Genomic DNA, 57,671 nt, shown 5'->3' on the forward strand with positions numbered 1-57,671 from the left:
AGTTCGCAACTGAGCAGCATGTACGAAGTGATGTGCAAATCCCAGGCATTGGAGTTGCGGATCCTCAAGGGGATGCGCAGCGGTGAATTCGCCACGATCATCTGGCCCGCGCGTGGCCAGGAAGCGGTCGCCGGAGCACTCAGTCTTGCCTTGCGCCCTGACGACCGGCTGATCACGACCTACCGCGGACTGCATGATCACGTGGCGAAGGGCGTTCCGCTGGTCGAGATCGCGGGCGAGGTGCTCGGGACATCCGTCGGCGCGTGCAAAGGCAAGGGCGGGACGATGCACATCGCCGCTCCCGAGCAGGGGCTGATGATGTCGACCGGCATCGTCGGCTCCGGGCTGCCGGTCGGCGTCGGACTGGCCCTGGCCGCTCGGTTCCAGAAGAGTGATCGCGTCACCGCCGTCACCTTCGGCGACGGAGCGACGAACACGGGGTCCTTCCACGAGGCGGTGAATCTCGCCGCGACGTGGAAGCTGCCGGTGGTGTTCGTCTGCCAGAACAACCTCTACGCCGAGATGACGCCGGTGGAGGAGACGATGGCGATCCCCCACGTGGCGGACCGGGCCAAAGGGGTCGGGATGCCTGGCATCACGGTGGACGGGAACGACCCGGTTTCGACGTACCTGGCCATCCGGGGAGCCGTTGACCGGGCCAGGGCGGGCGAGGGCCCCACCCTCGTGGAGGCCGTCACCTTCCGATTCGAGGGCCACTACGCCGGCGACCAGATGAAGTACATCCCGGCCGAGCAGCTGGAAGAGGCCAAGAAGCACGACCCCATGATCACGTTCCGGGAGACGCTGCTCAGCCACCCGGAGATCACGGAGGAACATCTGGCCGCCATCGAGGCCAGGGCGGCTCAGGAGGTCGACGAGGCGGTCGAGGCCGCCAAGGCGGCACCTCAGCCGGATGCGGCAGAAATCGAGCGGGACGTGTACGCCGAGAGATTGGTGGCTGGCAATGTCTAAGAAAGCGACGATCCGCGAGGCCATCAACTCCGCGCTGGACGAGGCGCTGCGCACCAGCGCGCAAGTCTTCCTGCTCGGTGAGGACCTGGCCGATCCGGCCGCGGGAGTCAACGCCGTGACGCGCGGCCTGGCCCTGGAGCACGGTCATGACCGTGTCCTCAACACTCCGATCTCCGAGGCCGCGATCGTCGGTGCGGCCGTGGGCGCCAGCCTTGAGGGCATGCTGCCAGTAGCGGAGATCATGATCATGGACTTCATCGGGATCGCGATGGATCAGATCGTCAACCACGCGGCCAAGTTGAGGTATATGTCGGCGGGTCGTACGACGTCGCCGATCACGGTGCGGGCGGTGGTGCTCGAAGGCTCGGGCGCCGGTGGGACCCACTCGCAGTCCCTGGAGGGATGGTTCATGCACATCCCGGGTCTGAAGGTGGTGTACCCCAGCACTCCGGCCGACGCGAAGGGCCTGCTGCTCTCGTCGATCTTCGACCCGGACCCGGTCCTGTTCATGGAGGCGTCGCGCCTGTACGGGAAGCGCGGTCCGATGCCGACCGAGGATGGATTCCGCATCCCGATCGGCAAGGCCGACGTCAAACGCCAAGGTCGGGATATCACGATTGTGACGTACGGCCCCGCCACGTGGGAGGCACTGGAGGCTGCCGAGGCACTCAGCGCCGAGGGGATCGAGGCTGAGGTCGTCGATCTTCGCACCTTGCTTCCGCTGGACCTGGAGACGGTCCTCGCGTCGGTGGCCAAAACGCGACGCGCGGTCGTCGCGCACCATGCGGTCACATTTGGCGGCCCAGGCGCGGAGGTGGCGTCGCAGATCACGGAGGCCCTGTTCAACGAGCTCGTTGAGCCGGTGGTGCGGGTCGGCGCCAAGTTCAGTCCGATCCCGGCGCGCGCGTCAGAGGCCGCGGTAACGCTGGGGACCGGAGACATCGTGGCCGCGGTCAAGAAGGTGGCGGGAGCGGTACGTGTCTGAGCGGATTCCCGTGAGCATCCCGAAGGTGTCGATGGCGATGACCGAGGCCATGTTCATCGAGTGGCTGGTCGAGGACGGGGTCATTGTCACCGCGGGCGACCACATCTACTCGGTGGAGACCGAGAAGGTGGAGGTGGAGGTGGAGGCCGCGGTGAGCGGTGTCCTTCGCCATGGGATCGCCCAGCCCGAAGAGGTGTATCCGGTGGGTACCGAGATCGGATTTATCGATAGCCAGGCCTGACCGGTCGCTGGGGCGGGGCGAGGCCTCGCATCTGTCGCACCCCCTACGAGGTGCGGCTGGTCAGGCAGTCTGCGGCGGGGTACGCGCTTGAGGCGCGTGCTCCGCCCACGCGCGCGTTGGACGTTGTCATGCGAGGCAGGTTGATTCCGGGCAACGATTCGATACATTTGCAAGTGCCGAAGGAGAGGGCATGAAGGCAAGTCGGCGAGCGCTCCCGCGAGCCGTGGTCGCGTTGGCGATGGCCGCGGTTATAGCGGGGTGCGGCGGAGTTTCGAACAAGAACGGTGCGGAAAGCGTCGGAGACGGATCCCCCAAAAGCGGGGGTGAGGTTACCGGCGTGGTGCTGAGCAATCCGATCCCGGACTCCGCAAGATGCGGCACGCCGACCGCGTGGATCTACTGCGAGCCGATCTACGGCTCGTTGATGCGTTACGTGGCGAAGGACGACAAGTTCGAGCCGGCGATGGCCGAGTCACTCGAATCGTCGCCGGACGGCAAGGTGTGGACCCTCAAGCTGCGGAGCGGCATCACGTTCACCGACGGCACTCCCTACGACGCGGACGCTGTCTCGTTCAACTGGGAGCGGGCGAAGAACCCCGCCCTGCTTTCGCCGGCCCTGTATTGGCTGGCGCAGATGACGTGGCAGGTAGTCGACCCCCTGACGATCGAAGTCACGCTGAAAGGACCGAACTACAACTTCCCCTGGGCGCTGCAGTACGAGCTCGGCATGATTGGTTCTCCCAAGGCGATCCAGGAGAAGGGCGACGCGTTCGGGAAAGAGCCGGTCGGCGCGGGTCCGTTCATCCTCGAGCAGTTCGTGGAGAACTCATATTTGCGCTACACCCGGAATCCTGACTACATCGAGAAAGGGCTGCCTTATATCGACAAGCTCACGCTCAAGCTGATCCCGGGTGACGACGTGCGTATCAACGCCTTCCGCGCCGGAGAAGTCAATGTGCACCGAACCTACATCAAACGGGACGCGAAGGCGCTTGAGGACGCGGGCAACAACGTGCACCGGATGGTGGTCTGGGGTGGCACGGCCTTGGGCTTCAACGTGAAGGACCCGGATCTGAAGGACAAGGACCTTCGCGCCGCGCTGATGCACGCCTTCGACAACGCGCAGCTCACCGCTGCCATCTATCCGGGTGATGTGGCGCCCGACTCCTGGTACGCACCCGACAGCCCGTACCGGGAGGATAACGTCAAGTATCCGGCGTTCGACCTTGCCGAGGCTCAGCGGTTGTTCGACGGGTACCTCGCGAAGACGGGGAAGACGAGTCTCACACTCGAGCTCATCGGCTTCGGGACAGCGCCTGTGGCGAAGCAGGCGATCGAAGTGATCGGGGCGCAGTTCAACAAGATCAATGGGCTCACGGTGAACGTGCGGCCGCTTGACAACCTGGTGTTGACGCAACGCTGGCGGGAGTCTGACTTCCAGCTGTCGTACGTCTCGTCGGCCAACAGCCAGACGCCCGAGAGTATGTTCCGCGCGTTCAGCACCAACGGGGACCTGAACTACTACGGCTATTCCAACCCCACGCTGGATGAGGCGCTCGAGACCACGCGGCGAACGACGAATGCGGACGAGCTGGCGGCGGCATGGAAAGCGGTGGGCGCCGAACTGTCCAAGGCAGACGCTCCGGTCCGGCTGTTCGCCTACGAGCATGACATGGTGATCGGGGCTCCGACCGTGCACGGAATCAACCCGGTAAACGTCGGGGCCGCGACGTGGGAGCGGGTCTGGGTCGACTGAATCGGCCGACCTGGGTGGTACCCGGTGGGTGCCGCATTCTATGATATCAAAAATATCGAAAGAAGGAGTTCCCATGGGGCGTCTGGATGGCAAGGTCGCGCTGATCACCGGCACCGGTGGTGGGCAGGGCAGGGCGGCGGCCGAGATCTTTGCCCGTGAGGGTGCGATGGTGATCGGCTGCGATCTGAAGGTCGAGGGAAACCGGGAGACAAAGGAACTGGTCGAGGCGGCCGGCGGCACCATGCTCGCGGCCGCGCCGGTGGACCTGGGCGATCCCAGGAGCGCCGAGGAGTTCGTCGAAGCGGCCGCGGCCGAGTGGGGCGGGCTCGATATCGTTTACAACAACGCGTCGGCGCAGAAGTTCAGTCCGTTCGCGGAGATCTCGCTGGACGAGTGGGCGTTCACGATGCGCAACGACCTGAATCTCGTCTTCTACGTGACCCGGGCGGCCTGGCCCCACCTCGTGGCTCGCGGGGGCGGCTCGATCATCAATACCGCGTCCGGCGCCGGTTTAGGTGCTTCCAAGACGACCCCCACGGTGGCGCATGCCACCGCGAAGGCCGGTGTCATGGGATTCACGCGTGCCCTGGCCGCTGAGGGCGCTCCGCTGGGGATCCGCGTCAACAGCATTGCTCCCGGTCTCATCGAGACACCCGTCTTGAAAGAGCACCTGACTCCCGAACTGGTCGCGACGCTCTCCGCCTCGATCCCGCTGGGACGGATCGGCAAGCCGGAGGACATCGCCAATTTCGCGCTATACCTCGCCTCGGACGAGTCCACCTTCGTGACCGCCACCACCTTCGTAATCGACGGTGGCACTACGACGATCCATTGAACGGGGGACGAAGTAGTCGAACACTTCCCGGCGAAGGTCGTAGTGGTAGAAGCGGTCTGTCGATTCGATAGTTATCGAATCGACCCTAGGACTTGTGGCCGCCGATCTCGTAGACGCTCGTGTCCCGGCTTGTGAGGCGAAGGAGCGCCCCGGCAAGGACGAGTGCTGCGGTCATCACCAGACTGAGCGGAAGAGCCGTCTTGACCCCGATGGCCCCCACGAGCGGGGCGACAAGGCCCCCCGTTCCCGACTGCAGGCAGCCGAGAACGGCCGCCGCGAGTCCGGCTTTCACGCCATGGCGATGGAGCGCGAGCGCGGGCGTATTGGGAAGCACCATCCCGATGGTGAACAGCACGACTCCCATCGGAATCGCCGCACCGGCTGGCCCGCCGATTTCACCCAGGGCCAGTACCACCGCGCTGAGCGCGGCCAGCAGGCCGACGAGATTGGCGGCCATCATGACCCTGATCAGGGGGAACCGGGAGATCAGGAGCGGGTTCAACTGCGCCCCGGCCAGAAAGAGTATCGCGTTGATCCCGAAGACCAGGCCGAACTCCTGCTCCGAGAGACCGAAGCCGTCCTGGAATACGAACGAGGACGCCCCGATGTAACTGAACACCGCGGCAGCGGTGAGGCCACCGATCATCGCCAATGAGATGAAGGTACGGTCTCGCAGAATCTCAAGATACGACGACGCCACCGCGCGGGGACGCGACGACCGGCGACGCTCCCGGGGAAGCGACTCGTCAAGAAACATGAACGCGCCCAAGGCGAGCACGAGACCGATCACCAGCAACGTGGCGAAGATCCCGCGCCAGTCTGTGAAGCGAAGTAATTGGCTGCCGAGACTCGGCGCGAGGATGGGAGCCATCGCGACCACGAGCATGTTGCGCGAGATTATCCGCGCCATCGCGGTGCCCTGGAACCGGTCCCTGATGGTAGCCATGATCACCACCGATACCGCGGCCGCGCTGAGCCCTTGGAGGAGCCGCAACGCCGCGAGCACCTCGATGTTCGGCGCCACCGCGCAGAGGAGCGAGGCGCTCGCATGGGCGAGCAGACCGAACAGCAGCGGTGGCCTGCGGCCCACCGCATCTGAGAGCGGGCCGACGATCAACTGGCCGAGTCCCATCCCGAGAAGCATCCCGGTGAACGTGAGCTGCGTCATCGAGTCGGTCGCCTGCAGATCGTCACGGACCTGCGGCAACGCCGGGAGGTAGAGATCGACGCTCAGCGGCGGCAGGGCGGTCAGGCAGCCGAGAAGCAGTACGAGTCGGACGTACTGCCATCCTGTCGCCGCTGAGGATTCGGAACGTATTTCGGGTTCGGCGGACATGGTTCCTCAGAAAGGTAGTTACGAAGATTCACTCGCCCGAGTAGCCGGGCGCCTCGCGAGGACCGGTCGCCGCCACGAAGGCGGCGAAGACCGCCGCGACGCCGGCCGAGCACGCGACCGCGGCCGGTGCGCCGATCAAGCTCCCCGTCGCGCCGAGCACCAGCGCTCCGATGGGGACGAGGCCTCCCCACGCCACGATGTACAGGCTCGTGATGCGACCCCGCGCATGTTCCGGCGCGACGTAGTGCAACGTCGTCTGGAGCGAGGTCATGACCGAGAAGTTGCAGCCCGCGACCAGCGCGGAAAGCCCCAGGGACAGGGGCAAGTAGGGTGACGCCGCGAACGCCATCAGGGCGAGCGCCATGAGAAGCATGCGCAGGGCGATCGCTCGAAGGCTGAGGAGCGTGCGGCGTGAGCTCGTTGTGAGCGCGCCGACCGCGGCCCCCACTCCGGTCAGCACAAGGAGAAGGGTGAATGTGGTGTCGTCCCCGCCGAGGATCGTGTACGCGAACACGGGAAGCTGGGAGACGTACGCCGAGGCGAAGAGCGCGCAGACGGAGGTCACGAGCAGGGCGAGCAGGGCCGGTGGCCGCTCCCGGGCTATGCGGATGCCCTCCGCGATCCGCCGCAGCGCCGACGCCTCATCGCGCGCCAGCTTGATCGGCCGAATCCTCGCCCGTGAGACGATCGCCGAACTCAACAGGCTGGTGGCGGCGAACACCCCGAACGAAGGGCGGGCGCCCCATGCGACAAGGAGTGGAGTGGCGAGCGCCGGACCGGCGATCCTGGAGAGGTTCAGCCCCACGGACTGGAGCGCGACGGAACTCGCGACGTCGGCCGGCGGGACAGAATTGACCATCACCGCCGAACTCGCCGGCGCGTTGAGGGCCTGCAGGGTGCCGAGACCGAACGCGAACGCGAAAACCACCGCGACGCCTACCCGGTCCCCCAGCATGCTGAGCACGAACACGAGCGCCAGTGAGAGCAAGCCGATGAGGGCCTGGGCCATGACCACGATGCGCTTACGCTCGAACCGGTCGACGAGCGTTCCGGCGTACGGCGCGAAGAACAGCAGCGGGCAAAGATTGAAGAAGTAGAGCAGCCCCAACATGAACTCGTCGTTGCCCGAGAGCCTCGATACGAGCCACTGCATCGACACATTGGAGACCCAGAAGCCTCCTTGGGTTAACAGGAAGGTCGACCACAGCAGGAAGTAGGACTGGTGACGGAGGCTGCTCAGCGCACCCGTCTGTGGCAGCTTGGCGAGAACCCGCGCCAAGAGCCCGGGCGTGGGTTCCGGCGCGGACCCGGCCTCGGCGACCATCAGCTCGGCCCGCTCCGCGTCAGCCTGGTCCTACTGACGGGAAACCTGCTCAGCAGACTGCCACCCCACTGTCGTGCCTGGTCAGGACCGTAGTGGCAGTCCATTTAGCAACCTTTCCATTAGTAACCGACCTTCGACCCGCTCAGCCGGGCGTCCACGAGTGCTTTGACGTGGCTGAGGACCGGCTTGCTCGTCGCCGTCATCTGGAGGTCGGACTCCTCGACGAAGAAGATCTGCCTCGGGATCTTGTAGCTTGCCAGGCGGTCCTTGAGGTAGGCCTTCACACCGTCCTCGGTGAGGCTGGCGCCGTCACGGGGCACGACCACGGCCACGATGGCCTCGCCGACGGCCGCGTCCGGCACGCCGATCACGGAGGTGATCCGGACATCGGGGTTCTCGTAGAGCGCGGACTCGACCTCGCCCGGAGACACATTGGCCGCATTGGTACGGATGATCGCGGACATCCGGCCCGTCCAGTGAAGGTAGCCGTCCTCGTCCAGGTAGCCGCCGTCATTGGTGTGGTAGAAGCCCTCGGCATCCAGGTAGTCCTCCGGGAACACCTTGTGGTAGCCGCGCATCAGGCCGGTGCCCTTGAAGACGATCTCCCCGAACGTGTTCGGTGGGAGCTCCTCGCCCGTCTCCTGGTCGACGATCTTGAACCTCATCCCCGGGAGCGGCCGGCCGTGGGTGCTGGTACGCAGCTCCACGGGCGAGTCCCAGGGGATTGCGGCGGCCAAGGTGAGCGCCTCGGTCAGCCCCAGCGAGGCGCCGCCGAACGGACGGTCGGGCGGCAGGTCGGTGTAACCGGCCAGCGCCGCCCGCGGGAAGATCCGGAGCGAGGACAGGTCGGCGGGGTTCTCGTCCAGCACCTCCTCAATCTGCGTGAGCTGTGGCGGCGTCACATGGATGACCGTGATCCCGCACTTTTCGATCAGGCGGACCGCCTCGGCCGGGTCGAACCACTCCTGCATCACCAAGGTGGCGCCGGACGCGATGGCCGAGCCGAGCACCCAAGCGACTCCCGCGCTCCAGAACAGCGGATAGGTCCCCCAGATCACGTCATCCGGGCGAAGGCTGAACATGTCCGGCAGCCGGTCGAATTGGACCCGCACGCTCCGGTGGGTGTGAATGACCCCCTTCGACGGTCCCGACGTGCCGGAGGTATAGATGACGAGGGAGTCGTCGGTCGGGTGGATCTCATCTTCAAGAGCCCGCAGGTACTCAGGAGATAGACCGGGGGCCCGTGCGAGCAGGTCGTCCCACCCGATGACCTGCCCACCGACGGCGCCGTCCCCGACGTGCACCACATGGCGCAGGTACGGGAGCCGCGGGTCGTAGAACGGTTCGGAACCGGCCAGCCCGGGGAACGCCTCCACCAGGTCGTCGAGGTAGGCATGCCGGAGCAGGCGATCCTGCAGGATCAGGATCGAGGCGTCCGCGTGCCGCAGCAGCTGGTGCCGCTTGACCGCCGGCTCGTACGTGCTCAGCGGAATGCACACCGCGCCGATCGACATCGTCGCGAAGCAGGCGACCACCCACTCCGGCCGTCCACCCATGAGGAGGGCGACCCGCGTCCCCTTTCCGGCGCCGAGGCCGATGAGCGCCGCCTCGAACTTGGTGACCTCCTCGTAGAGACGGCGGTACGTCCAGCTCTCGTCACCGAAGACAAGCGCGGTACGGTCCCCGTGCTGCTCGGTGATCGCGCGCAGAAATACCGGGAACGTCAGGTCCGGGTCGACGTGAATCTGCTGCAAGGTCACGACTGTCACGCTCTTCGTATCCGCGCGCCGCATGTGCACGCTTGAGATCGTTGGCTCGGCAAGTTGGGCTCCTCGTATACTTCTATAGTTCCCGAAGCATCATTCGTAACCTACTTCAACATGTCAAGAGATCGACAGGCCATCGCTTCCACGAGCTGGGACACGAAGGTTCGCGTCGCAGGCCCCGGCTCCGGAAGCCAGTCGTGGGGTGTGCGCAGGTCGGCATCTCAGGTTGAGTCCATCAGGCAATTCGACTACACTTCGATGTTACTGGAAATGTACACGCCGACCATTGGGCGGGGCCCCCTCTTCGATCGACACGGCGCCTTGGCGGCGAATCTCACTCAGCTCTCCCAAGCGCGAGAGCTGAGCTGAACATGCTCCAGAGTCGAGGGTTTGCATGAATCCATAGATCTAGAAACATGATAGAGTTGGGCGGACAAAAACCATGACTGGATAAGGAAAATGCCTCGAGTCAATGCCGCCCCGAAACAGTCTCCCCTGGAGAAGTCGCAGGAAGCCCAGTACATCAGCATCTTCCGCGCGCTCTCCGAGCCGCTGCGGCTTGAGATCCTCTCCCTCTTCGACGACGAAGGCCGCTGCGCCTGCACCCATCTGGAGGAGCGGTTGCCCATCTCCAAGTCGACGATCTCGTACCACATCAAGATCCTTTACGAAGCGGGCCTGATCAACATCCGCAAGGAGGGTCGCTTCTACCACTACGACCTGCGTACCGACGTATTCGACTATTTCGTCCCTGACCTCCTGGAGAGAGTCCGGGGCGAGCGCTCGACACGCGTCTAGCGAGCGCCGTCATCGCCCGTACGTTCATTTCGGGAATTGTCAAATAATCGCGGCCGTCCGCCGCGGTGAGGTGAGGAGGCACCCATGGCCGAGGAACTCGACACGTCCGACATTGACCGTTGGGTCGGCGTCCCGCTCAGCCAGAGCGGCCTGGTCGAACCGATCCAGCTCAACGACATCCGCCGGTGGGCGCAGGCGATGCACCATCCGAACCCGCTGTACTACAACCCGGAATACGCCGCGGCGAGCCGTTTCGGCCAGATCGTTGCCCCGCAGTCCTTCACCGTGGTCTGCGAGGCGGGACACGGCGCCCGGCCCTCAACCCAAGGCCACATCCCGGAGTCGCACATGCTCTTCGCCGGCGACGAGTGGTGGTTCTTCGGGCCGCGAATCTTCCCGGGGGACCGCGTCACCATCGACCAGATGGTCTTCGACTACCGCAAGACGACGACGAAGTTCGCCGGGCCGACCGTCGTCCAGCGCGGCGACAACCACTACGTGAACCAGCGCGGCGAGCGGATCGCGATCCAGCGCTCATCCGCGATCCGCTACCAGCCCGCGGCGGCGCGAGCGACGGCCGCTTTCGACGAGCACGACGAGGAGACCGACTGGAGTGACGACGACCTGGCACGCATCACCAAGGAGAAGCACGACTACGTTTCCTCGATCATCGCGCTAGGCCATGACCGGCGAAGCTGGGATGGGGTCCAGGTGGGCGACGAACTCCCCACCAAGGTCATCGGACCGCACAGCGTCATCTCGTTCACGACCGAGTGGCGCGCCTACTCCATGACCGGCTGGAACACGGCGTGGCGCAAGCAGCTGGCGGACCCGGGAAACAGCGGCTGGACGGCCGAGATGTCGGTCAACGAGGAGCTGGTCGGCTGGGACCCGGAGTTCGCCGACGGCGCCTACTACGGCGCCGCGCGAGGCCACCTGAACGCGAAGTACGCCAAGCGCATCGGCATGCCGCGCCCCTACGGGTACGGCGCTTCCATGGGCGCCTGGGTGCTCGACTACCTCAGCTCCTGGGCCGGCGAGTGGGGGTTCGTCCACCACACCAACACCCAGTACCGCGGCCCCGCCCTGTCAGGCGACGTCACCTACCTGCGCGCCACGGTCACCGACAAGTCGCACGATGTCGACCCTGCCATGGGCAAGATCCATCTCGACTACGTGATGACGAACCAGCGGGGCGAGGTCCAGGCCAAGGGATCGGGCGAGGTCCTGATCCCCCGCGACTAGGAAAGACACCATCGAGGGTCGGCAGGAGGGTGATCGGTGAGCCGCTGCACAGCCACGCCTAGCCCACTGACCAGGAAGAGTACGATGACCATCGCGCCCAGCTTCACGCCTTCGCCCCTGCGCGGGACCACAGCGAAGCTCACCCGGCTGAGAAAGACCATCGCTCGCCGCATGATGGAGTCACTGCAGGGTTCGGCCCAGCTGACCACGGTGGTCGAGGTGGACGTCACCGGCATCGCCGCGTTGCGCGACCAGCACAAGGCGGCCTTCGCGCACCGCGAGGGCGTCAAGCTCTCCTTCCTTCCCTTCTTCGCCAAGGCGGCCGTCGAGGCCCTGCAGATCTACCCTCTGGTCAACTCGACCCTGAACCTCGAGGAAGGCACGGTCACCTTCCCCGACGCCGAGCATCTCGGCATCGCCGTCGACACCGACAAGGGCCTGTACGTCCCCGTGATCAAGCACGCCGGTGCGAAAAGCCTTGCCGAACTCGCGCGCGCCATCGACGACCTCGCCAGCCGCACCCGTGACGGAACGGCGTCGCTGGACGACATGTCGGGGGGCACCTTCACGATCACCAACACCGGCAGCCGCGGGGCACTGTTCGACACCCCAATCATCAACCACCCCCAATCGGCCATCCTGGGCACCGGCGCCGTCGTAAGCCGTCCCGCGGCCGTCCGCGACGCCGAGGGCAACGAGACCATCGCGCTGCGGTCGATCGCGTACCTCGCCCTGTCGTACGACCACCGGATCGTCGACGGCGCCGACGCGGCCCGCTACCTCAACTGGGTCAAGAGCCGTCTCGAAGCAGCCGACTTCGCCAAAGAGATCACCATCTCGTGACCGTCACACCCACCCTGCAGGCGCACGTGTCTTAGCTGGTGAGATCGAAGAGGGCGGCGGCGCGTTCGCCGATCATTACCGCGGTGGCCGCAGGGCCGCGGCGGATGATCGTTGGCATGATCGAGATGTCGACGACTCGAAGGCCCTCCACGCCGTGGACGCGGCAGTACTGATCCACCACTGCGGTGGGGTCCGACTCGGGGCCCATCCGCGCGCTGGAGCTCGTGTGGAGGGAGGTGCCGAGGTTACCTGTGACCCACTTGCGGAGAGCCTCAGCAGAGGCGTAGTCCTGGGCGGTCGGACCGACGATCTGCGCGCCAAGATGTTTGAACTGGGGCGACTGCAGCAATTCGAGGGCGAGTCGTACGTTGGCCACAACCCGGGGCAGGTCCGCTGGATCGGAGAGATAGTTGAAGCTGATGCCCGGCGAATCGGCAGGGTCGGCGGAGTTGAGGTAGATCTCACCGGTGCTCTGCTCGGCGTCGAGGCTACAGAGGAGCACGAGATTGTCCTGATTCCTCGCCTGCGTGTACACAAGCCGGGTAGGAAGCCGGCGCAAGGCGGACAGGGTCGCCAGCGGCCGCGTGAGGTACGACGGCACTCCGATGCGCTTTCCCGTCGCCGACCCGATCATCCTGCTGTACGGGGCAGCCCCGCACGTGATCTGCAGGTCCCCGTCGACGGTGGATTCAGCCGCCGTGTGGTTGAGACACGTCTGAAATGGCATGAAATCCACAGGGAGCGGCGTCCTATCCTCGCGCACCCGATAGTTCACGAAGACCGAGGGATGGTCCTTCACATTGCGACCGACCCCGGGGCTGTCATGGACGACGTCGATGCCGTGCTTGCGGAGACTGTCCGCAGGTCCGACGCCGGAGAGCATGAGCAGGTGCGGCGATTTGATGCCACCGGCACTCAAGACGATCTCGTTGCCCCGGAATTCGGCGGGTCGCCCGTCGCGTTCGGTCTCGACGCCCACGGCCCGCTTGCCGTCGAAGAGCACTCTGCGCACAAAGGTGTCGCCCAGCACGGTGAGGTTCGGTCGGTTCCGGATCGACGCAAGGTAGGTGACGGCGGTATTCATGCGGAACCCGTCGACAACGTTCCGCGGAATGGGACCCACGCCTTCCTCGGCGGGCGCGTTCTTGTCCGGGTCCTCCGGGTAACCGGCCCGCAGGCAGGCCTCGATGAAGGCTTGCGAAACAGGCTGCAGTTCCTTCTGACCAGGTCGCCGGACCGGCATCGGCCCGTCTTGGCCGTGGAACTCGTCAGCGAAGTCCAGATCTCGCTCGCTCTTCTTGAAGAAGGGCAGCACCTGCTCGTACGACCAGAGATCGTTGCCCAGCGCGGCCCACTGGTCGAAATCCTCACGCCGTCCGCGAATGAAATAGGTCCCGTTGACCGCGCTTGAGCCACCCACCAGCTTGCCGCGGGCGAGGGGATATTTCTGGCCCGGCGTGAGTTCGCCGACGAACGACCAGTTGATCGGGTGACCGGGAAAGGTCGCGGCCATCGATCTGGCTCTGGAGATTTCGGCGGGGAAGTTGTCGAGTCGCTCGTAGTCGGGACCGGCGTCCAGGAGGAGCACCTGCCGGGAATCGTTCTCGGACAACCGGGCGGCGAGCGCGCACCCAGCCGACCCGGCCCCGACGATGATTACGTCGTACGTCACTTCTCGCAGCCTCTCAGTTATTTCTATAGATTTGAAATCGTAAACATGTTACACGCGTGCGTCAATGGCGTCGTTCCACTCCGTGAGCTGGGGCACGAGAAGCGGCCAGCGCTCGAACAGGGCTTGGCCACGCGCCGCTGCCGCCTGCGTGCGCTCCACCCATTCCCGGTCGCCCCACGGAGGCTCGACGAGCCGCGCGCCGGGGATCAGCGCGGCGACCCCTTCCGACGTCGCGCGGGTGTGGTTCGAGTCGCTCGCGCCGCTGCGAAAGACCAGCGTCGGCGCCGCGACACGCGTCAGGTCGGCGTCCGCGAGCCCGGGGACGAGCTGCTCCTCCCTCGGCGCGTACGCGACCATCCAGCGTTCCATCGTGGCGATGAACTCCCGAGGGTCGAGCGCCAGCATGCGCTCCCTGTTCGCCGTGTTGCGCTCGAGGACTTCCCGCCAGGTCGGCAGCTCGACTACGGCGGCCATACCACCCGTCCACGCTGCGGAGATGGAGTCACCGCAGTAGTGGCAGCCGAGCGTCATGAGTCCGTAGACACCGCCGCTGATCCACCAGATCGCCAGCCCCGCGGCGATGTCCGGATGGCGAGCCGCCGCCAGCAGGGACACGCGTGAGCCGCCCGAGCCGCCCGCGATGACCACCGGTCCCAGGTCGAGCGAGCGCACCAGCCCCGCCAGCGCGTCGGCCTGGACCTCCGACTCCGAGGGACCGGTGAAGCCGACGCTGGACGCGCCGCAGTTGGGCCGATCCCAGATCACCACCCGCCGCCCCCGCGCCGCGAGCGCCTCGGCGGTCTCGCGGACGCCGCCGTAGTCCTTGCTGAAACGGCCGCCCGGGGTCAGCACCCAGGTCTGGTCGCCGTCGCCATGGATCTCGTAGGCGATCTCCAGCCCGTCCACATCGGCTACCGGCATGAGTCTCCTCCTCATATTCGAGCGCTGACCGCTATCGCACCAGATGGGCTATTGTGTGGCGGTCTCACAGTTCGATATTCTCAAAACTATAGCAATGACTGGCCGTGCAGGGCAGTACGGAAAGCGAGCCGATGAACCTCACCATTGATGAACTGCTCGGGATCGACGGCGACACGCTCCGGCCGCCCGCCGGTTGGGGCAATATGTGGGGCGCGACCTTCGGCGGCTATGTCGCGGCGGTCATGCTGCAGTCCTTCGAGCGGAACGCGCCGGAGGGGCAGTCGGTCGCGGGGGCGCACATCGCGTTCGCCCGTCCGCTGCGTACGGAACCGGAAGCGCGGCTGGTCGTGGACGTGCACCATCGCGGCCGGAGCGGGGCGGCGTTCTCCGGGCGGATCGATCAGGGCGACGCCACCACCACCGCCGGTATCGCGTGGGCGACGGTGGAGGCCGACCAGCCGTCGCGTATCGAGGTTTCTCCGCCGGATGTGGGGCCGCCGGAGGCGTACGAGCGGAACGTCAGCCGCGGCGGCGAGAACACCTTTGTCGACCGCGACTTCGACATGCGAAGGGTGCCGACGCCCGACGATGGAACGCTCACGCTCCAGTGGATGCGGTTGACCCGCTTGCGCGTCGAGGACGGTGAGTCGTGGCCGGTGGCAGCCCTCGGGCTGGTCGCCGACATGGTCGGCGCCGGGCAGTATCGCGCGGCGCAGCTGACGGCAGGCGAGAAGTACGGCGCGCTCTCGCTCGACCTCACCATCCACGTGGCGGCGATACCGCGCGGGCCATGGCTGCTCGGAGTCTTCGAGAACCTGGCACTCGACCGGGGCCGGACGATCGGCCGCGGCCTCCTCTACGACCAGCACGGCACCTTCGCCGCGAGCCTCACCCAGCAGTCTTTGGTGCGACCGATTCGCTGACCTCATCAGCGGATGTGCGGGGCGAATTCCTCGCTGATATGCCCGCCGGCCTCCAGGCGGGCATACTCCTCCGGCGTCACGCCAAGCTCCGCGTAAAGCTCCGCGTTGTGCTCGCCAAGGCGAACTGGAGGCCGCCGCGGCTCGGGACGCTCTCCGTTCCGGAGCCAGAAAGGCCCGGGATAGTCGTGCGTCCCGGCATCGGCCTGGGTCATCTCGACGAAGAAACCGCGCGCCCGCAGGTGCGGGTCGGCGAACGCCTCCGCGTCGTCGAGGACAGGACCTGCGGCGACACCCGCCTGTTGCAGCAGCTCAGCGGCCTCCCGATGCCCGTGCTCGCGGGTCCACGCGGCGATGATGTCGTCCACCTCGTCATGGTGGGCACGCCGCTTGAGCAGGGTGTTGAAGCGCACGTCGCGCACAAGCTCGGGCCGACCGATAACCCGGCAGAGAGCCGCCCAGTCATGATCGTCGCTCAGGGTCACCACAACCCAGCGATCCTCCCCCTTACATGGATAACAACCCTGAACCCACTTCCTCGACCGGTTCCCCGCGCTCTCGATCGCCTCCCCTGTCGTGGCATGCCGGAGCACCAGCGGCCCGATGAGGTTGACGAACATCTCCACCAGCGAGGCGTCGACCAGCAGCCCCTCTCCCGTGCGCCGCCGATGATGGATGGCCAGAATCGCCCCGTAGGCGGCGGCGAGGGCGCCACCGTGATCAGCGGGCACCGCCCACGTGTTCGCGTCCGGACCGCGTCCGCCGTACGTGCGGACGAGATCGTCTCCCCCGAATGCCTCCACCTGGATGCCCAAGGCCTTGTGGTCACGAAACGGACCAGTCTGACCGAACGCGGAGACGCGTACGAGGCTGATGTCGGGCTTCTGCTCCCGCAACCACTCCCAGGTGACGCCAAGCCGCTCCATCACGCCGGGTGCCGAGTTCTCGATGACGATGTCAGCGGTGGCCACGAGTCGGCCGAAAACCTCCAGGCCCTCAGAACGGCGCAGGTCTACCGTCATCGAGCGCTTGTTCCGCGCGGTCAGGTTGAACCACGGGTAGCGGTTCCACGGGCGCGCGCCCGGATCCCGCCCGGGATACCCGCCACTGATGGAGGGCACGTTGGCGACGGACTCCTTCGACGGCCTCGCTCGCGCGCCACGCGTCATCGGCACGAAAATCTGCGGGTTCTCGACGCGGATCACGTCCGCGCCGAGATCGGCAAGCATCATCGCCCCGTACGGCCCGGCCAGGACCACACCGAGATCGATGACCCGAACTCCGTCAAGAGGCAACCCGGTCATGCCGTGGCCTCCTGCGCGGTCAGGCGCGCGATCCACTGCTCGTCGACCCCCGCCTCCCGCAAAACCTCGATCGTATGCTCCCCGAGCCGCGGCGCGGCAGGCCAGGCATCCGGCTCGGGCCCACCAAGCCTCACGATCGGCCCGGGCACCATCCCCGCTGAGTCATCCACGTCGACTCCTTTGAAAAACGATCGGGACCGCAGATGGTCGTCCCGTAGCAGGTCAGCCATGGTGTTCATCGGCTCCGACGGCACTCCGGCACTCTGGAACAGATCGGAAATTTCCCGCTTCGTACGGGTACTGCACCAGTTCCGCCACGCGGCGTGCACATCCTCGGGCACCGTCCCCACAGCAGGCGCGGTACGGAATTCCGCAAGCTCCGGCAGGCCGACAACCCGACAGAAGGGCTCCCACCACAACCCTCCAGCGGCCACGCTCACCCAGCCATCGGCGCACGGATTGGCATGCGGCGGAAACATCTCCGGAGTGCCACCCCGCGTCAACGGATCACCGCAGTACGCATAGGCGACAAGCGCATGAGCACGCCGGTCGATAGAGGCAGCCATCGCCTCGAACCCCGAAATGTCGTAATGACTCCCTCCCTGCCCGTTGGCGACCCCGTACATAGCGGCCAGGGTGACAACGGCGGCGGAGAACCCGATCGTGAGCCAGCTCACGTACGGAGCCAGCGGCCCCGGCGGCAGATCAGGCTGACCCGTCGCGTACATCTCGTGACCCATCCCATAGAGGACATGCTCCGACGCCCGCCAATCCCGGTACGGCCCCGACCCCCCGAACGGCGTCACGGAGATCACGATCAAGGTCTCCCGTCCCGCACGAAGACGGTCAGGATCCAGCCCATAACGCTCGCGCCCAACAGCGTCACAGGACTCGATCACCACATCCGCCCGATCAAGCACGACATCGAGCGCAGCGCGGGCGTCCCCATCCTCCAGATCGAGAGCGACGGACCTTTTCCCCATGTTGCAGTACACAAAGTCGTAAATATCCTGACGAAGCACGTCCCCAGAAGGTGATTCGACCTTGATGACATCCGCGCCGTTGTCGGCGAGGAGGCGGGCTGCGAACCCGGCCGGAATACCGGTCGAAAGGTCGACGACCCGGAGCCCCTCCAGCACACCGCTCATCCCTAGTCCCGCGGCAACAGCACTTCTGCTGTCCCCTTCGACAGAACGTCGTCCTTCTGGTTCGTCATGACGTACGCGATGTTCACCGCCCCCTGCCCCGCGACCATCGACGCTTCCTTGCCCGTGACCGTGCCACGCAGATACGTCACATCCCCGGAAAGCGCCGGACCCCGATACTGCGCCTTCGAATGGGCGACAAACCCCCACTCCCCCGCCCACGAGGAGAGATAGTCGAGAATCCAGGCCCCCATCGAAGCGCCATACCCGTACGGCCGGGGCATACCGATCCGCCGGGCATACCGCTCGAACAGGTGCCCGCGCGACGCCCCGTAGTACGCCCCGTCACCGAACTCAGGGTCAAGGTCGACATCCCCGGTCACCGACATCTCCGCGGTGAACCCCCGGTCCTCCGTCGGCACGTACTCCTCGCGGAACATCGTGTTCCAGGCGTTCATGGTGTAAGCACGCCACTCCGTGGTAAACGACACGACGCTGTGCGGACCGATCACCTTCGCCGGCAGCTCGTCGCCTTCGTTCACCTCGTCCCAGCTCCGCCGCCCATGACCGAGACCGCGGATCGTCGCGATGTACGCCTCCTTCTCCTTGGTGAGACGAGCCAGGTCCTCGTCACTCCACTCCGTCTCCTCTTCGAGACCCGCGTAGGCGCCGGTGCCCCGCGCCGCCGCCGGACGATAGCGGATGGCGCTCGATCGCTGGAGGGCGATCTTCTCGCCGCGCTGGTTGGTGTAGTGATTGTCCCCACGCTGGATGATGGTCGGCCCGGCGAAGCGCGTCTCCGTCAGCCGGTAGTCGAAGGCCATCTGCTCCACGGTCACCATGTCCCCGGCGACGATGCGCGGCCCGAAGAACCACCATTCGTCCCCGCCGAACAGCATGTGCGACTCTGGGATCTTGCCCTGCAGGGCAGGACGAGCGCCATGACCGGCGTCGCACACGACGGTGAAGGACTGCGGGGCGACGATGCCGCCGAACCGGCTCTCGGCCGCGTATTCGGCGTCGTAGTAGAGCGGGTTGGGGTGGCGCATCGCCTGCGCCCACCGCCGGATGTCGTTCACATGGATCGGTTCGACGGCGCCGCTGCGACCGAGGGGCACCCCGATGTAGCGGTCGATGTCGGACGTGTCAAGAGAACTGGTCATTTCTTGCCTCCTGAGCGTTCAGGGCTTGACATTGGCGTGCACGGGCTCAGCGGCACGGGACCGCGGCTCGATCTCCAGGACGGACCTGCCGTGCAGGCGGGGGCCACGGTCGTGCAGGTGGCAGGCCACCCCTCCGCCCGCCATCGGGATCATGGGCGGATCCACCTCCCGGCAGACGTCCATCGCGTACGGGCAGCGCGTATGGAACCGGCAGCCCGGCGGCGGCGCGAGCGGACTGGGAATGTCACCATCGAGGACGATCCGGTCCCGCCGTCGCTGAACGACCGGATCGGGCACGGGGATGGCGGAAAGCAGCGCTTCGGTGTAGGGATGCCGGGGCTGGGTGTAGACCTGCTCCGCCTCCCCAATCTCGACAATCCGGCCCAGGTACATGACGGCGATGCGGTCGCTGATGTGCCGCACGACCGCGAGATCGTGAGAGATGAAGAGCAGCGCGATCCCGAACTCCTGCTGGATGTCCTCCAGCAGGTTGATCACCTGTGCCTGGATGGACACGTCGAGCGCGCTGACCGGCTCGTCGCAGACGAGGAGGTCGGGACTGGGCGCGAGCGCACGCGCGATGCAGATGCGCTGGCGCTGCCCGCCGGAGAACTCGTAGGGGAAGCGGCGCAGATGCCGGGCCTGCAGCCCGACCGTTTCGAGCAGCTCGACGACCGCGTCGTCCCGCGCCCTGCCTCGCAGTCCCCGATGCACGCGGAGCGGCTCGCCGACGCTGTCGGCCACGGTGGCCTGCGGATCCAGCGACGAGTAGGGGTCCTGGAAGATCATCTGCATGCGTGCGCGAGTCCGGCGCAGCGCCCCGCTGTCCAGCGAGAGGATGTCCACCCCGTCGAAGTGCACGCTCCCCGCGCTGGGCTCGATCAACCGCAGCACGGCGCGCCCGGTCGTCGACTTCCCTGATCCGCTCTCGCCGACCAATCCGAGGGTTTCCCCCCGATGGATCTCGAAATCGACCCCATCGACGGCTCTGACCTGCGCGGTGACCCGCCCGAACAGTCCGCTTCTGACGGGGAAGTGCTTCTGCAGGCCTTGGACCTTGACGAGCGTCTCGTCACTCATGAGGTACCTCCCAGGACCAGGTCCTTCGAGCGGACACAGCGCGTCGCCCGCGGTCCGTACGACGTCAGCGGGACCGGGGCGGCGCGGCACTCGTCGGCCGCGTACCTGCAGCGGGTTTCGAACCTGCACCGATCGGCTACGCTCGCCGCTTCCGGCACCACACCCGGGATCGGCACGAGCCGATCGGTCGGCTTGCCGTGCTGGGGCATCGCGAGGAGCAGTCCCTCGGTGTAGGGGTGCAGCGGCCGTTCGAACAGCTCGTATACGGTGGCCGACTCCACGATCTGGCCCGCGTACATGACCGCGACCCGGTCGCAGATGTCGGCGACCACGCCGAGGTCATGGGAGATGAACAGCATCGCCATGTTGAACTCTTGTTGCAGCCCGCGCAGGAGGGTCAGGATCTGCGCCTGGACCGTGACGTCGAGGGCTGTCGTGGGTTCGTCCGCGATCAGCAGCTTCGGGCTGCAGGCCAGCGCGCCGGCGATCATCGCCCGCTGCAGCATTCCGCCGGAGAAGCGGTGCGGGTAGTCCCTGAGGCGCTGCCGCGCGCCGGGGATCCCGACCAGGTCGAGGAGTTCGGCGGCCCGGTCGCCGGCCTGCTTTCTGGTCACCTTGCGGTGCGCGCGGATCGCCTCGACGAGCTGGTCGCCGATCGTGAAGGCCGGGTTCAGCGCGGTGAGCGGCTCCTGGAAGATCATCGCGATGTGGTTGCCGCGCACCTTGCGCATCTGCGGCTCGTCCAGCGCGAGCAGGTCCTGCCCCTCGAACAGAATCCGCCCCGCGGCGATCCGTCCGGGCGGCGTGGGGATGAGCCGCATGATCGACATCGCCGTGACGCTCTTGCCCGAGCCGCTCTCCCCCACCAGCCCCATCGTCTCCCCGGCCCGCACGGAGAAACTGACATCGTCCACCACCCGTGACCATCCGTGCCCGGTGGCGAACTCCACGGCGAAGTTCTCAACGGACAGGAGAGGATCGGCCCTGACTTCGTCCATTACTTCCTCATTCACGATGAGCGTTGTCATGCTGACGACCTCTCAACTGGTCCGAATCTCCCGACCCAACGAGTCCCGCAGTGCGTCAGCCAGAACGTTGAGCGCCAGGACGGTCAGCGCGATCGCGACACCGGGAATGAAGATCTGCCAACCGGCGGTGTAGACGTAGGTGTAGCTGCTGGAGAGCATCCGCCCCCAACTGGGGCTCGGCGGCTGGACACCCAGGCCGAGGAACGACAGGGCCGCCTCCGCCAGCAGCGCGAACCCCATGGTGACCGCGGCCTGGACGATGAGGGGCGAGGCGATGTTGTGCAGCACCCGGTGGCGGATGATGTCGAAGGTCGGTGTGCCGATCGACCTCGATGCCTCTATATAGGTCTCTTCCCGGACCGCCAGGACCTGCCCTCGGATGAGCCGGAGGAATGTGGGGAGGAAGACGACCGCGAGCGCGATGGTGGCGTTGCGCAGGCCCGGTCCGAGGACGGCGCTGATCGTCAGTGCCAGCACGAGGGCGGGCAGGGTCTGGACGGCGTCCGCGAAACGCATGATCACCGTGTCCAGCGGACCCTTGACGTACCCGCTCACCAGCCCCAGCGGCAGGGCGATCAGCAGCGAGAGGCCGACTGAGGCGACACCGGCGATGAGGGACACCCGCGCTCCGTACATCATCCGGCTGAGGATGTCGCGCCCGATGTCATCGGTGCCGAGCCAGTGCGCGGCCGACGGTTGCTGGTTGATCGCCGCGAGCGTCTGCTCCAGCGGATCGTATGGGGCGATCAGCGGAGCACCGAAGGCGACGGCTGTGAGCAGCACCAGATACGCCGCCGCGATCACGCCGCTCCGGTTGCGCGAGAACCGGAGCCAGAACGTCGATCGCCTCTCCATGGTCAGACCGGGAACGATGGCAGTGGCTGTGGTCATCACTCTTGCCTCAACTTCGGGTTCACGAATCCGTAGGAGATGTCGACGAGGAAATTGATCAACACCACCAGGAGGGCGATGACGAGCACCGCGCCCTGCACCACAGGCAGGTCCAGCGTGAAGACCGAATCGTAGATGTACTTTCCGACGCCCGGGATACCGAAGATCTGCTCGACGATGACCGTGCCGCCCAGCAGGTAGGCGACCTGCACGCCGAGCAGCGTCAGGATCGGCATGACCGCGTTCTTCAGCGCGTGCTTGGCGACGATCCTGCGCGGTGACAGGCCGCGGGCCTTCGCCGTACGGACATAGTCCATGTTCATGACGTCGATGAGCGAGCCGCGGAGTTGGCGGGCGACAACAGCCGCGCCAGCGGCGCCGAGCGCGACGGAGGGCATCGTGATGCTCTGGAGCCAGCCGGTCGGCGATTCCGAGATGGAGGTGTAGCCGATCGCCGGGAACCACCCGAGGTTGACGGCGAACACCACGATGAGGATGAGGGCGATCCAGAAGCTCGGCATGGCGATCCCGACACTCGCCCCGCCCTGCACCAGCCGGTCGACCCAGGTGCCCCGGCGCAGCGCGGCCGCGATCCCGCCCGCCAGGCCGCCGACGATCGTGACGACCAGCGCGCCGATCGCCAGGCTGATGGTCACCGGGAAGCGCCGCAGCAGCTCGGTCGTCACTGGCACGTGCATGTACAGCGAGGTGCCGAGGTCTCCGTGCAGCACGCCCGACAACCAGGTCCAGTACTGGACCAGCGGCGCTTCGTTCAGCCCGAGCTCGGTGCGGATCGCCTCGATGCGCTCGGGCGACGCCGACTCGCCGGCGAGCGTGACGGCGGCGTCGCCCGGGATCAGGTAGGTCAGCCCGAAGATCCCGATCGAGACGATGAGCAGTACCGGGAGGAGGCTGATCAGGCGCTTCACGATGTATTGGATCGGCACGGGCCAACCTCCTCCTGGTGAGTTGCCGACATCGGCCTACGTCTTCTTGATGAAGATCGACGAGAAGTCGGCGCCGGTGCACGCGTTGCCGTAGTCCCGCAGGGCGCCGTCCTTGAAGCCCACCCGAGCGGAGTAGCCCCACGTCGAGGGTGTGTACGCGACGCCGATCTCGCGCGCTTCCTCGACGATGATCTTCGATGCCTGCTGGAGGCCGGTGTTGATCTCGGCTTGATCGGTCGAGCCTTGGACACCGTAGACGATGTCGTTCAGGGCGGGGTTGCTATATTTGCTGGTGTTGAGTACGCCTACCGGGCCGTACAGGCTGAGAAAGGTCAGGGTCGGGTCGGTGCGCGGAATCCACCAGTTCTGGCCGGCGTTCGTTTTCTTGTCGATGTGGTAGTCCTGGGTCATGTTCGGCCCGGGCACGATCGTGAGATTGACGCCGATGTCCGCGAGATTTGATTTCAGCACTTCAGCCGAGCGTGCGGAGGGCCCGGTCGGGAATGCCTGCATCGTCATGGCGAAGCCGTTGGGATATCCGGCTTCGGCCAGCAGCTGCTTGGCTTTGGCCGGGTCGAACGTGTAATAGTTTTCGAGGGCCGGGTCATGGCCCGGGAAACCCTTGGGGAAGATCTGCCATTTCGGCGCCGCGGTCGGGCCGAAGATCGTCTTGGCCACCTCGGCTCGGTTGAACGCGTAGTTCAGGGCCTGGCGCACCTTCAGGTTGTCCAAGGGCGGGTCATGCAGGCTGGTGTTGAGGTTCACGTAGTACGCGGAGTCCGAGGTGTTGACCTGTGCTCCGGTTCTCGGGTTCGCCTTGAGCGCGTCTATTCCCTCCAGGTCGACGAATCCCAGATCGAGGTTGTCGGCGAGCAGGGCGTTACGGACCGCGGCCACATCGGTGAGATGCACGAAGTCGATTCCGGCGTAGGGGAACTGGTCCGGGTCGAAATAGGCGTCGTGCCTTCTGAGTTTCATCGACTCGCCCGGGCGCCATTCGGCCACCTTGAACGGCCCGGCGCCGATCGGCGTGGTGCCAAGCGTGCCGTCGGCGATGGAGGCGGGGGCGGGGATCATGCCTTCACGGCCGGCGAACGTCGCCAGGAGTCCACCGGCGGCGGGCCGCGACGTGCGGATTCGCACAGTCTTGTCGTCCACGGCTTCGGCGTCCACGATCGCCTCAAGCGATCCGGCGTAGGCGGAATCCTTGGCGCGATTGCGATCGATTCCGGCCTTCACGGCCTTGGCGTCGAACACCTCGCCGTTGTGGAACTTCATGTTCGCGCGGATGTGCAGATCGAGCGTTTTCTCATCGACGACGTCCCAGCTCTCGACCAGCCCCGGCTTGATGGTCCGGTCCGGAGCGAGGGTGATGAGCGTGCCGAAAATGAGGCGGCCGAGCAGGATGTCGCATCCCGAGATGGACTTGACCGGGTCGAAACTGCCGCTCAGTGAGGGTGTGGTGAGCCCCGCGGCCGCCCGCAGGATCCCCTCGCGGTCGGCACTCGCGAGCCCGGTGCTCCCGCTTGGACTGGAGGCCTGTGTCTGCGCGTTCGAACACGCGGCGAGCGGGATCGTTAACGTGAGGAGCACCCCGACCGTGCCCTGCCCCACCTTTGTGCTGAATATTCGAGTCATGCTGTGTAGCTCCTCCGCCACCTGGCTCTGAGTCACCGCTAGCTGTGTCGGGCGGTAGGTGCGTCGAACAGACCTCCGCGATCGAATCGAACTCGACGTTTCTATGCTTCTCGAATCATCATCGCGTTCGTTCCACCATGGTGATAGTCGCCACAGCGGACGTCAAGTACTTTCGACGCGGATGTTTCGACAACGTTTCAACGGCTTACAGGACGCGGTCGGCCTCCCGTGGTATACGCGCCACTAGCGCTCTGACATGGCACGCGATCGCCGCGCCGCGCTGAGGTCGGACTTGACAGCGCTGGTCGGCGCACTGTTCGATGGTTCTCGAATGATCGTATAGAGGGAGGATCCAGGAAATCATGACGAGCGCTTTTCCGATCGGCAGCATCCCGCCTCTTGGTGAGGTGCCGCGGAGGATGCTCGCGCAGGTGGTCCGTCAGGACCGCATGGGCGAGCCGATTGACGCGTTCCAGATCGAGGAGATCGACACACCTTCTATCCAGGCGGACGAGGTGCTCGTCGCAGTCATGGCCGCGGGTATCAACTACAACAACGTCTGGGCCGCGCGCGGCATCCCGATCGACATCGTCGCGGCCCGCCAGAAGGCCGGCGCCACCGAGGATTTCCACGTGGGCGGCAGCGACGCCGCCGGAATCGTCTACGCCGTCGGCCCTGACGTCTCCAACGTCCAGATCGGCGACGAAGTCGTGATCCACCACGGCTGGTGGGACCGCGACGACCCCTGGGTCAAAGCCGGAAAAGACCCGATGACCGCGCCCAGCGCGAAGGTATGGGGATACGACGGCCCCAACTACGGCGCCTTCGGCCAGTTCACCGTCGCGCAGGCGCACCAGCTCATGCCCAAAGCCGACCATCTGACATGGGAGGAGGCCGCCGCTCCATCCCTCGTCGGCACCACCGCCTACCGGATGCTCTTCGGCTGGGAGGGCAACACCGTCCAAGCGGGCGACGTCGTCCTCATCTGGGGCGGCTCCGGCGGTTTGGGGACACAGGCGATCCAGCTCGCCAAGCTCGCGGGCGCGATCCCGGTCGCCGTCGTCTCCAACGCCGAAAAGGGCAAGTACTGCGTGTCGCTCGGGGCCGCGGGTTACATCGACCGCACCGAGTTCGACCACTGGGGCGTCCCCCCGCACTGGACGGACGGACCGGGCCAGAAGGCGTGGATGGCAGGCGCACGAGCGTTCGGCAACAAGATCTGGGAAATCGTCGGCGAACGCAAGAGCCCCGCGATCGTCTTCGAACATCCCGGCGAGGACACGATCCCCACATCGATCTTCGTTTGCGACGGCGGCGGAATGGTCGTCGTCTGCGCAGGCACAACCGGCTACAGCGCCGTGGTCGACCTCCGTTATCACTGGGTACGGCAGAAGCGGCTCCAGGGCTCACACGGCACCAACGACGCGCAGGCCAACGCCTACAACGACCTCGTCCGCGCGGGCAAGATCGACCCCTGCATGACCCGCGTCCTCCCCTTCGAGGAAATCGGCCGCGCCCACCAGGAAATGGACGCCGGCCAACTCGGCCTCGGCAACACCTCAATCCTCATCGGCGCCTCCACGCCAGGATTGGGCAGGAAATGACGAGTTCCATGGCGTTTCGCACATGCCATCGGAACCACCGGCCATGACGACTCTCGTCGCCGCGGGATCCGCGTGCGATGGGTCGTTGCTCCATGATCGAGCGGCAGCGTCAAGAGCGGGATGAACGCCCGGGAATGGTCGTCGGCGGCGCTGTCGCCGGGGACCTTCCCAGCGCGGGGCGCCCCTTCGCGGGCGACCCCGTCTCCGACCGACCTGCACGCGGGCGGGAAGATGGAGATCGTCTCCAGGATGACACGACGGCGCCGCACGCCACTGACCTATTCGCAGCTCTCCGCGATGACGTCACGCGCTGCGGGGCCGGTCACCGAGTTGATGCTGTTTGTTCCCCGCGCAGGCGTTCGAGGCGCAGTCGCTCAAGAAGGCCGGGAACGAAATAGTCGAAGACTTCGCGGCGAAGGTCGTAGTGGTAGAAGCGGCCTTCCTTGCGGACGTCGATGAGGCCGGCCTCGTAGAGGATCTTCACGTGATAAGAGATCGTCGACTTGGAGATCGGGAGGCGCTCGTCCAGGAGTGTGCATGCACACGTGTCATCGTCACCGAACATCGAGATGACGTCGAGGCGAAGTGGTTCGGAGAGCGCCCGGAACACGCTGATGTACTGATCAACCTGCGATCTCTCCAGGGGGGACGCGCCGAGCACGGCCTGTCCTCGTTTCACCGATGATTCCCCGTCATCTAGATTAAGTTACTCGCCAGTAAGACCTTGCGACACGGCTTATTTGCTTAATGGTACGCCGCGTATCCAGGCTGTCAAGTTTCTGCTTTCGTCGAAATCTCAACAAGCAGCACGCAGGGCCACCAGACCGAAGATCAGCGGTCGCCGCCGCCCAGGGCATCGGAGAGCGTACCGACGAGCAGCTGTCCCGTACTCAGGCCCAGGAGCATGCCGGTGAAGGCGAGCCGGGCCTGAAGATCGGTGACCTGGAGGCCGTCACGCAACTGCGGGCAGCGCCGGAAGGTACATGTCCACAGTGAGCGGCCCCAGCGCGATCAGAGCCCCCCAGAACCACCACAAAGCTCACGTACTTGCTGCCTGAGGCCACCATGGACCAGCTATTCGATGATTTGCGAATCATCTAAATATCGTGCCACTCCCCTACAACGTCTTTTCCGTCGCCTGCCATTCCGGCACGGCACGGGCCGCCAGATCGATGTGGATGTCCACGACGACCGGTCCGCGCGATCCGCGCGCTCTCCCGCATGGGCGTCCTCGTGGGCACCGTCGAGACCGCAGCCCTGCCGGCGCTGCTGGCCGCGACCGGTCCTGACGCGAAGGGCAGCGAGTTCTACGGCCCTCGGGGACGGAGCAACCTCGGCGGCGCTCCTGCCCGGCGAGACCTGTGGCCTCCGCCGCGCGGCATGGACGACGCCCGCAGGCTCTGGGAGGTCTCCGAAGGGCTGGTCGGCGTGCGATTCCCCGCCTGACCCCGATGCTGGAGCTCGATCACTCCTAGGGCTCGCGTGTGCCCACCGGCTGACGCCGTTCGTGCCGCCGCCGACGCAGTCGGCGCACCACCGGGATCGCCGCCGCGACCAGCGCGACCAGGGCGACCAGCGGCACGACGAGATCCAGGTTCCGGCGAATCACCCCGCCGGCGACCGAGCCCAGAATCAGGTAGCCGGTCACCCAGGCGGTCCCCCCGATCATGGCCCGTACCATGAACTTCCGGTAGGAGACACCAAACGCGCCCGCCAAGATCGGGGTGAGGGCATGTACCACCGGCATGAAGTAGGCGACCGCGAGAGCGGTGCCGCCGACGGCCAGGTCCGCCATCGCCCGCTCGGCGCGCTCCCAGCGTTCCCGCCCCACCCAGCCGCCAACACGACCCACGCGCAGCTGCGGGCCGAACCGGGAGCCGATCAGATAACCCCCGGATGCGCTGAGAAAGCACCCCACAATCCCCGCCGCGGCCACTCCGGCGATCTCCCACGGGCCATGCAGCGCCATGCCGGCGACAAGGAGCGCGGCGTCGCCGGGCACCAGCAGGCCGACCAGCAGCGTGCCCTCCATGGCGAGCAGAAATAACAGGGTCAACCCGACTATGGCGGGGCTTTCCCGATCCAGCGCCGACAACAGCGTTGCGATGAACTCCGGTAACTCGCTCATCGCGCCCACCGCGGACGAGCGTGTGTTTGGGTCATGCTCCCTATATATGCGCATCCCGCGCCCGTCGCTTCGGCCAGAACCCTGAGATGAACCCTGAGACGGACCCTGAGATCACGGCCTCCTGGGCATCGGATCTACGACATCAGACTCTGGTGAGGCCGCAGCCGGTCCGGCGCCTCCGAAGGACTCTCATCCCCTTCGAGGACCGACTCGTAGTGCTCGACGAGCCGCTCGCAGAGGGCGGTCCACGTGCTGGCCAGCACGGACTCCCGGGTTTGCGCGCTCATCCGGGATCGCGCGGCGGGATCCGCCACCAGGTGCTCCACCGCCTCCCGCATCAGAGCGGGCGATTCCGGCGGGTAGAGCAGACCGTTGTGCCCCGGCCGTACGAGGTCCAGCGGGCCGCCCGCGGCCGCCGCGACGACCGGGACTCCGGCCGCCAGCGCTTCCTGCACGGCCTGGCAGAAGGTCTCGTTGGCGCCCGTGTGCACGAACACATCGAACGAGGCGAGGATCCGCGACAGGTCCTCGCCGGTGCGTAACCCGCAGAACACCGCGTCGGGGAGCCGGCGGCGCAGCGCCGGCGCGGCCGGGCCGTCCCCCACGACGACCAGCCTGACGCCCCGCAGGCCCGCCAGCTCGGTGAGCAGGTGCACGCGCTTGTCCGGAGAGAGGCGGCCGACGTAACCGACGATCACCTCGCCGTCCGGTGCGAGCTCCCGCCGCAGCTGCTCCGAGCGGTGGGCCGGGTTGAAACGGTCGAGATCCACGCCGCGGCCCCACAGCCGCAGCCGGGGAATCCGGCGCTCGACCAGCTCGGCCATCGTCGCGGTGGAGGGGGCGAGCGTGCGGGCCGCCCTGGTGTGGATATGTCGCAGCCAGGACCAGATCATGGCGTCCATCCCGCGCACGCCGTACTGCCGGGCGAAGCCGGCCAGGTCGGTCTGGAAGACGGCGACGGCGGGGACGCCGAGCTGGACGGCGGCGGTCACGCCCGCCGCTCCCACGACCGTGGGGGAGGCCAGATGGATGATGTCGGGCTTGAAATCCGTCAGCACCGTGCTGATCCGCCGGCTCGGCAGCCCCACCCGGAACGACCGGTAGAACGGCGGTTGGAATGCCGGGGTGGCGTGGACGGGGAACCCGGCGTAGGTGCCCGGTGCACGGCACGGGGCGATCACGGTCGCCTGGTGGCCCCGGTCCGCGAGATGCTCCAGAACCCGGCAGACCGAGTTCGTCACCCCGTTGACCTGAGGGAGAAAGGATTCGGAGACGATGGCGACTCTCATGCGGGGTCTCCCTTGGTCGTGCCGTTCGGCGAAGGGTGGGTGCTCATGCCGGGGGTAGGCAGATGCGGCGCAGGACGGGCTCCAGTTCCGCCTGGAACCGGTCGTCCAGCACAGTCGTCCGCCCTCGTACGGCGTGCCAGGCCTCACTGAGGACGAGCGTGCCGAGCCGGGGCAGGAAGTCCCTCGCCCGTCGTACGACCCAGCCGGTGCCCTCGACCGCCATCCAGCGGGCGCTCGCCCACGCCGTGGCGCTCGCCCCGGATGGTTCCTCCTCCGGCATCGCACGGACGGGGAACCCGCGAGCGGCCAGCTCGGCGGCGAACAGCCGGGCCAGCAGATGGTGGCCGCGCACGCTTGGATGCAGGCGGTCGACGCTCCACATCCGGCGTTCGTACAGGGCGGGATGGGCGGCCAGGTCGACGTGGACCGTCCCGTACGTCTCCGCCAGCCCATCGAGGATCATGTTGATCGCGCGCATCCGCCGGGTCAGCGGTCGTCGTACGAGGTCGGGGACGCCGAGCATCAGGCCGGGGTCGGGCAGGCGGGCGGTGAGGACGGTGGCGCCCGTACGGCGCAGTCCGCCCACCACCGTCTCCAGATCGTGGGCGATCGCGGGCAGCGAGAAGTCGCCCCGCAGCGTGTCGTTGACCCCGGCCAGCACAGCGGCCAGCGTCGGCCGCAGGGACAGTGCCCGGGGAAGCTGGCCGGTGGCGAGATCCCGGCAGGTCGCCCCGCTGTTCGCGAGGTTGTCGAATGCCACCTGCTCGCGGGAGCCGAGCGCGTCCGCCAGCAGCCGGGCGTAGCCCCGCCAGCCGCCGCCGGGCAGCGGGTCGCCCAGCCCTTCGGTCACCGAGTCGCCAAGCGCGACCAGTCGCGTCGTCGTCATCGTCAGCTCTGCCATCGCCGTCGTGGTCACTGTCGATCTCCGCTGCGCACCGGGGGCGCGGGCAACCCGTGGGCCTGCAGGAACCCGGCCGCGGAGGAGGGCCAGCCGAACCGTGTCGCCTGGCGGCGGGCCGCGGTGCGACGGTCCTCCTCGTCGCGGGCCAGCAGCCGCTCGATCGCGTCGGCGTACGCCTCAGGACCACCTTGGACGGCGATCCCCGCGTCACCGATCACCTCGGGAAGGGCGCTGTGCGCGGACACGACGACGGGCGTTCCGGCGGCCAGGGCCTCCAGTGCCGCCAGGCCGAACGTCTCGACGGGCCCGGGTGCGATGGCGACATCCGCCCCGGCCAGCAGGCGTGCGACCTCGTCACGGTCGGCGACGTGCCCGAGGAACCGGACCGGCAGCCCGCCGGCCAGCTTTTCCAGGGCGCGCCGCCGGGGGCCGTCTCCGGCGACCACGAGCACCGCCGGCACGCCCCGGCGGCGCAGCTCCCGCAGCGCCAGGATCGGCTGGTCCGGCCGTTTCTCCGCGGAGAGCCGGCTGCAGTGCACGAGCAGGTGCTCGCCGGGACCTGCCAGTGTTCGCCGCTGCGCCGGATCGCGTCGGCTGGGGGCGAAACGGGTCAGGTCGACGCCGAGCGGCACGCGAACAAGGTTGGGCACACCCAGCCGCCGGAACTCGGCGGACGCCCAATCGGTGGTGCAGATCACCACGTCGAACGAGCGGGCGGTGGCCAGGTTGAGCCGGTCCGCCAGGGTCCGGGTGAACGGGGTCGGCGGGCCGCCCGGGTCGCGTACGGCACGGGGAGTGAACAACCGCAGCAGGCCGTCGAGGCTCTCATGCGACACCATGGCGGAACGGACGCCGCGGGAGCGCGCCCAGTCGCCCGTCCAGCGGAGGGTCGTACGGTCCGACACCTCCAGCCGGTCGGGCTTCAGATCGTCGAGCAGGCGGGCGAGCGCTCGGCGGGCGGTGATGACGCGGTATCCACCGGTGGCCGGCACGACCGGCCCAGGCACGGTGACGACCAGCCCGGCCCGGGTCTCCCGGTGTCCGGGACGATCGCCTGGAACGACCAGGACCACGTCGTGCCCCGCAGCCGTGTAACCGGCACCCAGCTCTTCAAGGGCGGTCCGGAGGCCCCCCGAGCGAGGCGTGACGAAGTTGGCCAGTCTGACGATCCTCATGGTCCATCCGGGCATCGGAACGGGCACCTTGCTCCGATGGTGGACGGGGCTGCCGCCCGGACAGATAACCCCGTATGACCTGATCCTCAACCTTCTCTAAATAAAGCCGTCGATTCCGTCATGGCATGGGATAAATGAGGCAGAAGTCGCCTTGATCAAAGAGTGCCGACAGGTAAGCCGTGCTGGTCTCGGGGCTCCGTTTCTGCCGCGGCAGTCCTCCATACGCAGTTCGATCGGTGGTCGCTGATGACCAGAAGCTCCTCGAGGCATCCTGCGCCTCCTGGCTTCTGATGAGATTCGTCTGGTTGTGCGTTCGCTTCAGGCCCAGGTGTTGGGTCTGATGAGGTACTTTTCCCCGGTCCGCAACCGGCTGTAGCGGTCCAGCACCACTGGGTCGATCACGTCGAACAGTGAGATCTGGTCCGTGTACTCGCTCGCGAAGGTGGTGGTAAGCGACCGAACGACCCGCTCACGGAGTTCACCCTGCTTCTCCGCCCCGAGTCGCGTGAGTGTCGGCCACAACAACCAGCCGCTCAGCGACCAGGCGAACCCGAAGTCGCGGACGATCTCGGTCGGACGCGTGTCCAGGCTGCCGTAGCTGTAAACCCGCTTGTGGACGTCGGTCCCGTACGCGCTGTACTCGCCGGATTCAGCACGCGCTGCGGCCTCCATGCAGCTGAGGATTTGCCCAGCGAGGGTGCCGCCGCCGGTGGCGTCGAAGGCCACCATCGCACCGGTCGAAGAGATCGCAGCCGTCAAGTCCGCCCGGAAGGTGTCCGAGGTCGAATCGACGATGTATCGGGCCCCGATCTGCTCAAGGATCTCCCTTTGTGCGTCACTACGCACGATGTTGACCAACGCGACATCGTCCTCGATACACACTCGGTTCAGCATCCGCCCCAGATTCGACGCGGCCGCCGTGTGGACCAGGGCACGCTGTCCATCGGTGCGCATCGTCTCCAGGAAAGCCAGGGTGGTCATCGGATTGATGAACCAGGACGCACCCTGTACAGCGTCGACACCCTCCGGCAGTTCCTGACATGACCGTCGGTCCAGGAGGCGGTACTCCGAGTACATCGAGCCGCCGATCATCGACACCGTCTTGCCCAGCAGAGCTTGCGCGGCCTCGGAGTTCCCCGCAGCCACCACCTTGCCAGCACCTTCGTTGCCGACCGGCAAGGAGAGGTCGAGCCGTGCCGTGTTCCGTTGCAGCGCTTTGGGGCTGACCCATGCGGTGACGACCCGGTCCGCTCCCGTTCCGGACACCTCCAGTGTCGACATGTCCGCCTGGCCGAACAGGAGGCGCAGATCCGAAGGATTCAACGGGGTCGCCTCTACCTGGACCACGACGTCATCCGGACCGATGTCGTCCAGTACGACCTCGACGAACGACAGCCGCAACGCGCCGTCCGAGCTCACGAGCGAGCGCAACTGCAGCCCGGTGGTCATGCGTACATCCTCCTGATCATCGAGCGTCCTGGCTCACTCATCGCGAATGTCTGCGTTCAGCACGCCGTAGTCCTGGTACAGGCGCAGTTGATCGACGGTCTCCCAATGCTCCTGGAGTTGACCGTTCTCTACCCGGAAGATGTCGACGGACGAGGCGTCGTGATCCCTGCCGGTCGCGACCATAGTGCCGTCCCAAGCGGATCGGACGACGAACATGTTGCCCTCCGCCACGATATGGGTCGCATTCGCTCGCCCGTCCGGCTTCCGGGCTCGCGCGGACGACAGGGCATCGAGGAATGGTGCTCGGCCGTCGGGGATCCAGCCGGAGTTGGAGATGAGGTCCTCCGCGATGTATTCGGAGTCCTCCTTGCTGCCGGTGGCGAATACGCCGTCCCACAGTTTCTTCTGCAGCTCCCGTGAAATTGCGGGAGAACCCGCTCCCCCGTGCACACCGAAGTCGGTTCCGCTGCGCTCATCGAACAGTGCGGAGCCCGACGACGGCGCGCCGAGCATTTCCTGCCATGCTCCGGCTGCTGCCGCGATGGCTCCGATCTGCACCAGGATCCGGTACGTGTCGAAGACCTGCCAGTGCTCGACGATCAGGCCGTCCCGCACGCGGAAGATGTGAGAAGCCGAGGTGTCGACCTGAGCCCCGGAGGCAGGGTGTCCCGCGTACTCGTTGACGTGCCGGCCGGCCACCGTGGTCCGCACCGCGACCAGGTCCTCGTCCACGATGACGCCGATGTTCTCGTGCACGTCATGACGGAACCCGTCGAACGCCTGCGTCAGGCGCCGGTGGTACCGCTTGTATCCGGTTCGGGTCCGAGTACCGTTGTAGTCATAACTCAGGAAGTTCCGAGCGACGACCCCATCGAGATCAAGCTCGTCGCCCCGGTTGAGGGCGTCGAAGAATGCCCGGACTTGTTCGTCCGCCTGTTGCGCACGCGGATCGCGATGGAACCCGTCGAGGCTGTTCGCTGGAATGTCGTCTGTCATCGCATCCTTCTTCTGAGCGCTGGCCCACTGGAGACTGCTGGCGCCATGGCGGAACAATCGTCCGATATGTATCGCAATGATACAGTCGGGCGCAATGTCTCGCTCTCGCTCACTTCGTTGCCGGCCGCCTGGTATGCCCGAGCAACGCGGCGACCAGGTCCAGGCCGGTGTCGATCTCAGGATCCGTGCGCCCAAGCAGGGGTGCGTAGAGGTGGGCATCACACATACGGATGATCGCCAAGCCCAGGACGTCCGGAGGCAGCGACAGTTCGAGTCGTCCGGCGGCCTCCTCCTCCGCGAGCATGGCGGCGACGTTCCGCCCCGACACCTTCTCGACCGGTCCAGGAACCAGCAGGATCCGGACGATCACCAGGGGTTCGCGGCGGGAGAGCTCCTGGAGCGGCCGCGCCTCCGCGACTGCATGCATGAACCGATCCATCACCTCCACGATCCGCTCGGCTCCTCCGGGCGCGGTGGTGTGCTTGCGGGCGTAGGCGAACGTCCGGTCTGCCGCTTCGCCCAGTACGACGCTGAGCAGGTCCTCGCGTGCTCCGACCAAGCGGTACAGGGTCGAACGCCCGATGCCCACCTCGGTGGCGAGCGCGGACATGTCTAGGGGTCGTCCCGCCAGGTACTCCCGAGTTGCGGCAGCTAGCACGGCGTCTCGGGTGAGCGACGTTCCTAGTCGCTTCGGGGGGGCTTCGAAGTTCACGTCGGATGTGGCCACGAGTTCAGTATGAGGCGTTGCGTCGCGATGTGCCAATGTGAAACACTCGCGCTATCTGTGCCAAGCGGTCCACTTTTCCGTAAAAACAGCACATGGATTCAGCAAGAAATGATCTTGCTACTGAAAGTTGGTGGCAGCACCGCATGGACAAGCCTTGGCTCCTCCAGTACAACGACGGAGTTCCCGCGGACATCACCGCAGAGTACGAACACGGAGTTGCGATGCTCGATGCAGCCGTGACGGCCGACCCCCAGGCCCCGGCGATCAAGTACTTCGACGGCGTGCTCTCGATCTCCGAGCTCGCCGACGCGGCCGATGCCCTCGCTCACCATCTGATCCACCACGGGTTCCGGCCGGCCGACCGCTTGGCGATCTTCGCTCAGAACGATCCCGCTTTCGTGATCGGTCTATTGGCCGCGTGGAAGGCCGGCGGAGCCGCGGTCCCCGTCAATCCGATGAACCGCGTCGGGGAACTCCGACACATCTTGAGCGATTCGGGTGCGGTAGCGATCCTCACTCTGGACCACCTCCACCGCGACGTCGTGCGTGCAGCTTTGCTCGAGGCGTCCAGCTCTGTCGAAACCGTGATCACCTACAGCGATCACGACCATCAGTCACGCGACGACTTCCGAGTGCTGTCGCCAATCGGGTCCGACGCCGTCGATGCGGGGGTGTCAGACCTCAGCGAAGTCGTGCGTCTTTTCTCCGGCCGCGGAGCGCCGTCGGTCCCGCTCCAGAAGCATGACCCGGCGACCATCACCTACACGTCCGGGACGACCGGTCGCCCGAAGGGCGCGATCAACACCCACGGCAACCTGATGGCGAATGCTGCGACCCTCCGCGTGTGGGCGGACCTTCGTCCCGGCGATTCCGTGCTCGCCATCGCGCCGCTGTTCCACATCACCGGCCTCGTCGCTCACGCGGTCCTCGCTCTGGCGTCAAGGTCCCAACTCGTTCTCACCCACCGTTTCCATCCCGAAGTCATGCTCGAGGCGATCCGCGAACACGCCCCGACGTTCACGGTCGGCGCCATCACCGCGTTCATCGCGTTGAGCAACGCAGCGGGCGTCGACCGGTCCGACTTCGCTTGCTTCTCTCGCGTGTACTCCGGTGGGGCTGCCGTTCCCCCGGCAGTTGCAGAAGAGTTCGAGTCCCGGTTCGGCGTGTACATCCACAATGCTTATGGACTCACCGAGACGTCGTCTGTCACCCACTTCGTCCCCTTCGGCACCCGGGCACCGGTCGATGAGGAGTCCGGCGCCCTGTCGATCGGCGTCCCGGTCTCCTCGACGATCGCGAGGATCCTCGACGAGGAAGGCCGTGCACTCCCGCCGCGGAGTGTCGGCGAGCTGGCCATCTCCGGGCCGCAAGTCACTCCTGGGTACTGGCAGAACGCAGAGGCGACCGCGACAGCACTGCCGGACGGCGAACTGCGGACCGGTGACATCGCTTTCATGGACGAAGCCGGCCGCTTCTACATCGTCGACCGCAAGAAGGACATGATCAACGCCTCCGGTTACAAGGTGTGGCCGCGAGAGGTCGAGGACGTCCTCTACAGTCATGGCGCGGTCCGCGAAGCAGCGGTCGTCGGAGTTCCGGACCCCTATCGCGGAGAAACCGTTCGCGCGTACGTGTCGCTGTCCGATTCGAACGTCACGACCGACGAGATCATCGAGTACTGTCGGGGCCTGCTGGCCGCGTACAAGTACCCGCGAGAGGTCATCATTCTCGACGAGCTTCCGAAGACCGTCACCGGCAAGATCCTCCGACGCGAACTGCGGCAGTAACGGATCTCAGGTATGGACCCCTTTATCTCAGCGACTGAACTTGCAGCACAGATCCGGACCCGCGCGATCAGCCCTGTCGAAGTGGCCGAGTTCTACCTCGACCGGATCGAGAGGCACAACCCTGCTCTGAACGCCATCATCTGGCGCAACGACGAGGAGGTGCTCGAACAAGCCAGGCGGGTGGAACGGGCTCTTCGCGACAGCGAGGACCGGCTTCCTCCCTTCGCCGGGGTTCCGATGCCCATCAAGGACGTCGTCAGCGTGGCGGGCCAACCGAACACGTTCGGATCGACGGCGTTCTCCGATGCGCCGCAACTGGAGAACGACCTCATCGTCGACCGGATCCTGGCGGCCGGCTTCATCCCGATGGGCAGGACCAACACGCCGGAAGCCGCAATGACCCAGGTCACGGAGAACACGGCGTACGGCATCACCCGGAATCCCTGGGACCTGGACCGCACGCCTGGCGGGTCCAGCGGTGGGGCGTCAGCAGCGGTAGCGGGTGGTCTCGCGCCAATCGCGAGCGGCGGGGACGGGGCGGGCAGCATCCGGATGCCGGCGAGCTGTACCGGACTGGTCGGGCTGAAGCCGAGCCGTGCGCGAGTACCCTCGAAGGTCCTGCTCTGGGAGCACGGCGCTGCCGGTGGAGCGCTGACACGGACCGTGCAAGACGCCGCGGGAGTCCTGGACGCTCTGTCGGTTGCCGATCCCCTCGGCTGGTACCGCGCCCCGACGCCGGAGCGGCCGTTCGTCGAAGAACTCAACCGACCCGTGCAGCCGTTGCGCATCGGACTCCTGACCCAGGCTCCCGCCGGAGTGCCGGTCGATCCAGCTTGCGTAGCGGCTGCGGAAACGACAGCTCAGCTCCTGGAGGAGTTCGGTCACAATATCGTCCCGCTCCGTCCCGAGATCATCAGTAGCCGGGCTATCGAGATCTACCTCTACACCGTTCTGGGCGCAGGGCTCCACGCGCTGCCCTGGAGCAGTGCCGATGCTACCGAGCCCTACATCGCGGCCAGGATGGCGATGGGCGAGAAGAGACCGTCGAGTGACTACATCCGCGATGTCTTCGAGATGCACCTCGAGTCACGGAGGATGATCGCGCATTGGTTCGACGACTTCGATGTTCTCCTCACTCCGACCTTGGCGACGCGGGTGCCCGAGGTCGGCACCGTACTCGAGGATGCCAACCGTCGTCTGGATGGGAGCAGCGAGTTCGAAGCTCGCATGCTGGCTTTCTGCGCCTTCGTGAACATCACCGGGCTTCCCGCCATCTCTCTACCCGTGGCTGTTGACACCGACGGCCTTCCGGTGGGCGCTCAGCTCGTGGGCGGCCCGTTCTGCGAGGCCGTACTTCTCCGTCTGGGGTCAGCTCTCGAACAGGTACTGGAATGGCAGTCACGCAGGCCACCTCACTTCGTCTGAACAAGCGGCGCTGCAGAAACCACCAGGGAAGAAGGAGACAGAGTGAGCCTGGACTCATCGAGGACCGCGTTCGCCCGAGCTCAGCAGAGCATCGGCGGTGGCGCCGGTTCAGGCATGCGGGCGGCGATGCGGCCGCACCCGCTGTTCGTCGAACGTGCCAGCGGAGCCCACGTCTGGGACCTGGACGGCGATCGCTACATCGACTACGTGATGGGGTGGGGACCGCTCGTCCTCGGACATGGGAACGCGCACGTCTTGAACGCCGTCAGCGACGCCATGAAGAGCATGCAGCTCGTCGGAACGGGCCACCTCGGGGAGATCCTGGCGGCCGAAGCCGTGCTCGAAGCGGTTCCGCACGCCGAGCGTCTGCTCTGGAGCAACACCGGGACCGAAGCCATCCAAGTGGCGTTGCGACTGGCCAGAGCTGCCACGGGACGGCAGCGGGTGGTCAAGTTCATCCGGTGCTACCACGGATGGCACGACAGCGTCTTGGCGAGCCTCAGTGACACCGACTCCGGCCAGGAAGCGGTTCCGGCTTCGAAGGGTCAGAGCCCGGCAGCACTTCAGGACCTGATCACCGCTGGGTTCAACGATGTCGAACAGATCGCCGAGATCCTCTCAGCGGCCCGTGACCGGGACATCGCCGCTGTCGTGCTCGATCCGATCATGAGCAATGCCGGCCTCGAGGCAGCTCGGCCTGAGTTCTTGGCGACCATCCGGCGGTTGTGCGACGAGCACGGGGTCGTGCTCATCTTCGACGAAGTCATCACCGGCTTTCGACTCGCACGCGGAGGTGCAGCCGAGTACTGCGGCGTGCAGCCGGACCTCTCTGTCTTCGGCAAAGCAATGGCCGGCGGTTTCACGCAGAGCGCAGTGGCGGGCCGAGCGGACCTGATCGACGAGGTCACCCGAGGCGTCGTCCACGCCGGGACGTTCAACAGCAACCCGATTGCGATGGCGGCAGTGAAGGCGACGATGGAGGCTCTCGCCGAAGGGTTCGTCTACGAACGGCTCGAGGCGGCCGGCCTTGCTTTCGAACGGACTGTGGGACCCGCTCTCGCTGCCGCGCCTCGGCCGGCGACGCTGAACCGGGTCGGCTCTCTGCTGCAGATCATCCCCTCCGCCGGATACGGAGCGACCAACGGCAGTGATCCTCAGTGGAACCGCTTCGTCGGTTCGCTGCTGTCCGAGGGCGTGATGATCACGCCATCCGGCAAGGCGTTCGTGAGCGTGGCACACACGGAGGAGGACTTCGAAGTGACGGCGGAGGCTGTCGGATCAGCGCTGGCGTCGGACTGATCGGTCCGTCAACCGGCTTCCCAGCGCCAACCACAGGCGTTCGACCGTTCGCATTGCAAAGCACCGGTGGGTGTCCAGGTCCTGGCGACCTGGACACCCACCGGATTTTGTGCGCTTTCTCCGTGACCGAGAGCGCTTGGCCCCGAGCCGTCAGTCCGCGAGGTGGCGGAACGTCCGACGGTGGTACAGCAAGGGTTCGCTCTCCTGGGTCACTCGCAGCGACTCGACACGCAGAAGAATGACGTCGTGGTCACCCGCAGGGATTTCGTCCAGCACCGTGCACTCGAGCCAGACAGGAGCTTTCTCGATGAAGACCGCATCGGAAGGGGACGTGTAGGTGTCGATGTCGGCGAACTTGTCCGTGGCGCTAGCCGACAACCGCATACAGACATCTGCTTGTTCCTCCCCGAGCACCGACACCCCGATCCGGGAGGCTGTGCGCACGACCGGCCACGAGGTGGAGGTGTGCTGGACCGAGGCCAGGACCAGAGGAGGGCTCATCGAGACACCGACACAGAACGAACTGGCCGCCAATCCGACCGGCCGTCCGTCCACTTGAGCGCACACTGCGACGACGCCGGACGGGAAACTCGCGAAGGCGTCCCGCAGATGCTCAGGTGTGACGGCACCGAGCGTGTTCGCGTCCGGCCGTGCATCCGAGGTCATCGTCACCGGGCGCTCCTGCCAAGGGCCGGGTCTCCGGCGCTGCGCACCGAACCGCTGAGGCAGGACCTGACGAACTCACCGATCCGGGCCACCGATTCGGTTGCTTCCGGCGCCGTCCCGACGAGGAACTGGAAGACGTGCTGCATCTCGGGCACGACGTCCAGTTCGACGCTGACTCCCTTGCTCCGGGCCAGCTCGGCGAAGTTCTCGACCCCGCTGAGCAGGCATTCGTACCCGCCGCAGGTGATGAGCATGGGCGGGAGCCCCGACGGGTCGCTGAGCAAGGGGTTCACGTAGTGGTCAGTCCGGGCACGCTCGGCGTCCCCCAGGTAGACGGCCGCGCTGGGTGCCATGGCAGCAGCGGGCGGTGCCACCACGTCGTTGTCGACATTGGTGACGAAGGTTTCGCCTTCGCCGAGCACGTCGTAGTACGGAGACATCGCCACGATCGCGGCCGGCATGGGTTGCCCGTCATCTGCGAGGTGCAGCCCGAGCGCGGTCGCCAGTGATCCTCCCGCGGAATCACCGACCACGACGATCCGGTTGGGCGCATAACCTTGGGCGACCAGATGATCGTAGGCCGCGCGCGCGTCCTCGAGTTGCGCCGGGAAGAGGTGCTCCGGCGCAAGGCGGTAGTCGATGCCGAAGGCGCGGACCCCGGACTCCTTCGCCACGTGGGCGAACAGGCGGCGATGACCCGTACTGCTTCCCGAGATGTAGCCACCTCCGTGCAGATAGAGGATGATCGCATCCGAGACGGCGTCCGGCGGGAACGCCCACATGCCGCCGACCGGGCCGGAGCGGTCCGTCCGGAAGCTCACCCCCTCAGCCTCGGTCGCGAACCGGAGCATGCAGTCGAAGATCTCACGGACCGAGTCGAGGCCGATCGGTGGATCGGCGCTCAAACGCGCGCCTACATTCTTAAACATCTCCGTCAGAACTGCGGATTCCGGACTGGCCATGGTGCTCTCCTTGAAATCAGTGAGTGCCGAAAGGGGTGCGAGTTTCGTGTCTCCGGCTACTTGGCCCACTCCTGGATGAAGGGCTCGGCCGCGTTCGCGAGGGTCACTGGATCAACGAAGGCGTGGTTGCGCGCGACGGTGACATCCCGAAGGCACCGGCCGATGACGCTCGGGTTGCGGAAGGTCTTGGTGCCGCCCCACAGGGCGCAGAAGCTGACGACCTCACCCGCGACGTCGTGCAGGTATGTCACTGCCTGCCTGATGCGAGCTCGCTCAGCCACCGTGAGACCGCCGCGTTCGTGGACGCCGTTCAGGGCGTCGTCCAAACTCTTGTAGTAGAGGTCGCGTGCCGCGTGATACATGGCCTCGTGCTTGGTGAACTCGGCGCCGAACAACGGGTGCTGATCCACGGTCTCCGGGTAGCCCAGGCGGCGGCGGCCGATGGATGCGGACGCGATCTCCGCCAGGGCGCGCCGCATGGCGCCGATCACGACCGGCGCGTGACCTGAGACGGCCGTACTCAGGAAGTCGAGTTCAGTGCCGACGTAGGGCGCCCCTTCCGGCGCCGAGATCTCCTCGAACTTCCGGACGCGGTCGCTGGCGATGAACTGTTCCGGCACGCGGATGTCGTAGCTACCTGTTGCCGCCATCCCCAGGACATCCCAGTTCCCCAGCTTCTCGACCTTGTCCTTGTCGACCATGCAGCAACGCATCTCGGGGTCACCGGTCGTGGTGGTGACAACGTTGCCCTGCTCATCGTGGACGACCGCCATGACCAGGACCTGGCCGGCGGCGTCGAACCCGCTGTTGAACGGGATCGGTCCGCTGCTGAGCCGCAGGCCACCGTCGACGATGACGGCCTTGCCGAGTGGTGCGTAGGTGCCACATCCCAGCGGCATCGAGCCGTGTTCGGCGACCAGCTTTTCGCTGGCGGGGAACATCCAGGAGCACAACCCGGTCGCGCCCATGTTCGCCATGAGCATCCACCCGGTTGATCCGTCTGCCGCGGAGACCTCTTCGATGACCCGCACTGCGGTGTCCCATTCCAGCCCGAATCCGCCCATCTGCTCCGGGACGGTGATCCAGAAGAGCCCCCGTTCCCGGAGGGCTTCGATCACCCGGGGCGTTACTCGCCCGATGCGCTCACTTTCGTCTGCGTCAGCGATCACGATCGGCGCGACATCTCGCGCTCGCTGTACCAAGTCCGCCTTGATGTCGAGCGACGTCGTTTGCTCAGCAATGGACACTGGGAATCAGTCCTTTCAGACAATAGGGGCGCTAGTTCGCTTCTCCTAAGTGGGACACCTTGCCTGAGTGTGCCACATCGGGACATGTCTGTGCTACTGTTCTGAGATCTTGATCACTCCGACCCCGACCGTGCGGGTGCCAGTGGACGTGCACCGGCTTTGCGTGAGTTCGCACCGGGACGGCGTTGACGCCACACGGCGAAAGCCACTGCGAGAATCAGGGCGCCGCCGTTGAACATGTCGTTCAACCACTGGACGCCGGTGACCAGTTGCATGCCTTTCACCCCGATGGCGAGGACGTAGACCGCGAGCAGCGTGCCCCAAGCGTTGGGACGGCCCGGACGGACCTGGGTGGTGCCCAGGAACGCTGCGGCGAAGGCCGGCAGTAGGAGGCCCGGCCCGTAGGTCAAAGACGGTCCTGTGAGCGAGCCGTACAGCACTCCCGCGATTCCGGCGATAGCGGCCGAAGCGATCATCGACATCCATCGCCATCTTCCGACGGCGACGCCCGACAGATGAGCCGCTTCCTCGTTCCCACCGATGGCGTAGATATACCGGCCGGCAGGAGTGTGCTCGAGCACCCACCAAACGAGGACGGTCAGCAGGAGGAGGTAGATCACGACGATCTGGAACCCGAACACCGTCTGCTGGGTCAGGTCCCGCCACCCGGGCGACCGGGGCAGGGGCGGCTGCGCCCCGTCGGAGATGATCGTTTGGAACGCTGCGATGATCGTGGCTGTCCCCAGCGTGGCGATGAAGGCGTCGACCCGCAACTTGACAACGACGAAGCCGTTGACGAGGCCGGCCACGGCCGCGATCACAACCGTGACCAGAATCGCCGGCCCCATGGACCATCCGTGGTTGCTTTGCAAGGTCACAACGATGACCGTCGATATGCCTGCGACCGCGCCGACGGAAAGGTCGTAGCAACCGCCGGCCATCGGGATGAGGACCGCGAGCGCCAGCATGGCGCCGATCGCCTGGTTGGACGCCACCGAATGCAGCGTGCCGGAAGTCAGGAAGAGGTCGGGCGTCCAGAGCCCGAAGATGAGGACGAACAACGCGCCGAGATAAAGGCCGCTGAACCGATCCATGCCGGCGTTACGAATCCTCATGATGTTCCTCGTGAGTCGAAACGAGTGTGCGTCGGGTGACGTTGCCGATGGTCACGTCGCTGCCCTCGAGGATCTCCACGACCTCTCCCGCTCGGAGGATCAAGACGCGGTGGCTCAGCGCCACGAGCTCGTCGACGTCCGAGGAGCTCACCAGCACCGCGGTACCGCTCTTCGCGGCACCGACCAGCTCCTCGTGGATTCGCGCGCGAGCCTGGATGTCGACGCCCTGGGTGGGTTCGTCGACCATCAACACGGACGGCTCGCAGTTCAGCCAGCGGGCAAGCAGGATCTTCTGTTGGTTCCCCCCGCTGAAGGCTGAGAGCGGCAAGGTCGAACCGTCGTCAGGCCGGACACCGAGCCGACTGAACCAGTAGGCGGTCTGACGCCGTTCCTGGGTGCGCCGCATCAGCGGGAACCGCCAGTGCTTGGTGACCTTGGCCAGACTCAGGTTCTCCTGCGCGGACAATCCAAGAACTCCGCCCCGGGTCCGCCGCTCCGCCGGCATGAAGACCATGCCCGCTCTGATCGATCGGCGCGGGTCGTTGGGTCGCAGCGGCGCGTTCTTGACCCTCACCTCACCGTCGATGCGTTTGAGAGCACCGAAGAGCGAGCCGAGCACGGCTTCGCGGCCCGAACCGGTGATGCCTGCGACACCAACGATCTCGCCCTGCCTGACGTCGAGGTCGAACGGGGCGACGGTCTGCGTGGAGACCGAACGAGCGGTGAGGGCTACGGGCGCATCGGCGGGATCGGCCAGCTTCTCGGCGATGGCTTGGGTCTCGTCGAGTTCATCGCCGACGAGCAGGTGGACGAGTTCCGATCTGGTCAGTCCCTCCATCCCGCGTGAGGCGATCCGTCGTCCGTCGCGGAGCACCGTGACCTGGTGCGCGACCCGGAGGACCTCCTCCAACCGGTGCGTGACGAAGATGACGCCGACTTGGTGGCTGCTCACCCGCCTGATCGTGGCCAGGAGCTGATCGACCTCGTCGTGCGGCAGGGTGGCCGTCGGTTCGTCCAGCACCAGCAGCCTGACCTCTTCGCCGGATGCGGGACTCAACGCACGCGCTACCGCGACTTCGGTCTTCTGCGCCGGCGTGAGCGCACCGACGAGCGCGTCCGGGTCCAGGTCCAGACCTGCTCGATCGAGCATGGCGACCGCCAGGTGCCGGGCTCGGCGCGATCTCACCGTGGCCAGCGTTCGGGGGAAGCCCCGGCCGAACATGACGTTGTCGAGGACGGAGGAGGTGTCGATCAACCCGAGATCCTGGTGCACGAAACGGCATCCCGACGAGCGCGAGGACTCCGGCGACCCGAACGTGAGCTCACTTCCGGCGACGCGCACCGAGCCGCCCGGGTCCGGCTTGTGGTACCCGGACAGGATCTTGATGAAGGTCGACTTCCCGGAACCGTTACCTCCCAGGAGAGCGTGGACCTGGCCAGCCTCGATCGTCAGATTGAGACCGGCCAGGGCCGCCTGCCCAGAGAACGTCTTGGACAGATTGCTCACTTGCAGCACTGGTGCCTGTGGCGAGATAGCTGCTGATCGCATCACTTACTTGAGCTTCCAGAGCTTCTCGAACTGCGCCCGGAAGTCAGCGGGCTCCTCGTAGCTGCTGAACGGTTCGGCGGTGTTCTCCTTGACGAAGAGCTGCATCGGGATCTGCCCGTAGCCCTCGGGGAACGGGACCCCGGCCGACTTGCGGAGGGCGGAGTCCACGGCGAGCCAACCCGCGTACTTCGCGGAGAAGGGAACGAAGCCAGTCGCCCGACCGTCCATCACGTCCTGCAGATCCTGCTCGGTCGAACCGACGGCAAGGATGCGGATGTCGTTGAGCCCGGCCGTCTGGAGGGCGCTGGAAAGCCCCTGCGCGAAATCCGAGGACGGCAGGATCACGTACTTGATCCCGGGGTTCCGCTGCAGTTCCGAGGTGATCACCCCGTTCACCTGCCCGGCCGCGACCTGCGCGAGGCCGACGTCGACACTGCTGAGCTCACAGGTGTCGCATGCTTTGTAGGCCTCCTCGACGCCCGCGTCGAAGGCCTTCAGGGTCACCAGATCAGGGACCCGAACAAGCAGCCCCTCTGCGGTTCCCTTCGAATCGGAGATCGTGTAGTTGGCAAGGAGCTTCGCCTGGGTGTTCTGGCTCTCGTCGCCGAAGATGTTCGCCGGAACAGTCTCGTTGAGCTTGACCGGCCCGACGACCGCGGGCACCAACTGCACACCGGCCTTCTGGTACGCAGGGAGGACGGTGGACCACACTGCCTCCGGCAGCGCCGTGAACCCGACCGCCGCCGGCGAGAGGTCCAGAGCCTGGTTGAGGGCTGCGACGAGCGACGCGGGGTCTGCCAGCTTGAACGTCAGGTTCTTGTAGTTCCACCCGACGGTCTCCGCAGCCTCCTTCGCCCCTCCGGCGATGTCGCGGCACAGTGACGTGTCACAGGAGACCCACACGAAGGTCTTGCCTGTCTCGGGCAGACCGGGCAGTGATTCGGTCACCGTGATTTGGGTCGGCGTCTCCAGGAACGGCTTCACGAACGCCTGAGCCGCTGCTGCCGCTTCGCTGGCCCCGGCTGAGTCCCCCGCTTTCGACTTCGCCGAGTCGTCGCTTCCGCAGGCCGCCAGAGCAAGCCCGGCCGCGACCGCGACAGTCACCGCGATCGCGGTCCGGACGTGCTGTTCCCCGCCCGATCGCACAGTCCTTCTGACCCTCATTTGGTTCTCCTCTGACTCGTCCCCGAGCGATATCCGCAGGAGCAGGAGCGCCGCCGTGAATCCAGGTAGAACCCCACGAACGATGCGTCTACACCTCACGTCCCAAACTTGGGACATGTGGCGGGAGTGTGCCACATCGGGACAGATATGCGCTATGGTTCACATGACTTCGATTCGAAGTCGTCGCTGCCTGAGCCGAGGTTGGCCGCGTCAGCCCGTGTGTCAGCGCGTCAGGCGGAAAGCACTTCACGCCCAACTCAGACCATCCCGGTCTGATTGAGGAGTTCCTGATGAAAGCCGTACAGATCACGTCGCTGGAAGGTCCTGGAGCAGTTCGTCTGGTCGACCTCGATGAGCCGGCGGCCCCGGCGGACTCGGTGGTCATCGACGTCAAGGCGATAGGCGTCAGCTTCGTCGATGTCCTGATGACCCGGGGCCTCTACCAGGTCCGTCCCGAGTTGCCGTTCGTTCCCGGAGTCGAGATCGCAGGTATCGTCCGCTCAGCGCCCGAGAGCGCCTTGGTCCGCGCCGGCGACCGATGCGCAGCCCACGTACCACAGGGCGGCTTCGCAGAAACAGTGGTCGCCGATCCGAGCCTGGTCTTCCCGCTGCCAGACGAACTGTCCTTCGAGCAGGGGGCCGCCTACGCGATGAACTACCAGACCGTTCATTTTGGTCTGGTCCGACGCGGTCGCCTCAAAGCCGGCGAGCACGTCCTCGTGCACGGAGCCGGCGGAGGGGTCGGGACCGCCGCGATCCAGGTCGCCAAGGGCCTCGGCGCCGTCGTTACCGCCGTCGTGGACAGCCAGGCAACGATGTCCGTCGCTGAGAGTGCCGGCGCCGATCGCGTCGTCGCCGCCGACGATGACTGGTGTGGTGCCGTCCGTTCCTGGTACCCCCGCGGAGTCGACATCACCGTCGATCCTGTGGGCGGAGACTACTTCCTTGATTCGATCCGCCTGCTCCGACGAGAGGGCCGCCACCTGGTGATCGGCTTCGCGGCCGGAGGCATCCCAGAGATCGCTGTCAACCGGCTCTTGCTGAAGAACATCGACCTCATCGGCGTCTACTGGGGCGGGTTCATCGCCGAGGACGTGTCAGTGGCGGCCGAGTCGGCACTCGCCCTCGCCGATCTGGCAAAGCGCGGCCAGGTGCGCCCAGTGGTCGGAGGCACCTATCCACTGTCAGAAGCGGCCAAGGCCCTTCTCTCGATCGAGGAACGGACCGCTCACGGCAAGATCGTGCTGACCACCGGACACGGGGGCCTTGATGACGGCCGGGGCGCTTGAGCTGCTACCGGTCCAACCCCTGTCGCAAGCTCTCGTCGAAGCATGCGGAGACGCTCGTTGGTTGCAGACGACGGCTGAACTGATCAGCGGAGGAAAGTCCAACCTGACCTTCACGCTGTGCTCGCCCGCCGGGGAACTAGTCCTGCGCCGACCTCCGACCGGCACTCTGCTCCCGAGCGCCCACGACATGGCGCGCGAGGACCTCATCGCCCAGTCGCGGATCGAGATCGATCAGGCCAGGTTGCACGTGTGCCACGCCGCTTGGCTCATCGACCGCTACGGCGCGCAAGGCGCTCGCAGTGAGATCTCGGCGATCAAGGTTTCAGCACCTGCGATGGCGACCCAGGTCATCGACCGTGCCATCGAGATCTTCGGCGGGATGGGCGTGTCGAACGACATTCGCTTGGCGTACTTCTACGCCTGGGCCCGCGTCTTGCGAATCGTCGACGGCCCGGACGCAGTTCACCGTCGGACCATCGCCCGCCTGGAGATGAAGAAGACCGCACCCTATGTCGGCTGAAGGAGCACCTGTGGATCTGATCGACCGATTCAGACTGGACGGCAAAGTAGTCCTCATCACCGGCGCTAGTTCGGGGCTTGGAGTCGGCTTCGCACGCGCTGCGGCCTCTGTCGGCGCCAGCCTCGTCCTGGCAGCGAGACGTGAAGACCGGCTCGATGCCGTGGCGGCCGAGATCCGCGATCGCGGCACCAAGGTGCTCACTCACCGAACCGACGTTTCGGCTCAAGAACAGTGTGAAGAAGTCGCACAGGCGGCGGCGGCTGAGTACGGGAGGATTGACGTCCTCGTCAACAACGCAGGCGTCGGACCTTCCGGTAGCGCATTGCGCGAAGACCCGGCTGTCTTCCGCAGTACGGTCGACATCAACCTCAATGGCGTGTACTGGATGTCTCGCGCATGCGTCCCGCACATGCCGCACGGCTCCTCGATCGTCAACGTCGCCAGCGTTCTGGGTAGCGTGGCGTCCCGGTTCCCCCAGGCCGCCTACTCCGCCAGCAAGGCCGGTGTGCTGGGCCTGACGCGCGATCTCGCTCAACAGTGGTCCCTCCGCCGGGGCGTTCGCGTAAATGCACTGTGCCCGGGCTATTTCGATTCGGAGATCACGAACGGGCGAGGCTCCGACGCACTGCGGACCCTAGTGTCGGAAAACAGCATCTTGGAGCGGTTCGGCGAGCAGGGCGAACTGGACACAGCACTGCTGTTCCTCGCCAGTCCAGCCTCCTCCTACATGACGGGTAGTTCCCTCGTGGTCGACGGAGGACTCAGCGCCATCGTCTGAAGCCACGCATCGCGATCAATCGACACCAAAACGCGCCCGGCCTGAATGGTTACGTTCGGAGAGCCTCCGCTGAAATGATCTCCCCGTTGGTCCTGGTCCCCTGGCCGCTGGTCGCCGCCGCCGTTCTCATCGGTGTTTCCCGTACCAGGCCACGCTGGTTTCCCGCGAGTACGACCAGGGATCTGCTCGTCCTGATCGTCGCGGTGGGAATCCTCTGCGGGCTGGTCGTCTGGCTGTTCGCGCCCTGACAAAATTGGGATGCCAAACCAGCCTCGCGTTCGGGTCCGTCAGCCGAGCCAGGTGGCGAGTTGGGTCATCGCGGTGGTGGACCATCCGAGTTTGAGGTGGTTGAGGCTGAGCGTGGCCGTACCGGATCGGGTGGTGATGCCGTCGGGGGCGGTGCAGCTGGCGACGAAGACCGCGCCGTCGGAGGGGCCGGTGTGTTCATTGTGCAGCAGCGCCATGTCCGGAGAGTTGCCGCACAGCTGGTAGACGGCCACGCTCGCCGGGGTGCCCGCGGCGATCAGCGGGGCGACCAGGGAGCCACGGTCGATGGCCCACTGGATGCCGCGGCCGTAGGTGTAGAAACCGGTGCCGCCATAGTAGGTGGTGTACCAGTCCTGCTCGGTGACGGGCAGCGGGTAGACGTCGTCCCAGCGGTAGAGCATGTCGTCCGAGCCCGGGTAGGCGTTGCCCTCGTAGCTCAGCTCGGGGTGGTTGCGCCACAGGCCGTAGCAGATCATCTTCGAGTGCGGGGCGGGCGCGTTCAACGTTCCCCCGCATTCGGGAAATATCGCGAAATCGTGGGTCCAGCCGTGCCGGTAGCCCCAGTCGAAACCCTTGTTCGGCCCGCCCACCAGCAGCAGCTTGCGAACATCGCCCGCGTACGGCGTGCCCCACGGTTGCCGCAGCGAGGAGACGTACATGCGCGCGTTGAAGGCCCCCTTCGACCAGCCGATCACGTCCACCTGCGCCGCACCGGTCTTGGCCCTGATCTTGGCCACCGCGTCGCCTACCTGCTCGGCCCAGTAGTGGCCATCGCCTGTGACGTGCGGGAACCCGATCGCGAAGACCTTGTAGCCGCGGGCGTCCAGATACTGCACGAGCCCCGTGGTGGGACAGCTGGCCTGGCCGCAGCCGTAGGCTCCGCGGGCGTTGGGGTTGGCCCAGGCCAGGTCGGCCGTCTGGTTGGCGCCGTGGACCAGCAGCACCGGGGTGGCCTTGGTGCCGCTCTGCCAGCCGGGCGCGTGGTAGAGCAGGAACCTGGAGGAATGCGGCCGGGCGACGTCGCCGAACAACCGCCTGGTCTGACCAGTGTGATCGCCCCGACCGTCGGGAGGATAAGTCTCGGCCTGGAACCCGGAGGAGTTGTCGCGGTAGCGCTCCACCAGCGCCCAGCCGTTCTCCAGCGAGGTCGTGTAGCTCGCCTCCAGCGTCACCGAAGCGGAGGCGTCCGCGGGTAACGCCGACACCAGCAGGCCCGCCACCAAGGTCGTGGCTGCAGCGATTCGCCTGAGAATCATCACATCTCCCGTCAGCCGATCGTGATGTCACCTTCTTCCTCGCGACTGACCGGTGCAATGTGGGCCGCGCCCACCTCGCAGCCCACCGATATGTGGAGATCCAGAAGAATGCGTGGGGAGCATCACGGGACCCCGCAGGGCGAACCCTTCCTGGCGACGAGGGGTACGGAACGAGCCGATCGCCCCTCCGCGTCGAGAACGCGACCGAGCAGCTTGATCGTCTTCAGTACGACGGACCGGTCCTGGATGTGCAGCGCCGGCAGTGCTTGGCTCATCGTCAGCTCAAGGTCGTGCACTTCGGCGATCGACCGCAACGACGCGTCGACGATCACGTTGAACGGCCCCGCGACGAAGCTGGACGCACGGACTCCCGGCAACGCACGGATCCGCTCTTCCGCGTTTCTCAAGTCGTGGATGTCCATCGAGCCGAAGTACACCGCGGACACGGACCGACCTGAAAGCTGGCGCGAGATGTCGCAGCGGAAGGTGACAAGCCCCGCATCTTGCAAACGTGACAGCCGGCGACGCACGGACACCGGGCCGATACCGACATGCTCGGCAAGCCGCTCGAACGACATCCGGCCGTCGATCTGCAACGCGTTGACGATGCCGATATCGGCTTCGTGGAGGATGTCGCCCGTACCCGCCCGGCGCTGGTCGCTGGACCGGAGGCGACGTCGCTGCTCCAAGCTCAGCGCGCCTTCCCGCCAGCGGCTGGCTTCGAGGGTCGACCGCGTGATCACGTGGCTGCGAACGCTCGCGACCCCCGGCACGTGACCGACGACGGTGAGAAGGTACTCCGCCAGCAAGTCGAGGGTAGGCGCCTGCGCCAGCATGAGAATGTCCCGGCCGCCGCTGGCCAGTTCGACGGTGGCCGCCTGCGTGTCATCGGCGAGGACGTGCGCGACATCGATCGATCGCCCCGGCGCGCAGTCGACTTCCACCATCGCGCAGGCGGGGGTCGCGCTTCCCGACAGATGAGCGGTCACCCAGGCGGCGCCCCCGGATTCCATCCGCGACCAGCGTCGACTCACGGTCGCGGGATCGACACCGAGCGGGGACGCGAGCTCGCGCCAGTTCGCGCGTGGAGCGGAGCGCACGGCATCCACGATGGCGATGTCGAGTTCGTCGAATGATGCGGATGCCACGCCCAGTGGACCCTTTCAAGCAGTACCGACGTACTGGATGGAGATTTCATGCAGATCTGAAGTCGGATCGAAGAACCACCCTAGCTTTCTGGGAGGCATCGCGAGAACGGATGGGGGACAGGATGTCAATGCGGATCAACGACTGCCATGTGACATCGATCGCACAACCTGCCGAGCGTTTGGCGGAGATCACTCCATCGAGAGTCCGGGTGATGTTCGACCGGGCGTCCGAATTAGAGGCTGCCCGGAACGGTTGGGGCCGGCGGATGAGTTCGCCATGCGGCTCCTCGAGGACTAGCACGTGGCAGTCGTCCCGGGAGGGGCGTTCGACCCGACCGGAAGAGGCGACCACTCGATCCGCGTGTCGTACGCGAGCTCGCTCGACGACGTCCGCGAGGGAATCCGGCGCGTGATCTCCTACACAGCGCGTCGACAAGAAGCAGAACGCTGACCCAGCGGATCAGGCCGGTGCGCATCGCGTCCGGATATCCGGCGACGCCGATCGCCGGGCTCCGGCGCCACACGGGACACCCACGAGTGTCAGGCGAACCGCGTCGACCACATCCCCCAACACCGCGCGGACGGCCGAGGCCCTGCACGCCGCCATCCGCCATTCCCGTCGAATGGGCGGCATACATCCATATCGTCATGATCTTCAAGAAGTTTCGCAGCTACTGTTGATCACAGCCATAGGATGATGGCTCCGTCACGGATCGCCGGTACCGTACCAGCCGTCTCTGACGGATCACGGCATTCCGTAGGTGGATTGCGCGGTGCTGCGGATGGGTCGCCACCGTGCCGTCTGCCGCCGTCATCCGCGCCGTCACGGAGCCCGGGATTTTGTCGGTCGGGAGCGCTAACGTTCGGCGCATCAAGCACTGGCGGGGGTTTGGAAAGTCAGAAAACCCCTGCTCATTCGACGTTTCATGGTTCTGGAAGGCGGGGACCGTTGGGTTGGCTGGCAGCGGGCGACCAATACGAGGTCGCCCTCATAGAGGGGCGGGTGGCGGCGCGGGCCACCTCGGGCCGGGCGGCGGGACGGCAGCTGAAATCGCTGCCGAAGGCGCTGCGTGATCATCCCGAGGTTGACCGGCTGCGCCGCTTCGCCGAGTGGCTCGACCGCCACGCCGCCGCGTGCGTGGCGCAGGCGGACCTGTGGATGGTGTCGTCGCTGCCCGTGCCGACGGGGCTGCTGGCCCGCGTGTGGCCGGACGAGGCGTGGCAGTCGGCGCTGCGCGACCTGGCCGTGGTCGGCGACGACCCCAGCGAGGTGGGCTTCCTGCGCGACGCCACGGAGGCGGGCGAACTGCGGGTGGTCAACCTCGACGGCGAGACCGTGCGGCTGTCGCCGCGCACGGTGACGCTGCCGCACCCGGTGTTGCTGCCCGACCTGGACGACCTGCGGGAGTTCGCCGCCGAACTGGGCGTGGTCCAGAAGGTCGAGCAGATCCACCGCGCCACCTGGCGCAAGCCGGCCGGCCTGGCCGACAACGCGACGACCGTGACGGAGTTCTCCGGCGGCACATACGCCTCCAGGTTCGTGCTGGCCGCGCGGGCTACGGCGCTCGGCTACCGGGTCACCGGCGGCTACGCCACCTGCCGGGTCCGCGACGCCGGCGCCATCGTCGAGGCGAGCGTCTGGATCGGTGAGCCGTACTGGGACGACGAGGTGACCACGGGCCATCTGAGCTGGCAGGACCTCGACGGCAGGACGCTGCCGCTGCATGAGGTCGGGCCGGTGGCGTGGTCGGAGGGGATGCGAATGGCCGCGGCGCTGCACGCGGGCCGGCAGGTCGAGGAGGGCAAGGACACGTGAGCGAGCGAGCCGATGGGCACGGGAACGAGGAAGTGCTGAGGGCCGGGGCGATCCTGCCGCCCGGCACCGAGGGTGCGGGCGAGAGCGCCGTCCCGATGACCGCCCGCCGCTACCATCACCCCGGGCTGGACGGCCGGGTGGTCGTGCGCCTGGTCGCGGCGGAGCTGGGCGCGGCCGAAGATCTGGCGGCCGGGTTCCTGGGCCTGGAGCCCGACGGGGAACCTTCCGTGGTGGGGTTCGGGTTGCGGCGTTCGCTCGGGTTCCCCGAGTGGGTGCTGGCGCGGCACCCCGGCGACGGGCATCATGCGCTCGCCGTCGTGCCGGAGCTGGAGCGCGTCGCCCGGCAGGCCAAGTCCAAGCCGAAGAACGCGCTCGACGGCTACCATCAGCTGGCCGGCCGGCTCGCCGCGTCCGTGCCGCACTTCCTGCCCACGTTCTACGAACAGGCCGGACGGGTGTTCATCGGCGTGGAGAACGCCACCTACGCCGCGCAGATGTTCGCCAGCGCGCGCAGGTCGGAGGCCGAGCACGGGCTGACGGTGGACGAGGACCGGCTCGACGCGGTGTTCCTGGAGTTCGCGCTGGCGGGGGCGCTGCCGGTCAAGGTGCTCTCCGGGCACGCCAGGGAGCTGGCCGCCCGGGTGCCCGCCGACGAGGCGCTGCGCCGCTTCTCCCGGCTGTGCGTGCGACGCACGGCGGGCGGGCTGCCTCCCTCGGCCCAGATGGCCAACGACCTGCGCCGCCTGGCCAGAGCGGCGGGCGTGGACGCCGACGCGGCGGAGCAGGCATACCTGGGCGAACTGCTCGGCCTGCCCGCCACCCTGCGGGCCGCCACCGGCTGGTGGAAGGCCCACCGTACGGCGATCGCGGCGCTGGCCGAGCGTGACCCCGAGGCGCGGGCGACGCTACTCACCGTCATGCCGCAGACCAGGGACGCCGAGCTGGCCGGCGTGTGGCTGGACATCCTCCAGTCCTCGGGCGCCACCGAAGAGCTCATCTCCGGCCAGGCGCCGGCGGACGGCGTGTCCGGCTGGCTCCAGCGCTTCCTCACGGCCCGCAACGCCGCCTGGGGCCTCCCCCCGCGCCTGCCCGTCCTCTACTCGCTCGTGGAGCGGGCCGCCGACCGGCTGCGCGCCGAGCTCGCCGGCAGTTCGACCACGTTGACCGACCCGTACGACGTCGACCTGCTCGACCTGCTGCTCGCGCTCGGGCTGCCCGTGGCCGGCCCCGGCGAGCACGATTCGCTGCGGCTGGAGCACTGGGCCCAGGGTGAGGGCCAGCGCGACCTGACCGCGCTGGCCGCCGACGGCCGGTTCACGCCGCCCTTCCAGCGCGCGGCCGACGGGTTCTCCGGCGACGCCGACGCGTTGCGCGCCGTCCGCCTGCTGGCGGCTTCGACCGGCGGCCGGCCGATGCTGGCCGAGTGGGTGCGCAAGGTCGCCACGCGGTCCTCGGCCGCCGGGCTGCCCGACCTGCCCGACGCGCTGCGGCGGCTGTCCTGGCTGCCGGGCGAGGCCGTGGTCCTGGCCGAGGACGAGGTACGCCGGGCCGCCGCGGCCGACCTCTCACCCGTGCTCGCCCGTACGCTGCGGGCCGGGATCTTCGACGAGTTGGGCTGGCCGGCTTGGGAGGAGGCGGCCGCGACCCTCGTACCGAGGAAGGACGTCGACGACATCGTCGTCGCCGACGCCTGGCCGCACCTGATCGTCGCGGGGGCCACGCAGGTCCGCGTGCTCGGGCACGAGCGCACCGTGCTCACCCACGACCTGCGCATACCGCCCAATGACCTGTGGGGCGACGTCGGCTACCACTACGTCGACGGCGACCTGCTCGTCTACTGGCATTCACGCGCCGCCGACGACGGCTTCCGCGGCTACTGGCACACCTCAGCCGACCGCATCCACTCCATAGAGGCCCAGAACCACAGCACCCGGGGCTCGCGCATGGACTGGTACCGGGGCGACGATCCGGTCACCCTGGCGCTGCCCGGCGGCGGGCGCGCCACCGGCCTCGGCGTGCTGCACCCCGGCGACACCACTCTGCCCAGCGAGCAGTCCGTGATCACCGATGGCGTCTCCTACTGGGTGTGGACCTGGGACGGGTCCGACTACAACAGCGCCGGATGGCACGAGTACGACCCAGTCGGCGGGCACCACGGGAGGAAGAGCACGCCCGCCTTCTTCACCGACGTCCCCGCGGGCACGACGTTCCACCGGGGCTGGCTGCTGCCCGCCCCGGCCGAAGAGCCCACCCCCGCGGGCGTGCCCGTGGGCGGGTTGCTCGGCTGGCGGGTGACGCGGCTGCCCGACGGGTCGCTGCGCGGCGAGGACCTGTCCGGCCGCACGGTCACCCTCCCACCCGACAGCGGGTCCCCGGTGCGCGCCCTGGCATTCCCCGGCACCGATCAGCTCGTGGCCGTGGTCAAGGGGAGCTACCAGGTCAAGCTGGTCGACGCCGACGGCGTGCTCACCGCCACCGCCAAGACCGACGCCGCGCCCGGCCCCTTCGCCCAGGGCACGCTCATCTTGCCGCCGCTGCGCCACTGGCACTGCCTGCGACCCAGGGACCCCGAGGGATCGGCCGCCCTGCGCGAGCTCAGCCTGGACCGCGCCGCGCGGCTGCTGGCCGCGGCCGGCGCGGAGGACCTGCCGGCCCGGATCCGGGAGCTGCTGCCCCAGGTCAGCCATGATGGGCTGGTGGCGGGCATCGCCGGGATCGTGCGGTTCGCCGCCGTCCAGCAAGCGGCGCTGAACGCCGTCGCCGCCAGACTCGGCGAGGCTCTGGCCGGAGGGCATCACCGGCAGGCGCCCGCGGGCCCCACGGACTACGAGCTCCAGCAGGCGCTCAGCGGGCTGGGCGTCGCCAGCACCTCCTGGCGCCACGGCGTCGACGGGGCCTTCCAGCAGATCCGGCTGGCCCAGGCGCCGGCGGAGTCGCCTGGCGTGGCGGGCGGCATCCACCTCGACCGGCCCGAGCTGCCGCACTCCACCCTGCGGTGGGACGCGCTGCTCGACCACCTGGGCGCCGTGGCCTATCGCACCGGATCGGCGGCGACCACGCCGGAGCACCGCGTCGCGCAGGAGGCACTGCTGGACGCCCTGGTCGAGGCCGGTCTGCCCGTGACAGCCGACCCGTCCCGGTGGCGCCGTATCACCGTGCACCTGTCCAAGGGGCACCTGACCGGGCCCGACGGCGACTGGCGCGACGGCAACTGGCTCGGCGTCCTGCCGCTGGACGGCGGCGCGTACCTCGTCTTCGTCGCCTTCGAGTCGCCCGGCGACGCCGGGGCCCGGTGGACCGCGCTGTTCCATGACCCGACCGGGCGGTTCGAGGTGCCCCCGCCGTACACGCTGCTCTCCTCCGCCCCGGTCGGCGAGGATCGTCCGCAGGGGTGGCTGGAGTCGTTCCGCGCCGAACTGGCCGCGCACGGGCCCGCGCCTTGGCGGCCGGCGGCGGCCGAGGAGTTCGCCCGGCTCACCGGTGTCTCCCTGACGCTGGCCCGGCTCGTCGTGGCGGGGCTGCCGTCCGTGGACGCGTACGACCACTCCTTCCTCGCCAAGGAGACCCGCACCATGATCGGCTTGAAGCTGGCCGACGCCGCCATCGCCCGCGACGAGCTACGCGGGGTCGACGCCGAAGTCCGGCGGGCGATCGTCGCCGCGCTGCTGCCACCAGAGCCCGCCCGGCTCTGGAGCGACGGCCCCGACGTCGCCGCGGCGGCGGCCATCTGGAACGACAGAATCGGCCCTCAGGCGTTGATCCCCGAATGGCTGCTCGGCGAGGCGTCCCGCGCGGTCAAGACCGGCTGGAACACCGGACGCGCGCTACGCGCCCTCATCGATCCGGCTGGCGAGCCGGAGCTCAGCCGCGACCTGCTCTGGGCCGTCCAGGGCGACCGCGCCACGCCCGCCGACGACAACGCCATCGGCTTCTCGTCCGGCACGCTGTGCATGGCCGTCACCATGGCGGGCTGGCTCGCGCACCGGCTTCCCGCGGGCGATCCGATCAGGGCGGCGCTGCCGGGTGCGCTGGCCGCGGTACGCGCCCGGTTGGCCAACCCCGACCTGATGCTCGACCTGAACCGGTATGTCGACCTGGTCGCCTTCCGCAAGGCGGCCGGCACGCCCACCCAGACCGGCAACGGGTACGAAAGGTACGGCGCGGTCATCATGGCCACCCACGACGACCGGCCCTCGCCCGCCATCCGCACGTCTCTCCTGGACGCGGCCGGTGACGACCCGTACCTGCGGGCCCTCCTCGGATCGGAGGCGCCGTTCCCGGTCGAGCTGACGCTACGCACCGCC

Annotated in this window: 51 protein-coding genes (2 of these 51 cut by a window edge); 21 read left to right on the forward strand and 30 right to left on the reverse strand. The window is 66.9% G+C overall.

Annotated elements, in window-relative coordinates; all coding sequences use genetic code 11:
- The 5 genes from Amac_RS10080 to Amac_RS10100 all read left to right on the forward strand — a co-directional run.
- On the forward strand, positions 1-972 hold the 3' portion of the coding sequence (locus Amac_RS10080; protein ID WP_218040991.1) for a thiamine pyrophosphate-dependent dehydrogenase E1 component subunit alpha. It extends 24 nt beyond the left edge of the window; the window shows 972 of its 996 coding nt (coding positions 25-996); the start codon falls outside the window, past its left edge; the stop codon is at positions 970-972.
- Entirely contained in the window at positions 965-1,957 is a 993-nt protein-coding gene (locus Amac_RS10085) for an alpha-ketoacid dehydrogenase subunit beta (protein ID WP_155354047.1), read from the forward strand. Before Amac_RS10080 ends, Amac_RS10085 begins: the two co-directional genes overlap by 8 nt.
- Complete coding sequence (locus Amac_RS10090) at positions 1,950-2,198, forward strand: biotin/lipoyl-containing protein (protein WP_155354048.1); 249 nt, start codon at positions 1,950-1,952, stop codon at positions 2,196-2,198. The genes Amac_RS10085 and Amac_RS10090 overlap by 8 nt, the downstream gene beginning before the upstream one ends.
- 337 nt (positions 2,199-2,535) lie before the next feature.
- Positions 2,536-3,954: an ABC transporter substrate-binding protein gene (locus Amac_RS10095; RefSeq protein ID WP_170322416.1), complete on the forward strand. Its 1,419-nt coding sequence runs from the start codon at positions 2,536-2,538 to the stop codon at positions 3,952-3,954.
- A gap of 73 nt (positions 3,955-4,027) precedes the next feature.
- A complete protein-coding gene (locus Amac_RS10100; RefSeq protein ID WP_155354050.1) occupies positions 4,028-4,789 on the forward strand; it encodes an SDR family NAD(P)-dependent oxidoreductase in 762 nt (253 codons plus the stop codon).
- Between the two features lie 85 nt (positions 4,790-4,874).
- On the opposite strand, the gene Amac_RS10105 is transcribed toward Amac_RS10100, so the two are convergent.
- From Amac_RS10105 to Amac_RS10115, 3 genes are all read right to left on the reverse strand, one after another.
- On the reverse strand, positions 4,875-6,125 hold the full coding sequence (locus tag Amac_RS10105) for a multidrug effflux MFS transporter (RefSeq protein ID WP_155354051.1): 1,251 nt from the start codon (positions 6,123-6,125) through the stop codon (positions 4,875-4,877).
- 28 nt (positions 6,126-6,153) lie between these two features.
- Positions 6,154-7,449, reverse strand: a complete 1,296-nt coding sequence (locus Amac_RS10110) for an MFS transporter (RefSeq protein ID WP_155354052.1) — start codon at positions 7,447-7,449, stop codon at positions 6,154-6,156.
- 119 nt (positions 7,450-7,568) lie between these two features.
- Positions 7,569-9,209, reverse strand: coding sequence for a class I adenylate-forming enzyme family protein (locus Amac_RS10115; protein ID WP_170322417.1), 1,641 nt, complete (start codon positions 9,207-9,209; stop codon positions 7,569-7,571).
- Between the two features lie 465 nt (positions 9,210-9,674).
- Here Amac_RS10115 and Amac_RS10120 point away from each other — a divergent pair, with 465 nt between their 5' ends.
- The 3 genes from Amac_RS10120 to Amac_RS10130 all read left to right on the forward strand — a co-directional run bounded on the left by Amac_RS10120 (position 9,675) and on the right by Amac_RS10130 (position 12,101).
- A complete protein-coding gene (locus Amac_RS10120; RefSeq protein WP_155354054.1) occupies positions 9,675-10,013 on the forward strand; it encodes an ArsR/SmtB family transcription factor in 339 nt (112 codons plus the stop codon).
- A gap of 84 nt (positions 10,014-10,097) precedes the next feature.
- Positions 10,098-11,258, forward strand: a complete 1,161-nt coding sequence (locus Amac_RS10125) for an FAS1-like dehydratase domain-containing protein (RefSeq protein WP_155354055.1) — start codon at positions 10,098-10,100, stop codon at positions 11,256-11,258.
- An 84-nt stretch (positions 11,259-11,342) separates the two neighbouring features.
- Positions 11,343-12,101: a 2-oxo acid dehydrogenase subunit E2 gene (locus Amac_RS10130; protein WP_155354056.1), complete on the forward strand. Its 759-nt coding sequence runs from the start codon at positions 11,343-11,345 to the stop codon at positions 12,099-12,101.
- A gap of 31 nt (positions 12,102-12,132) precedes the next feature.
- Here the strand turns inward: Amac_RS10130 and Amac_RS10135 are convergent, their stop codons facing one another.
- Both Amac_RS10135 and Amac_RS10140 read right to left on the reverse strand, forming a co-directional pair.
- A complete protein-coding gene (locus tag Amac_RS10135; protein ID WP_155354057.1) occupies positions 12,133-13,773 on the reverse strand; it encodes a GMC family oxidoreductase in 1,641 nt (546 codons plus the stop codon).
- 48 nt (positions 13,774-13,821) lie between these two features.
- Positions 13,822-14,694 carry an alpha/beta fold hydrolase gene (locus tag Amac_RS10140; protein ID WP_155354058.1) on the reverse strand — a complete coding sequence of 291 codons (873 nt, stop codon included), beginning with the start codon at positions 14,692-14,694 and terminating at the stop codon, positions 13,822-13,824.
- A 131-nt stretch (positions 14,695-14,825) separates the two neighbouring features.
- Between Amac_RS10140 and Amac_RS10145 the strand changes: the two genes are divergently transcribed.
- A complete protein-coding gene (locus Amac_RS10145) occupies positions 14,826-15,617 on the forward strand; it encodes an acyl-CoA thioesterase (RefSeq protein ID WP_155354059.1) in 792 nt (263 codons plus the stop codon).
- Between the two features lie 5 nt (positions 15,618-15,622).
- Here Amac_RS10145 and Amac_RS10150 read toward each other — a convergent pair whose 3' ends face one another.
- Genes Amac_RS10150 through Amac_RS10185 form a run of 8 tightly spaced genes read right to left on the reverse strand, consistent with a single transcriptional unit; the run spans position 15,623 to position 24,810 of the window.
- Positions 15,623-16,918: a CaiB/BaiF CoA transferase family protein gene (locus Amac_RS10150; protein ID WP_155354060.1), complete on the reverse strand. Its 1,296-nt coding sequence runs from the start codon at positions 16,916-16,918 to the stop codon at positions 15,623-15,625.
- Entirely contained in the window at positions 16,915-18,066 is a 1,152-nt protein-coding gene (locus tag Amac_RS10155) for a CaiB/BaiF CoA transferase family protein (protein ID WP_155354061.1), read from the reverse strand. Before Amac_RS10155 ends, Amac_RS10150 begins: the two co-directional genes overlap by 4 nt.
- A 2-nt stretch (positions 18,067-18,068) precedes the next feature.
- Entirely contained in the window at positions 18,069-19,226 is a 1,158-nt protein-coding gene (locus Amac_RS10160) for an FAS1-like dehydratase domain-containing protein (protein WP_155354062.1), read from the reverse strand.
- 18 nt (positions 19,227-19,244) lie between these two features.
- Complete coding sequence (locus Amac_RS10165; RefSeq protein ID WP_155354063.1) at positions 19,245-20,306, reverse strand: ABC transporter ATP-binding protein; 1,062 nt, start codon at positions 20,304-20,306, stop codon at positions 19,245-19,247.
- Positions 20,303-21,304, reverse strand: coding sequence for an ABC transporter ATP-binding protein (locus Amac_RS10170; protein WP_155354064.1), 1,002 nt, complete (start codon positions 21,302-21,304; stop codon positions 20,303-20,305). The genes Amac_RS10165 and Amac_RS10170 overlap by 4 nt, the downstream gene beginning before the upstream one ends.
- A gap of 42 nt (positions 21,305-21,346) precedes the next feature.
- Positions 21,347-22,225, reverse strand: coding sequence for an ABC transporter permease (locus Amac_RS10175; protein ID WP_155354065.1), 879 nt, complete (start codon positions 22,223-22,225; stop codon positions 21,347-21,349).
- Positions 22,225-23,172, reverse strand: a complete 948-nt coding sequence (locus tag Amac_RS10180) for an ABC transporter permease (RefSeq protein WP_155354066.1) — start codon at positions 23,170-23,172, stop codon at positions 22,225-22,227. The genes Amac_RS10175 and Amac_RS10180 overlap by 1 nt, the downstream gene beginning before the upstream one ends.
- Positions 23,173-23,208: 36 nt before the next feature.
- A complete protein-coding gene (locus tag Amac_RS10185; protein ID WP_155354067.1) occupies positions 23,209-24,810 on the reverse strand; it encodes an ABC transporter substrate-binding protein in 1,602 nt (533 codons plus the stop codon).
- Positions 24,811-25,172: 362 nt separating this feature from the next.
- On the opposite strand from Amac_RS10185, the gene ccrA reads away from it, so the two are divergent.
- A complete protein-coding gene (gene ccrA / locus Amac_RS10190) occupies positions 25,173-26,414 on the forward strand; it encodes a crotonyl-CoA carboxylase/reductase (RefSeq protein ID WP_155354068.1) in 1,242 nt (413 codons plus the stop codon).
- 322 nt (positions 26,415-26,736) lie between these two features.
- Here ccrA and Amac_RS10195 read toward each other — a convergent pair whose 3' ends face one another.
- On the reverse strand, positions 26,737-27,093 hold the full coding sequence (locus Amac_RS10195; RefSeq protein WP_155349023.1) for an ArsR/SmtB family transcription factor: 357 nt from the start codon (positions 27,091-27,093) through the stop codon (positions 26,737-26,739).
- A gap of 152 nt (positions 27,094-27,245) precedes the next feature.
- Positions 27,246-27,374, reverse strand: coding sequence for a hypothetical protein (locus tag Amac_RS57230; protein WP_281356261.1), 129 nt, complete (start codon positions 27,372-27,374; stop codon positions 27,246-27,248).
- Positions 27,375-27,635: 261 nt separating this feature from the next.
- Here Amac_RS57230 and Amac_RS10200 point away from each other — a divergent pair, with 261 nt between their 5' ends.
- A complete protein-coding gene (locus Amac_RS10200) occupies positions 27,636-27,860 on the forward strand; it encodes a Rossmann-fold NAD(P)-binding domain-containing protein (protein WP_155354069.1) in 225 nt (74 codons plus the stop codon).
- A gap of 25 nt (positions 27,861-27,885) precedes the next feature.
- Here Amac_RS10200 and Amac_RS10205 read toward each other — a convergent pair whose 3' ends face one another.
- The 7 genes from Amac_RS10205 to Amac_RS10235 form a co-directional block, all read right to left on the reverse strand.
- Entirely contained in the window at positions 27,886-28,542 is a 657-nt protein-coding gene (locus Amac_RS10205; protein WP_170322418.1) for a DedA family protein, read from the reverse strand.
- 134 nt (positions 28,543-28,676) lie between these two features.
- Positions 28,677-29,831, reverse strand: coding sequence for a glycosyltransferase family 4 protein (locus Amac_RS10210; RefSeq protein WP_155354071.1), 1,155 nt, complete (start codon positions 29,829-29,831; stop codon positions 28,677-28,679).
- A 43-nt stretch (positions 29,832-29,874) separates the two neighbouring features.
- Complete coding sequence (locus tag Amac_RS10215; protein WP_155354072.1) at positions 29,875-30,732, reverse strand: SGNH/GDSL hydrolase family protein; 858 nt, start codon at positions 30,730-30,732, stop codon at positions 29,875-29,877.
- A gap of 11 nt (positions 30,733-30,743) precedes the next feature.
- A complete protein-coding gene (locus Amac_RS10220; RefSeq protein WP_155354073.1) occupies positions 30,744-31,907 on the reverse strand; it encodes a glycosyltransferase in 1,164 nt (387 codons plus the stop codon).
- Positions 31,908-32,225: 318 nt separating this feature from the next.
- A complete protein-coding gene (locus Amac_RS10225; protein ID WP_155354074.1) occupies positions 32,226-33,356 on the reverse strand; it encodes an MDR/zinc-dependent alcohol dehydrogenase-like family protein in 1,131 nt (376 codons plus the stop codon).
- A gap of 33 nt (positions 33,357-33,389) precedes the next feature.
- Positions 33,390-34,352: an ester cyclase gene (locus Amac_RS10230; protein ID WP_170322420.1), complete on the reverse strand. Its 963-nt coding sequence runs from the start codon at positions 34,350-34,352 to the stop codon at positions 33,390-33,392.
- A 109-nt stretch (positions 34,353-34,461) separates the two neighbouring features.
- A complete protein-coding gene (locus tag Amac_RS10235) occupies positions 34,462-34,962 on the reverse strand; it encodes a TetR/AcrR family transcriptional regulator (RefSeq protein ID WP_170322421.1) in 501 nt (166 codons plus the stop codon).
- 260 nt (positions 34,963-35,222) lie between these two features.
- Between Amac_RS10235 and Amac_RS10240 the strand changes: the two genes are divergently transcribed.
- From Amac_RS10240 to Amac_RS10250, 3 genes are all read left to right on the forward strand, one after another.
- Positions 35,223-36,866: an AMP-binding protein gene (locus tag Amac_RS10240; RefSeq protein WP_155354076.1), complete on the forward strand. Its 1,644-nt coding sequence runs from the start codon at positions 35,223-35,225 to the stop codon at positions 36,864-36,866.
- 12 nt (positions 36,867-36,878) lie between these two features.
- The gene (locus tag Amac_RS10245; protein ID WP_155354077.1) at positions 36,879-38,291 is read left to right on the forward strand and encodes an amidase; all 1,413 of its coding nucleotides are present in this window, start codon (positions 36,879-36,881) and stop codon (positions 38,289-38,291) included.
- Positions 38,292-38,405: 114 nt separating this feature from the next.
- A complete protein-coding gene (locus Amac_RS10250; protein WP_218040992.1) occupies positions 38,406-39,590 on the forward strand; it encodes an aspartate aminotransferase family protein in 1,185 nt (394 codons plus the stop codon).
- Between the two features lie 150 nt (positions 39,591-39,740).
- Here Amac_RS10250 and Amac_RS10255 read toward each other — a convergent pair whose 3' ends face one another.
- From Amac_RS10255 to Amac_RS10280, 6 genes are all read right to left on the reverse strand, one after another.
- A complete protein-coding gene (locus tag Amac_RS10255; RefSeq protein ID WP_155354079.1) occupies positions 39,741-40,256 on the reverse strand; it encodes a flavin reductase family protein in 516 nt (171 codons plus the stop codon).
- A gap of 2 nt (positions 40,257-40,258) precedes the next feature.
- Complete coding sequence (locus Amac_RS10260) at positions 40,259-41,161, reverse strand: alpha/beta hydrolase (RefSeq protein WP_170322422.1); 903 nt, start codon at positions 41,159-41,161, stop codon at positions 40,259-40,261.
- A gap of 113 nt (positions 41,162-41,274) precedes the next feature.
- Positions 41,275-42,465, reverse strand: coding sequence for an acyl-CoA dehydrogenase family protein (locus tag Amac_RS10265; protein ID WP_155354081.1), 1,191 nt, complete (start codon positions 42,463-42,465; stop codon positions 41,275-41,277).
- A gap of 113 nt (positions 42,466-42,578) precedes the next feature.
- Positions 42,579-43,559, reverse strand: coding sequence for an ABC transporter permease (locus tag Amac_RS10270; RefSeq protein WP_218040993.1), 981 nt, complete (start codon positions 43,557-43,559; stop codon positions 42,579-42,581).
- Between the two features lie 7 nt (positions 43,560-43,566).
- On the reverse strand, positions 43,567-45,087 hold the full coding sequence (locus Amac_RS10275; protein ID WP_218040994.1) for a sugar ABC transporter ATP-binding protein: 1,521 nt from the start codon (positions 45,085-45,087) through the stop codon (positions 43,567-43,569).
- Between the two features lie 45 nt (positions 45,088-45,132).
- Positions 45,133-46,410, reverse strand: coding sequence for a sugar ABC transporter substrate-binding protein (locus tag Amac_RS10280; RefSeq protein WP_155354084.1), 1,278 nt, complete (start codon positions 46,408-46,410; stop codon positions 45,133-45,135).
- 260 nt (positions 46,411-46,670) lie between these two features.
- On the opposite strand from Amac_RS10280, the gene Amac_RS10285 reads away from it, so the two are divergent.
- From Amac_RS10285 to Amac_RS10300, 4 genes are all read left to right on the forward strand, one after another.
- Positions 46,671-47,582 carry an NADPH:quinone oxidoreductase family protein gene (locus tag Amac_RS10285; protein ID WP_218040995.1) on the forward strand — a complete coding sequence of 304 codons (912 nt, stop codon included), beginning with the start codon at positions 46,671-46,673 and terminating at the stop codon, positions 47,580-47,582.
- Positions 47,563-48,102 carry an acyl-CoA dehydrogenase family protein gene (locus tag Amac_RS54775; RefSeq protein WP_218040996.1) on the forward strand — a complete coding sequence of 180 codons (540 nt, stop codon included), beginning with the start codon at positions 47,563-47,565 and terminating at the stop codon, positions 48,100-48,102. The genes Amac_RS10285 and Amac_RS54775 overlap by 20 nt, the downstream gene beginning before the upstream one ends.
- 10 nt (positions 48,103-48,112) lie before the next feature.
- On the forward strand, positions 48,113-48,880 hold the full coding sequence (locus tag Amac_RS10295) for an SDR family NAD(P)-dependent oxidoreductase (protein WP_246268210.1): 768 nt from the start codon (positions 48,113-48,115) through the stop codon (positions 48,878-48,880).
- Between the two features lie 74 nt (positions 48,881-48,954).
- Complete coding sequence (locus Amac_RS10300) at positions 48,955-49,128, forward strand: hypothetical protein (RefSeq protein WP_155354087.1); 174 nt, start codon at positions 48,955-48,957, stop codon at positions 49,126-49,128.
- A 39-nt stretch (positions 49,129-49,167) separates the two neighbouring features.
- On the opposite strand, the gene Amac_RS10305 is transcribed toward Amac_RS10300, so the two are convergent.
- Both Amac_RS10305 and Amac_RS10310 read right to left on the reverse strand, forming a co-directional pair.
- Positions 49,168-50,403, reverse strand: coding sequence for an esterase/lipase family protein (locus Amac_RS10305; protein ID WP_155354088.1), 1,236 nt, complete (start codon positions 50,401-50,403; stop codon positions 49,168-49,170).
- A 122-nt stretch (positions 50,404-50,525) separates the two neighbouring features.
- The gene (locus Amac_RS10310) at positions 50,526-51,551 is read right to left on the reverse strand and encodes an Lrp/AsnC family transcriptional regulator (protein ID WP_155354089.1); all 1,026 of its coding nucleotides are present in this window, start codon (positions 51,549-51,551) and stop codon (positions 50,526-50,528) included.
- Between the two features lie 301 nt (positions 51,552-51,852).
- On the opposite strand from Amac_RS10310, the gene Amac_RS10315 reads away from it, so the two are divergent.
- From Amac_RS10315 to Amac_RS10325, 3 genes are all read left to right on the forward strand, one after another.
- Positions 51,853-52,002 carry a hypothetical protein gene (locus tag Amac_RS10315; RefSeq protein ID WP_155354090.1) on the forward strand — a complete coding sequence of 50 codons (150 nt, stop codon included), beginning with the start codon at positions 51,853-51,855 and terminating at the stop codon, positions 52,000-52,002.
- 498 nt (positions 52,003-52,500) lie between these two features.
- Positions 52,501-53,367, forward strand: a complete 867-nt coding sequence (locus Amac_RS10320; RefSeq protein WP_155354091.1) for a DUF4132 domain-containing protein — start codon at positions 52,501-52,503, stop codon at positions 53,365-53,367.
- On the forward strand, positions 53,364-57,671 hold the 5' portion of the coding sequence (locus Amac_RS10325; RefSeq protein WP_155354092.1) for a DNA-binding protein. The gene runs 534 nt beyond the window's last position; 4,308 of the gene's 4,842 nt are visible here — the first part of the coding sequence; the start codon lies at positions 53,364-53,366; its stop codon lies off the right edge, out of view. Before Amac_RS10320 ends, Amac_RS10325 begins: the two co-directional genes overlap by 4 nt.

The organism is Acrocarpospora macrocephala, from assembly GCF_009687865.1.
Classification (GTDB): Bacteria; Actinomycetota; Actinomycetes; order Streptosporangiales; family Streptosporangiaceae; genus Acrocarpospora; species Acrocarpospora macrocephala.

Excerpts from the sequence above, each read along its gene's own strand:
- Amac_RS54775 (WP_218040996.1), top strand. The coding sequence starts at position 47,563 with ATGACGGCCGGGGCGCTTGAGCTGCTACCGGTCCAACCCCTGTCGCAA.
- Amac_RS10255 (WP_155354079.1), bottom strand. The coding sequence starts at position 40,256 with ATGACCTCGGATGCACGGCCGGACGCGAACACGCTCGGTGCCGTCACA.
- Amac_RS10130 (WP_155354056.1), top strand. The coding sequence starts at position 11,343 with ATGACCATCGCGCCCAGCTTCACGCCTTCGCCCCTGCGCGGGACCACA.
- Amac_RS10150 (WP_155354060.1), bottom strand. The coding sequence starts at position 16,918 with ATGACCGGGTTGCCTCTTGACGGAGTTCGGGTCATCGATCTCGGTGTG.
- Amac_RS10305 (WP_155354088.1), bottom strand. The coding sequence starts at position 50,403 with ATGATTCTCAGGCGAATCGCTGCAGCCACGACCTTGGTGGCGGGCCTG.
- Amac_RS10200 (WP_155354069.1), top strand. The coding sequence starts at position 27,636 with ATGGGCGTCCTCGTGGGCACCGTCGAGACCGCAGCCCTGCCGGCGCTG.
- Amac_RS10215 (WP_155354072.1), bottom strand. The coding sequence starts at position 30,732 with ATGGCAGAGCTGACGATGACGACGACGCGACTGGTCGCGCTTGGCGAC.
- Amac_RS10170 (WP_155354064.1), bottom strand. The coding sequence starts at position 21,304 with ATGGACGAAGTCAGGGCCGATCCTCTCCTGTCCGTTGAGAACTTCGCC.
- Amac_RS10125 (WP_155354055.1), top strand. The coding sequence starts at position 10,098 with ATGGCCGAGGAACTCGACACGTCCGACATTGACCGTTGGGTCGGCGTC.
- Amac_RS10185 (WP_155354067.1), bottom strand. The coding sequence starts at position 24,810 with ATGACTCGAATATTCAGCACAAAGGTGGGGCAGGGCACGGTCGGGGTG.
- Amac_RS10210 (WP_155354071.1), bottom strand. The coding sequence starts at position 29,831 with ATGAGAGTCGCCATCGTCTCCGAATCCTTTCTCCCTCAGGTCAACGGG.
- Amac_RS10175 (WP_155354065.1), bottom strand. The coding sequence starts at position 22,225 with ATGACCACAGCCACTGCCATCGTTCCCGGTCTGACCATGGAGAGGCGA.
- Amac_RS10155 (WP_155354061.1), bottom strand. The coding sequence starts at position 18,066 with ATGAGCGGTGTGCTGGAGGGGCTCCGGGTCGTCGACCTTTCGACCGGT.
- Amac_RS10235 (WP_170322421.1), bottom strand. The coding sequence starts at position 34,962 with ATGTCCGCGCTCGCCACCGAGGTGGGCATCGGGCGTTCGACCCTGTAC.
- Amac_RS10085 (WP_155354047.1), top strand. The coding sequence starts at position 965 with ATGTCTAAGAAAGCGACGATCCGCGAGGCCATCAACTCCGCGCTGGAC.
- Amac_RS10165 (WP_155354063.1), bottom strand. The coding sequence starts at position 20,306 with ATGAGTGACGAGACGCTCGTCAAGGTCCAAGGCCTGCAGAAGCACTTC.
- Amac_RS10160 (WP_155354062.1), bottom strand. The coding sequence starts at position 19,226 with ATGACCAGTTCTCTTGACACGTCCGACATCGACCGCTACATCGGGGTG.
- Amac_RS10270 (WP_218040993.1), bottom strand. The coding sequence starts at position 43,559 with ATGGATCGGTTCAGCGGCCTTTATCTCGGCGCGTTGTTCGTCCTCATC.
- Amac_RS10300 (WP_155354087.1), top strand. The coding sequence starts at position 48,955 with ATGATCTCCCCGTTGGTCCTGGTCCCCTGGCCGCTGGTCGCCGCCGCC.
- Amac_RS10205 (WP_170322418.1), bottom strand. The coding sequence starts at position 28,542 with ATGAGCGAGTTACCGGAGTTCATCGCAACGCTGTTGTCGGCGCTGGAT.
- Amac_RS10280 (WP_155354084.1), bottom strand. The coding sequence starts at position 46,410 with ATGTCCCAAGTTTGGGACGTGAGGTGTAGACGCATCGTTCGTGGGGTT.
- Amac_RS10245 (WP_155354077.1), top strand. The coding sequence starts at position 36,879 with ATGGACCCCTTTATCTCAGCGACTGAACTTGCAGCACAGATCCGGACC.
- Amac_RS10230 (WP_170322420.1), bottom strand. The coding sequence starts at position 34,352 with ATGACAGACGACATTCCAGCGAACAGCCTCGACGGGTTCCATCGCGAT.
- Amac_RS10145 (WP_155354059.1), top strand. The coding sequence starts at position 14,826 with ATGAACCTCACCATTGATGAACTGCTCGGGATCGACGGCGACACGCTC.
- Amac_RS10240 (WP_155354076.1), top strand. The coding sequence starts at position 35,223 with ATGGACAAGCCTTGGCTCCTCCAGTACAACGACGGAGTTCCCGCGGAC.
- Amac_RS10105 (WP_155354051.1), bottom strand. The coding sequence starts at position 6,125 with ATGTCCGCCGAACCCGAAATACGTTCCGAATCCTCAGCGGCGACAGGA.
- Amac_RS10250 (WP_218040992.1), top strand. The coding sequence starts at position 38,406 with ATGCGGGCGGCGATGCGGCCGCACCCGCTGTTCGTCGAACGTGCCAGC.
- Amac_RS10140 (WP_155354058.1), bottom strand. The coding sequence starts at position 14,694 with ATGCCGGTAGCCGATGTGGACGGGCTGGAGATCGCCTACGAGATCCAT.
- Amac_RS10120 (WP_155354054.1), top strand. The coding sequence starts at position 9,675 with ATGCCTCGAGTCAATGCCGCCCCGAAACAGTCTCCCCTGGAGAAGTCG.
- Amac_RS10220 (WP_155354073.1), bottom strand. The coding sequence starts at position 31,907 with ATGAGGATCGTCAGACTGGCCAACTTCGTCACGCCTCGCTCGGGGGGC.
- Amac_RS10100 (WP_155354050.1), top strand. The coding sequence starts at position 4,028 with ATGGGGCGTCTGGATGGCAAGGTCGCGCTGATCACCGGCACCGGTGGT.
- ccrA (WP_155354068.1), top strand. The coding sequence starts at position 25,173 with ATGACGAGCGCTTTTCCGATCGGCAGCATCCCGCCTCTTGGTGAGGTG.
- Amac_RS10225 (WP_155354074.1), bottom strand. The coding sequence starts at position 33,356 with ATGACCACCGGGCTGCAGTTGCGCTCGCTCGTGAGCTCGGACGGCGCG.
- Amac_RS10110 (WP_155354052.1), bottom strand. The coding sequence starts at position 7,449 with ATGGTCGCCGAGGCCGGGTCCGCGCCGGAACCCACGCCCGGGCTCTTG.